Source organism: Kitasatospora sp. NPDC087271 (assembly GCF_044744605.1).
Classification (GTDB): Bacteria; Actinomycetota; Actinomycetes; order Streptomycetales; family Streptomycetaceae; genus Kitasatospora.
On record NZ_JBIUYQ010000009.1, the window covers coordinates 114,237 to 169,680 of the forward strand.

General features: G+C 72.0%; 53 protein-coding genes and 1 riboswitch (1 of these 54 running past the window's edge). Of the genes, 15 read left to right on the plus strand and 38 right to left on the minus strand.

From position 1 onward, the window contains the following. Positions 1-149: 149 nt before the first annotated feature. From ACIO9K_RS17655 to ACIO9K_RS17665, 3 genes are all read right to left on the minus strand, one after another. The gene (locus tag ACIO9K_RS17655; RefSeq protein WP_363620711.1) at positions 150-1,061 is read right to left on the minus strand and encodes an MBL fold metallo-hydrolase; all 912 of its coding nucleotides are present in this window, start codon (positions 1,059-1,061) and stop codon (positions 150-152) included. A gap of 205 nt (positions 1,062-1,266) precedes the next feature. Beyond that, positions 1,267-2,193, minus strand: a complete 927-nt coding sequence (locus tag ACIO9K_RS17660; protein ID WP_400330756.1) for a LysR substrate-binding domain-containing protein — start codon at positions 2,191-2,193, stop codon at positions 1,267-1,269. A gap of 92 nt (positions 2,194-2,285) precedes the next feature. Next, positions 2,286-3,017, minus strand: a complete 732-nt coding sequence (locus tag ACIO9K_RS17665; RefSeq protein WP_363587902.1) for an SDR family oxidoreductase — start codon at positions 3,015-3,017, stop codon at positions 2,286-2,288. A gap of 167 nt (positions 3,018-3,184) precedes the next feature. Here ACIO9K_RS17665 and ACIO9K_RS17670 point away from each other — a divergent pair, with 167 nt between their 5' ends. After that, positions 3,185-3,775, plus strand: coding sequence for a TetR/AcrR family transcriptional regulator (locus ACIO9K_RS17670; protein WP_400330760.1), 591 nt, complete (start codon positions 3,185-3,187; stop codon positions 3,773-3,775). Positions 3,776-3,920: 145 nt separating this feature from the next. Here the strand turns inward: ACIO9K_RS17670 and ACIO9K_RS17675 are convergent, their stop codons facing one another. From ACIO9K_RS17675 to ACIO9K_RS17685, 3 genes are all read right to left on the minus strand, one after another. Then, a complete protein-coding gene (locus ACIO9K_RS17675; protein WP_400330763.1) occupies positions 3,921-5,399 on the minus strand; it encodes a purine-cytosine permease family protein in 1,479 nt (492 codons plus the stop codon). 387 nt (positions 5,400-5,786) lie between these two features. Further along, positions 5,787-6,602: a hypothetical protein gene (locus tag ACIO9K_RS17680; RefSeq protein WP_400330766.1), complete on the minus strand. Its 816-nt coding sequence runs from the start codon at positions 6,600-6,602 to the stop codon at positions 5,787-5,789. Beyond that, positions 6,599-7,231 carry an RNA polymerase sigma factor gene (locus ACIO9K_RS17685; RefSeq protein ID WP_363620702.1) on the minus strand — a complete coding sequence of 211 codons (633 nt, stop codon included), beginning with the start codon at positions 7,229-7,231 and terminating at the stop codon, positions 6,599-6,601. The genes ACIO9K_RS17680 and ACIO9K_RS17685 overlap by 4 nt, the downstream gene beginning before the upstream one ends. A gap of 595 nt (positions 7,232-7,826) precedes the next feature. Here ACIO9K_RS17685 and ACIO9K_RS17690 point away from each other — a divergent pair. Further along, entirely contained in the window at positions 7,827-8,243 is a 417-nt protein-coding gene (locus ACIO9K_RS17690) for an ML domain-containing protein (RefSeq protein WP_400330769.1), read from the plus strand. A gap of 247 nt (positions 8,244-8,490) precedes the next feature. On the opposite strand, the gene ACIO9K_RS17695 is transcribed toward ACIO9K_RS17690, so the two are convergent. The 3 genes from ACIO9K_RS17695 to ACIO9K_RS17705 all read right to left on the minus strand — a co-directional run bounded on the left by ACIO9K_RS17695 (position 8,491) and on the right by ACIO9K_RS17705 (position 9,910). Then, positions 8,491-8,745 (minus strand): hypothetical protein, encoded by a 255-nt coding sequence (locus ACIO9K_RS17695; RefSeq protein WP_400330772.1) that lies wholly within the window; start codon positions 8,743-8,745, stop codon positions 8,491-8,493. 70 nt (positions 8,746-8,815) lie between these two features. Further along, the gene (locus ACIO9K_RS17700; protein WP_400330774.1) at positions 8,816-9,064 is read right to left on the minus strand and encodes a hypothetical protein; all 249 of its coding nucleotides are present in this window, start codon (positions 9,062-9,064) and stop codon (positions 8,816-8,818) included. 177 nt (positions 9,065-9,241) lie between these two features. After that, complete coding sequence (locus ACIO9K_RS17705) at positions 9,242-9,910, minus strand: TetR/AcrR family transcriptional regulator (protein ID WP_363587922.1); 669 nt, start codon at positions 9,908-9,910, stop codon at positions 9,242-9,244. Between the two features lie 89 nt (positions 9,911-9,999). On the opposite strand from ACIO9K_RS17705, the gene ACIO9K_RS17710 reads away from it, so the two are divergent. Further along, positions 10,000-12,282 carry a DPP IV N-terminal domain-containing protein gene (locus ACIO9K_RS17710; protein WP_363620692.1) on the plus strand — a complete coding sequence of 761 codons (2,283 nt, stop codon included), beginning with the start codon at positions 10,000-10,002 and terminating at the stop codon, positions 12,280-12,282. Between the two features lie 406 nt (positions 12,283-12,688). Here the strand turns inward: ACIO9K_RS17710 and ACIO9K_RS17715 are convergent, their stop codons facing one another. Both ACIO9K_RS17715 and ACIO9K_RS17720 read right to left on the minus strand, forming a co-directional pair. Continuing rightward, a complete protein-coding gene (locus tag ACIO9K_RS17715; RefSeq protein WP_400330778.1) occupies positions 12,689-13,339 on the minus strand; it encodes a response regulator in 651 nt (216 codons plus the stop codon). Further along, positions 13,327-14,574 carry a histidine kinase gene (locus ACIO9K_RS17720; RefSeq protein WP_363620689.1) on the minus strand — a complete coding sequence of 416 codons (1,248 nt, stop codon included), beginning with the start codon at positions 14,572-14,574 and terminating at the stop codon, positions 13,327-13,329. The genes ACIO9K_RS17715 and ACIO9K_RS17720 overlap by 13 nt, the downstream gene beginning before the upstream one ends. Positions 14,575-14,752: 178 nt before the next feature. Between ACIO9K_RS17720 and ACIO9K_RS17725 the strand changes: the two genes are divergently transcribed. Next, positions 14,753-14,905 (plus strand): hypothetical protein, encoded by a 153-nt coding sequence (locus tag ACIO9K_RS17725; protein WP_363620687.1) that lies wholly within the window; start codon positions 14,753-14,755, stop codon positions 14,903-14,905. Between the two features lie 28 nt (positions 14,906-14,933). Here the strand turns inward: ACIO9K_RS17725 and ACIO9K_RS17730 are convergent, their stop codons facing one another. From ACIO9K_RS17730 to ACIO9K_RS17745, 4 genes are all read right to left on the minus strand, one after another. After that, on the minus strand, positions 14,934-16,145 hold the full coding sequence (locus ACIO9K_RS17730; protein WP_400330783.1) for an alpha/beta hydrolase family protein: 1,212 nt from the start codon (positions 16,143-16,145) through the stop codon (positions 14,934-14,936). Between the two features lie 268 nt (positions 16,146-16,413). Beyond that, positions 16,414-17,082, minus strand: coding sequence for an ATP-binding protein (locus tag ACIO9K_RS17735; RefSeq protein WP_400331081.1), 669 nt, complete (start codon positions 17,080-17,082; stop codon positions 16,414-16,416). Further along, the gene (locus ACIO9K_RS17740; protein ID WP_400330786.1) at positions 16,968-17,621 is read right to left on the minus strand and encodes a hypothetical protein; all 654 of its coding nucleotides are present in this window, start codon (positions 17,619-17,621) and stop codon (positions 16,968-16,970) included. The genes ACIO9K_RS17735 and ACIO9K_RS17740 overlap by 115 nt, the downstream gene beginning before the upstream one ends. A gap of 527 nt (positions 17,622-18,148) precedes the next feature. Beyond that, the gene (locus tag ACIO9K_RS17745) at positions 18,149-19,342 is read right to left on the minus strand and encodes an FAD-dependent monooxygenase (RefSeq protein WP_400330789.1); all 1,194 of its coding nucleotides are present in this window, start codon (positions 19,340-19,342) and stop codon (positions 18,149-18,151) included. Between the two features lie 138 nt (positions 19,343-19,480). Between ACIO9K_RS17745 and ACIO9K_RS17750 the strand changes: the two genes are divergently transcribed. Together ACIO9K_RS17750 and ACIO9K_RS17755 are read left to right on the plus strand one after the other, a co-directional pair. Beyond that, positions 19,481-20,077, plus strand: coding sequence for a TetR/AcrR family transcriptional regulator (locus ACIO9K_RS17750; RefSeq protein ID WP_400330792.1), 597 nt, complete (start codon positions 19,481-19,483; stop codon positions 20,075-20,077). Between the two features lie 274 nt (positions 20,078-20,351). Then, complete coding sequence (locus ACIO9K_RS17755; RefSeq protein WP_363620679.1) at positions 20,352-21,404, plus strand: hypothetical protein; 1,053 nt, start codon at positions 20,352-20,354, stop codon at positions 21,402-21,404. 163 nt (positions 21,405-21,567) lie between these two features. Here ACIO9K_RS17755 and ACIO9K_RS17760 read toward each other — a convergent pair whose 3' ends face one another. The 3 genes from ACIO9K_RS17760 to ACIO9K_RS17770 all read right to left on the minus strand — a co-directional run bounded on the left by ACIO9K_RS17760 (position 21,568) and on the right by ACIO9K_RS17770 (position 22,816). Continuing rightward, the gene (locus ACIO9K_RS17760; protein WP_350879294.1) at positions 21,568-21,927 is read right to left on the minus strand and encodes a hypothetical protein; all 360 of its coding nucleotides are present in this window, start codon (positions 21,925-21,927) and stop codon (positions 21,568-21,570) included. Positions 21,928-22,064: 137 nt separating this feature from the next. After that, positions 22,065-22,415 (minus strand): hypothetical protein, encoded by a 351-nt coding sequence (locus ACIO9K_RS17765; RefSeq protein WP_400330797.1) that lies wholly within the window; start codon positions 22,413-22,415, stop codon positions 22,065-22,067. A gap of 179 nt (positions 22,416-22,594) precedes the next feature. Then, positions 22,595-22,816, minus strand: coding sequence for a hypothetical protein (locus tag ACIO9K_RS17770; protein WP_400330800.1), 222 nt, complete (start codon positions 22,814-22,816; stop codon positions 22,595-22,597). Positions 22,817-23,062: 246 nt separating this feature from the next. On the opposite strand from ACIO9K_RS17770, the gene ACIO9K_RS17775 reads away from it, so the two are divergent. Further along, complete coding sequence (locus ACIO9K_RS17775; protein WP_400330803.1) at positions 23,063-23,575, plus strand: DUF1877 domain-containing protein; 513 nt, start codon at positions 23,063-23,065, stop codon at positions 23,573-23,575. A 92-nt stretch (positions 23,576-23,667) separates the two neighbouring features. Here the strand turns inward: ACIO9K_RS17775 and ACIO9K_RS17780 are convergent, their stop codons facing one another. From ACIO9K_RS17780 to ACIO9K_RS17815, 8 genes are all read right to left on the minus strand, one after another. Next, a complete protein-coding gene (locus ACIO9K_RS17780; RefSeq protein ID WP_350879292.1) occupies positions 23,668-24,234 on the minus strand; it encodes a carbonic anhydrase in 567 nt (188 codons plus the stop codon). 391 nt (positions 24,235-24,625) lie between these two features. Continuing rightward, on the minus strand, positions 24,626-25,582 hold the full coding sequence (locus ACIO9K_RS17785; protein ID WP_363620672.1) for a WYL domain-containing protein: 957 nt from the start codon (positions 25,580-25,582) through the stop codon (positions 24,626-24,628). 141 nt (positions 25,583-25,723) lie between these two features. Further along, positions 25,724-26,029, minus strand: a complete 306-nt coding sequence (locus ACIO9K_RS17790; RefSeq protein ID WP_363620670.1) for a hypothetical protein — start codon at positions 26,027-26,029, stop codon at positions 25,724-25,726. Next, positions 26,026-26,559 carry a pyridoxamine 5'-phosphate oxidase family protein gene (locus ACIO9K_RS17795; RefSeq protein WP_363620668.1) on the minus strand — a complete coding sequence of 178 codons (534 nt, stop codon included), beginning with the start codon at positions 26,557-26,559 and terminating at the stop codon, positions 26,026-26,028. The genes ACIO9K_RS17790 and ACIO9K_RS17795 overlap by 4 nt, the downstream gene beginning before the upstream one ends. A gap of 145 nt (positions 26,560-26,704) precedes the next feature. Next, positions 26,705-28,012 carry a cytochrome P450 gene (locus tag ACIO9K_RS17800; protein WP_400330808.1) on the minus strand — a complete coding sequence of 436 codons (1,308 nt, stop codon included), beginning with the start codon at positions 28,010-28,012 and terminating at the stop codon, positions 26,705-26,707. A gap of 59 nt (positions 28,013-28,071) precedes the next feature. Continuing rightward, on the minus strand, positions 28,072-29,310 hold the full coding sequence (locus tag ACIO9K_RS17805; protein WP_400330811.1) for a cytochrome P450: 1,239 nt from the start codon (positions 29,308-29,310) through the stop codon (positions 28,072-28,074). Next, a complete protein-coding gene (locus ACIO9K_RS17810; RefSeq protein ID WP_400330814.1) occupies positions 29,307-32,402 on the minus strand; it encodes an amino acid adenylation domain-containing protein in 3,096 nt (1,031 codons plus the stop codon). The genes ACIO9K_RS17805 and ACIO9K_RS17810 overlap by 4 nt, the downstream gene beginning before the upstream one ends. A 44-nt stretch (positions 32,403-32,446) precedes the next feature. Then, positions 32,447-32,890: a pyridoxamine 5'-phosphate oxidase family protein gene (locus tag ACIO9K_RS17815; RefSeq protein ID WP_363587946.1), complete on the minus strand. Its 444-nt coding sequence runs from the start codon at positions 32,888-32,890 to the stop codon at positions 32,447-32,449. Between the two features lie 359 nt (positions 32,891-33,249). On the opposite strand from ACIO9K_RS17815, the gene ACIO9K_RS17820 reads away from it, so the two are divergent. Further along, positions 33,250-34,302: an ATP-binding cassette domain-containing protein gene (locus ACIO9K_RS17820; protein WP_400330818.1), complete on the plus strand. Its 1,053-nt coding sequence runs from the start codon at positions 33,250-33,252 to the stop codon at positions 34,300-34,302. 279 nt (positions 34,303-34,581) lie between these two features. On the opposite strand, the gene ACIO9K_RS17825 is transcribed toward ACIO9K_RS17820, so the two are convergent. From ACIO9K_RS17825 to ACIO9K_RS17855, 7 genes are all read right to left on the minus strand, one after another. Beyond that, positions 34,582-35,280 carry a hypothetical protein gene (locus tag ACIO9K_RS17825; protein ID WP_400330821.1) on the minus strand — a complete coding sequence of 233 codons (699 nt, stop codon included), beginning with the start codon at positions 35,278-35,280 and terminating at the stop codon, positions 34,582-34,584. Between the two features lie 514 nt (positions 35,281-35,794). Beyond that, positions 35,795-38,611, minus strand: a complete 2,817-nt coding sequence (locus ACIO9K_RS17830) for a hypothetical protein (protein ID WP_400330824.1) — start codon at positions 38,609-38,611, stop codon at positions 35,795-35,797. A gap of 324 nt (positions 38,612-38,935) precedes the next feature. Continuing rightward, positions 38,936-39,484: a hypothetical protein gene (locus ACIO9K_RS17835; RefSeq protein WP_400330827.1), complete on the minus strand. Its 549-nt coding sequence runs from the start codon at positions 39,482-39,484 to the stop codon at positions 38,936-38,938. A 51-nt stretch (positions 39,485-39,535) separates the two neighbouring features. Continuing rightward, positions 39,536-39,736, minus strand: coding sequence for a hypothetical protein (locus ACIO9K_RS17840; RefSeq protein ID WP_400330830.1), 201 nt, complete (start codon positions 39,734-39,736; stop codon positions 39,536-39,538). Between the two features lie 153 nt (positions 39,737-39,889). After that, the gene (locus ACIO9K_RS17845; protein WP_400330833.1) at positions 39,890-40,678 is read right to left on the minus strand and encodes a CehA/McbA family metallohydrolase; all 789 of its coding nucleotides are present in this window, start codon (positions 40,676-40,678) and stop codon (positions 39,890-39,892) included. A gap of 413 nt (positions 40,679-41,091) precedes the next feature. Then, positions 41,092-41,586: a hypothetical protein gene (locus tag ACIO9K_RS17850; protein ID WP_400330836.1), complete on the minus strand. Its 495-nt coding sequence runs from the start codon at positions 41,584-41,586 to the stop codon at positions 41,092-41,094. 156 nt (positions 41,587-41,742) lie between these two features. After that, complete coding sequence (locus ACIO9K_RS17855; RefSeq protein WP_400330839.1) at positions 41,743-42,213, minus strand: hypothetical protein; 471 nt, start codon at positions 42,211-42,213, stop codon at positions 41,743-41,745. On the opposite strand from ACIO9K_RS17855, the gene ACIO9K_RS17860 reads away from it, so the two are divergent. Next, positions 42,212-42,937, plus strand: a complete 726-nt coding sequence (locus tag ACIO9K_RS17860; RefSeq protein WP_400330842.1) for an alpha/beta fold hydrolase — start codon at positions 42,212-42,214, stop codon at positions 42,935-42,937. The two genes, ACIO9K_RS17855 and ACIO9K_RS17860, sit on opposite strands and share 2 nt — an antisense overlap. A gap of 299 nt (positions 42,938-43,236) precedes the next feature. On the opposite strand, the gene ACIO9K_RS17865 is transcribed toward ACIO9K_RS17860, so the two are convergent. From ACIO9K_RS17865 to ACIO9K_RS17880, 4 genes are read right to left on the minus strand one after another with little or no spacing between them, the layout of a single operon-like run. Next, entirely contained in the window at positions 43,237-43,980 is a 744-nt protein-coding gene (locus ACIO9K_RS17865; RefSeq protein WP_363620650.1) for a (2Fe-2S) ferredoxin domain-containing protein, read from the minus strand. Further along, a complete protein-coding gene (locus tag ACIO9K_RS17870) occupies positions 43,977-44,750 on the minus strand; it encodes an ABC transporter ATP-binding protein (RefSeq protein ID WP_363587966.1) in 774 nt (257 codons plus the stop codon). Before ACIO9K_RS17870 ends, ACIO9K_RS17865 begins: the two co-directional genes overlap by 4 nt. A 41-nt stretch (positions 44,751-44,791) precedes the next feature. Continuing rightward, entirely contained in the window at positions 44,792-45,871 is a 1,080-nt protein-coding gene (locus tag ACIO9K_RS17875; RefSeq protein ID WP_363620648.1) for an iron chelate uptake ABC transporter family permease subunit, read from the minus strand. Then, complete coding sequence (locus ACIO9K_RS17880; protein WP_400330847.1) at positions 45,868-46,812, minus strand: ABC transporter substrate-binding protein; 945 nt, start codon at positions 46,810-46,812, stop codon at positions 45,868-45,870. Before ACIO9K_RS17880 ends, ACIO9K_RS17875 begins: the two co-directional genes overlap by 4 nt. Positions 46,813-46,933: 121 nt before the next feature. Then, a riboswitch (cobalamin riboswitch) is annotated at positions 46,934-47,139 on the minus strand. A gap of 558 nt (positions 47,140-47,697) precedes the next feature. Here ACIO9K_RS17880 and ACIO9K_RS17885 point away from each other — a divergent pair. The 6 genes from ACIO9K_RS17885 (at position 47,698) to ACIO9K_RS17910 (ending at position 54,869) form a co-directional block, all read left to right on the plus strand. Next, positions 47,698-48,192, plus strand: coding sequence for a hypothetical protein (locus ACIO9K_RS17885; RefSeq protein ID WP_400330850.1), 495 nt, complete (start codon positions 47,698-47,700; stop codon positions 48,190-48,192). A gap of 403 nt (positions 48,193-48,595) precedes the next feature. Continuing rightward, positions 48,596-49,438 carry a siderophore-interacting protein gene (locus tag ACIO9K_RS17890; RefSeq protein WP_363620642.1) on the plus strand — a complete coding sequence of 281 codons (843 nt, stop codon included), beginning with the start codon at positions 48,596-48,598 and terminating at the stop codon, positions 49,436-49,438. 200 nt (positions 49,439-49,638) lie between these two features. Then, the gene (locus ACIO9K_RS17895) at positions 49,639-51,027 is read left to right on the plus strand and encodes a hypothetical protein (RefSeq protein WP_400330853.1); all 1,389 of its coding nucleotides are present in this window, start codon (positions 49,639-49,641) and stop codon (positions 51,025-51,027) included. A gap of 214 nt (positions 51,028-51,241) precedes the next feature. Further along, the gene (locus ACIO9K_RS17900; protein ID WP_400330856.1) at positions 51,242-51,628 is read left to right on the plus strand and encodes a hypothetical protein; all 387 of its coding nucleotides are present in this window, start codon (positions 51,242-51,244) and stop codon (positions 51,626-51,628) included. Positions 51,629-51,833: 205 nt separating this feature from the next. Next, positions 51,834-53,972: a hypothetical protein gene (locus ACIO9K_RS17905; protein WP_400330859.1), complete on the plus strand. Its 2,139-nt coding sequence runs from the start codon at positions 51,834-51,836 to the stop codon at positions 53,970-53,972. A 357-nt stretch (positions 53,973-54,329) separates the two neighbouring features. Continuing rightward, positions 54,330-54,869 carry a GNAT family N-acetyltransferase gene (locus tag ACIO9K_RS17910; RefSeq protein WP_400330862.1) on the plus strand — a complete coding sequence of 180 codons (540 nt, stop codon included), beginning with the start codon at positions 54,330-54,332 and terminating at the stop codon, positions 54,867-54,869. A 304-nt stretch (positions 54,870-55,173) separates the two neighbouring features. Here the strand turns inward: ACIO9K_RS17910 and ACIO9K_RS17915 are convergent, their stop codons facing one another. Continuing rightward, positions 55,174-55,444, minus strand: partial view of a peptidase gene (locus ACIO9K_RS17915; RefSeq protein WP_363587220.1) — the 3' end only. Its footprint extends 635 nt past the window's final position; the window shows 271 of its 906 coding nt (coding positions 636-906); the start codon falls outside the window, past its right edge — the gene reads right to left on this strand; the stop codon is at positions 55,174-55,176.

Sequence of the window (55,444 nt, forward strand, 5' to 3'; positions counted from 1 at the left end):
CTGGACCTCGCGGGCCAGAAGCGGTCCCCTGTCCCCAACGGCACCAACGGCCCGGCTGAGGTTCGGGAGGTCGGTGGAGCTGCCGCTCTCGGGGATGTCGGGCAGGCGGCCGTTGCGTGCGTGCCAGGCGAAGGACACGGGACGGACGGTCAGCCCGCGACGGCTCGCCAGGCGGGGCCGTCCCCGTCGAGGTGGACCCGGCCGAACACCACGTCCGCGAAATGGACGCCGAAGCCGATCGTGCCCGGTCGGGCCAACTCGGCGACCAGGCGCCGGCGTTCCCGCGCGGCCCGGTCGGGGTCGAGGTCGGCGGCGGCCGACCAGTCGGGGTGGTCCACCTGGACCGGCGAGTGCATGGCGTCGCCGAAGGCGATCAGCCGCTCGCCGCCCCCGGTGATGACGTAGGACGCGTGCCCGGCGGTGTGACCGGGGGTGAGCAGCACGTGCACGCCGGGGAAGATCTCGTCGCCGTCGAGGACGGTGCGCACCTGTGGTGCCATGGCCTGGAGGATCTCGTCGGTGATGCCGCGCGCCGCCAGGAGGTGGCGGTGTGCCCATTCGGGTGCGGCGACCAGGAGGTCGCGGCCGGCGAACGCGGGCAGGTCGCGGTCCGGGGCGGGGTGCCAGGCCCAGCCGATGTGGTCGAGGTGCAGGTGGGTGATGGCGACGGCCTCGATCGTGGCCGGCGGACGGCCCAGTGCGGCCAGGTTGTCGAGCAGCGCACCGCCGTGGATGGCCCCGCGCGGATTGCCCGGCTGCGCCGGAATCGACTGCGGGCCGAAGCCCGTGTCGATCAGCAGCGCACGGTCGCCGTGCTCCACCAGCAGCGCGCCGATGCCCGCCGCCAGGTTGCCGGAGTCGTCGAGGTACTCGGGGTGGGCGGCCCAGTCCTCGTCCGTGCTGCGGGGGAACCAGCCGCGCGCGCTGAGTTCCACCGCCCCGTCCGGCACGTAGGTCACTTTCGTGTCGCCGAGTCGCAGTGATCGTGTCAGCGCCGGTCGCCGCAGTCGCTCGGCCAACGGCGTCCGGTCCGTGCCCTGTTCCGTCGTGGTGTCCGTCATGGTCGCTCCTTAAGAACGGTTGGCGGTCCGGGAGGACCGGGTGCGGCGCCGGCCCGGTGGCGGGTGTGCCGGGCAGGGCACGGCCCGCGGATCGAGTGGGCAACCGTGGTCGGCGGTACCGGCCGCGTCGGCGGCGGTGACCCGCGGGTGTCCAGTTCACTCCGGTTGGAGCTCGCGATCCAGCAGCACTTCGAGTTCGCGGCGATCACGAATCGCGATCGTCGCGCGCCGCCTCCCGACAGGCCTCCAGCAGGAAGCGCACGCGCTCGGGGGCGGCGGCTCGGTGCACCGCCAACACGGTGGGCAGGGAGAGCGCCGCCTCTGCGCTCCGCTCCCCGGCCGGGGAGCGCACCGGCAGGAAGGCCACCTGGCCGGCGCGCAGCTGGTGGGCGTGCGCCGCGTACACCACCGTCCAGCCGGCAACACCCGCGCCCAGCGCCGCAAGGGTGTCCTGGAGCGAGCTGTGCGGTGGTCCGGGCGCGGGCTCGAACCCGGCGTCCCGGCAGGCAGCCGTGACCAGATCGACCAGCGGCGGGTTGCTCCGGCGTTCCGTCAGGTGAAGCGGTAGCTCCGAGAGCCGGGCGAGGTCGACCGCGTCCGCCCCGGCCAGCGGGTGGCGGGCCGGCAGGGCGACCACGAGTTCCTCCCGCCACACCGGGATCAGCCGCACGCCCTGCGGCGCCGCCACCTCCCCGCGTACGAAGGCCGCGTCCCACTCCCGGTCGGCGACCCGCCGCAGGCGTTCCTCCGGCGCCGCCGAGGCCAACTCCACCCGGGTGCCGGGCGCGTTTCGCTCCAGCGCCTCCAGCACCCGTTCCAACCGCACGCCCATTCCCCGGCTCGTCCCGACGCGCAGCACGCTCTCCCGCTCGGCGACGAAGCCGCCGACCAGGTCCAGGGCCCGCTGGCCGGCCGCCAACACCTCACGGGCTCCGGGCAGGAACGCCGCCCCCGCGGCACTCAGCCGCACGCGCCGCCCCGAGCGGTCGAACAACTCGACGCCCAGCTCGCGTTCCAGCCGGCCGATCTGCTGGCTGACGGCCGACTGCACGATCATCAACCGCTCGGCTGCGCGACCGAAGTGCAACTCCTCCGCCACCGCCACGAAGTACCGCAACTGACGAAATTCCATGACCTCGACCGAACCGGGAGCAGGGCACCGCCAGGCTACGGCAAGCACCAGCGCCCCGGTCCGACCGCTCACCTCACCCGGTCCCGGGGGGCCTATCCCTGGGCGGTGGGGCGAACGACGATGTCGCCGACGTCGACACCGTCCGGCTGCTCGATGGCGAAGGCGATGGCACGGGCCACTGCGGCCGGCGGGAGGGCGATCTCCATCAGCTTGTCGATCTGGGCCTTCGCAGCCGGGTCCATGTGCTCCGCGAAGTCGGTGCGGACAGCGCCGGGTGAGACGACGGTCACGCGCAGGTTGGCGCCGGCCTCCTGGCGCAGGCCCTCGGAGACGGTGCGCACGGCGTTCTTGGTGGCGGCGTACACCGACTGGAGCGGGACGATGCGCAGTCCGGCGGTGGACACGGTGTTGACGAAGTGCCCGAATCCCTGCTCCCGGAAGAGGGGAAGGGCCGCGGCGATTCCGTACAGGACCCCTTTGAGGTTGACGTCGATCATCTGCTCCCAGTCCTCGACGCGCAGGTCGTCGAGGGGGGAGATCAGGCCGATCCCGGCGTTGCTGACGAGGACGTCGAGCTTGCCGTAGCGCTCGCATGCCAGCTTGACGAGGCCGGGGAGGTCCTCGCGCCGCGTCACGTCCGTGCGGATCCAGGCGGCCTCGCCACCGGCCTGTTCGATGCGGGCGGCCAGGGCCGCGAGACGCTCCGGACGGCGTGCCCCGAGGACGACCTTCGCGCCGCGCTCGGCCAGCAGAAGCGCGGTCGCCTCGCCGATGCCGCTGCTGGCGCCCGTGATCGCCACGACCTTGCCTTCGATTCCCGGCATGCTTGCCCGTCCTTCCAGAGTGCGGAGTGTGGAGTGCGGAGTGCGGAGCAGAGGGGGCGTCCGGGCAGGTCGGACCATGCCCTAGAGTGAAAGTGGAGGCTCCGCCACTTAGCCCAGGCTAAGTGGCGGAGCCTCCACTTAGCAACGGAGAAGGGAACGAGCCGCCGATGACCCGAGAGGCAGGGCGCCCGCTGAGGGCCGACGCGCAGCGGAACCGGGACAAGATCCTGGCCGCCGCGGTGCGCGTGTTCAGCGAGGAGGGGCTCGACGCCCACTTCGAGCGCATCGCCAGGGAAGCGGGCGTGGGAACGGGCACGCTCTACCGCAACTTCCCGACCCGAGAGGCACTGATCGAGGCGGCGTACCGCAACGAAGTGGCCCGGCTGTGCGAGGCCGCCTCCGACCTCCTGGCGACGATGCCGCCCGCCGAGGCCCTGCGGGTGTGGACTCGCCGCTTCATCGACTACGCCACCGCCAAATACGGCATGGCCGACGCCCTGCGAGCCGTCGTCGCCTCGGGCGGCAACCCCTACGCCGACAGCCACGAGATGATTCAGGGCGCCCTCAACTCCCTGATGGAGGCCGGTGCCGCCGCCGGGACGATCCGCTCCGACATCCGTGCGACCGACATGTTCGCCGCCCTCGCCGGAATCGCCCTCACCTCGGCCAAGCCCGAGCAGCGCGAGCAGGCCGAACGCCTCCTCGACCTCACCCTGGACGGGCTGAAATCCGCTCCGCCTCAGCTGCCCGGACACTGACGACAGAACCCGGACGTCACCTCGGCCGGTGCCCGGGTGTGGTGGCGGAACGGGACCGCCCGGTCGCCGGCTCGGGTGAGGCGGCGACCGGGCGGTCGGGGTGTGTCGGGGTGTGTCGGGGTGGGTGGTGGGCCGTGCCTCGGGGTCAGGCAGCGGCCCGTTCGGGCTGCTCCGCCTGGCGGTCGGCGGGCTGTCCGGTGGTGGCGGGGGTGTTCTCCCGGGGGGCGGGGAGTGCTGCCATGATCGCGGCGGAGATCACGATGGTCGCTGCCCAGGCGAGCCCGTACCTGCCGACCGGGGTGTCGGAGAGCGGGCCGGCGAACCAGTCGCACTTGGTGAAGGCGAGCCCCAGCAGCAGGGCGAGCACCCAGGACACCATGGCCTGCCAGCAGAAGCCGCCCGTGTACCAGTAGCGGCTGTTCCTGCTGGTGTCCATGAGCCCGGCGGCGTCGTAGCGCACCGCGCGTGAGCGGCGCCGGAACATGTCCACCGCGTAGACGCCGATCCAGGCCGAGAAGGAGACGGCGAGCAGGATGAGGAAGGTGATGAAGGAGCCCAGGAAGCTCTTGGCGACCAGCATCAGCAGCAGGCCGCCGACCAGTGAGATCACGGCGTTGATGCTGACGGCCGTGGCGCGCGGCAGCTTGACGCCCATGGTCTGTGCGGTGAAGCCGGCCGAGTACATGGAGAGGCTGTTGATCAGCAGCATGCCCACGATCGCGGTCAGCAGGTAGGGCACGGCCAGCCAGGTCGGCAGCAGGTCGCCGAGGAAGGAGACCGGGTCGGCGGCCTGGGCCAGTCCGGGCGAGGCCACCGCCATCACGGCGCCCATGAGCACCATGGGCACCATCACCAGGCCGGCGCCGGAGACCGTCACGCCGACGATCTTCCTGCCGGAGGCGGCGTGGGGGAGGTAGCGGGCGAAGTCCGGGCCGGTGGGGACCCAGCTGATGCCGCCGGCGGCGATGGTCCCGATGCCGGCGATCATCATCGCGGTGGTGCCCGCGGGCTTGGCGAAGACCTCGCTCCAGTGCATGGTGGCGACCAGGTAGCCCAGTACCAGCACGCTGAAGACACCGAAGAGGTACGTCGACCAGGTGTTGCAGACGTTCAGCGCCTTACGTCCCATGCCGGAGACCAGGAAGGTGCAGGCGACGAAGGCGAAGAGCGTGATGACGATCAGCGCGGTGTTGGTCTTGACGCCGAAGAGCAGGTCGAGGACGGTCAGTACGGCGTAGGCGCCGGTGACGGCGTTGATCGTCTCCCAGCCGAACCGGGCGATCCAGAGCACGGCGCCGGGGAAGAGGTTGCCGCGCACCCCGAAGGTGGCCCGCGAGAGGGTCGCGCCCGGCGCCCCGCCCCACTTGCCGGAGACCGACAGCACGCCGACCAGGCCGAACGAGATGAGCGCGGCGCACGCCGCGACGATCAGGACCTGCCAGAAGTTCAACTGGTTGAACACCACCAGGGCGGCGCCCATGGTGAGCAGCAGAACGCTGATGTTCGCGGCGACCCAGGTCGGGAAGAGCTCGCGGACTCTGCCCCCGCGCTCGTGGTCGGGGACGGGTTCGATGCCGCGGGTTTCTATCGCGCCGCCGGTCTCGGCGTTCGACGGGTTGTCCATGAGGGTGGCTCCGTGCGTGTGAAGCGGAGATAAATCGAACAAATGGGGCATTTACGGAACTCTTCGCGCGTAGCGCGGGAGTTGAGCCATCCTACTTTGTCCGCTTCGGTTCCAGGTCGGCCCGATATCGGAGGGGAGGGCGCCACCCCCGCCCGCGCCCCCTCCGCAAACGCCACAAACGCCTTGACCGCCTTGAACACCGGAAATGCCGCGAACGCCTCGAACGCCTCGAACGCCGCGAACGGCGGACCCGGCCCACGGCCAGGCCCGCCGCGCTCGCGGCGCCGCCGAGGAGGAGATCACGGCCGGGATGCGCCGCCGGCCCGGGAGCGCGCAGGCCCGACCGGGCGCCGCCTGATCCAGGCGCTCAGCGCGCACCCGGGGGTCTCACCTGGCGAACAGCGAACTGCCGCTGACGACGCGGGTGGTGCCGTCGGCGAGGGAGACGGTGACCGTGTCGGGGACGGCGCGGTGTGACATGGTCCCGGGCCACCAGGCGGTCCAGCGGCCGTCCGCCACGGTGACCTGGAAGGTGCGTCCGGCGACCTGCATGGTGATCGCCTTCACACCGGCCCCCACGGAGCCCTGCGCGTAGTTGAACATGGCGTCCCCGTCACCGTGGGAGCCGCCCGTGTCGTACGTGACCGCATCGGCCGCCACGTTCTTCACCGGGTCGATCGCCTCCCACAGGCCGCTGGTCTCCGAGGCGACGTAGCAGAGCATGGCCTTGCCGCCGCGGTTGACGACCATGGAGGCGACCTTGCCCCGCAGGTCCGCGTTGGTGATCTTGACGGGTGCCCCGGCGCCCGGGCCGCCGGCCATCCGGTCCAGGCACCACTTCTCGGCGGTGGCGCCCGGGCCGGTCGAAGCGGCCAGCGGTGTCGGGACGCCGGTCCAGCTGGCCAGTTCCGCAGAGCTCAGCGGCCCGCTGACACCGCCCCGCGAGGACTGCGTCACGGCCACGGCCACGGCCGTACCCAGGACAAGCGCACCGGCGAGGGTGACGGCCAGCCGCCGCCGAAAGCGCGGCCTGGCCGGGGCCGGGGCCGTGGTGGGGGTGGAGGTGTCGAGGTCGATCTGGCGCATCAGGCGCTCCCGGTGTAGGGCGTGGCGTCCTGCGGGGAGGTCGCGTTCGGCCGGCACGGGCACCTGCCCGAGCAGTTCCGCGCGCTCGACCGGCTCCGGCCGCTGTCCGGCGTTCACTGGTGTACCTCCTTCGGGGACGGGGCCGCGCTCGCGGACCCACCCTGGATCTGGTTCCGGCCACGGCCGGGTTCCACTTTTTTCCGCTGCGCCCGGCGCTGGGCCGTCTCGGCGAGACGGTGCAGCCGGATCCGGGCCCGGGACAGGCGTGAGCGTACGGTGCCCACCGGTACGCCCAGGGCCTCGGCGGCCTCCTGGTAGTCCAGGCCCGCCCACACGCACAGGGCCAGCACCTCACGGTCCGGGCGGCGCAACCGCGCCAGCGACTGCTGCAGGACCGCGATCCGCGCCGCGTCGTCGATCCGCCCGGCCACCTCCTGCGCGAAGTCGGGAACGTCCTCGCGGGCCGGCGGGAGCTGCGCCAGTACCTGCCAGTGCCGCCGGGCGGCCCGGCGCTGGTTGCTGACCAGCTTGGTGGCGATGCCCAGCAGCCAGGGCCGCAGCGACCCGCCCTCCGCCTCGACCCGGTCGTGCCGGCGCCAGGCCTCCAGGAACGTCAACGACATCACGTCCTCCGCCGTCGACCAGTCCCCGGTGAGCCGGAACACGTGGTTGTACACCGCGCGCGCATACGTGTCGAAGAGCCGCCCGAACGCGTCCCGGTCACCGGCCCGCACCCTCGCGCGCACATCTCGATCTGAAGAGTCCACGCCCCCTATCTGGTGCCCCGCCCGCCCGGGTTCCTATGACCTGCGTCACGGCTCTGAGCTCGCACAGCTACGGCGAAGTGACAAGTAGCCCGGAGTGACGATCACAACTCTCTGCAATCGCCTTTCCGGGCCAATGGGGTGACGTAGAGGCGTCATACCGTCGGTAGCGCAACGGCTTCACGTCACGCTGCGAGCCGCGCCCGGCGAGCGGCGCGCAGGCGGTACGCCCGGGTCGGCACCGACCCGAGCAGAACCGCACGTCAATCCGATAGGTCGCCCCGGCGAAGGTGATCACCCCGCGCGCCGGGCGGGTCAGCAGCCGGATCATGCGCCGGTGTCCGCGATGCTCGGCCTCGGCAAGCATCTTCCCGAGCGTCCGGATCCGATCCGCAGCAGTGTGAGCATCGGTTCGAGCGAGGCGGCCTGGTGGAGAAGGGGCCCCGGTGGGAACGGAAAGTCCGGGCTGCTGTCAAGACTCTTGACGCCCGGCGCTGCGGTCCTGGCCAGGGCCTCCGGCTGTGTCTGATCATCGAATGTCGGACGCGGAGAGTAGTTGCGTGAGTACGCTTGGTCCATGCTTACAGATCTGATCGAAGACCGCAGTGACGACTCCTACGTCCTCGAAATCCAGGACATCACCCTGACGCCCTCCTCTCCCGAACCGGGGAAGGAACTGCGGTGGGAGATGACCGGCCGCCTCAAGGAGCAGGTCGATCTGACCCAGGTGCAGTGCCAGGTCCAGGTGAAGCTGGGACTCGTGACGCTGCTGCGGAAAACGGCCATGCTGCCCGAGGTGCTGAAGATGCTGGGGGCGGAGTTGGAGGGGGCCACCCGGCCGCCCGCCGGGAAGTGGAAGCAGACCTGGACCTTCACGCTTCCCCGGGAGGTCCCGATGGGGGACGTCCGGATCTACCTCCAGTCGTACACCGGGGGCGGGGAGGAGAAGGACTTCATGGACCTCAACCTGCGCATCGACTTCCGCCGCCGGTAGCCCGTACGCCCGCCGAACCGGTCCCGAACACCGCCCGCCACACGCCCCGTGCGGCGGGCGGCCACGCGCCAAGGTCGCACCGCCGCCAGCACCGCAGCTCGTCTTCGGACCGGTCGGCCGGCCCTTCGTCGTGCTCCTGGTCGCGCTCGTCGGTCCAGGTGCCGAACGGGCCGGGCTCGCCGTGGGCCTCGGCGCCGAGCAGCGGCGCGCCGCCCTTGAGCCGGTGCTCGTCGGTGCTCGCCGGGGATCACCGGGCGCTCGCTTCGAGCTGGGCAGGGATGCCGGTGCGGCTGGCGCGCAGCTCGCGCAGGTCGGGGATGTGGTTGCAGAGGGTGCCGGGGCTGACGCCGAGCATCTTGGCGATCGAGGTGATGGAGTGCTCGGGGCTGGGCAGCAGGTCCCGTGCCACCTTCAGGACCAGGGTGACGGTGTGGGCGGGCAGCGAGACGAGCGTGCTGCTGTAGTACGGGGCGGTGGTGTCGGTGGTGCTCCGTTCGGTCACGGGTGTCCTCCCGGGGGTGGGCGGGTGAGCGCGAGGTCGCCGACCTGCCCGCCCCGCCGTGTCCCCCGGGTTACAGGAGCCGGAGGTGGTCCAGGGCGAGGTAGGCCGCGGCGGTGTCGGTCATCTCGCCCGTGCGGAGCACGCGGGTGCGGAACTCGGCCAAGGCGAGGGTGGCGACGTCGATGAACTCGGTGCGTTCTGGGGTCGGTTCGGCGACCTTGGTGCAGCCGGTGGCGACGGCGATGTCACCGTTCGACCTTCCCCCCCGCTTGTAGCGTCCCGATGGCCAGCACCCTTGAGCTTGAACGCTCCGCTTCACACCCCGCCGTTACCAGCGACGCATGGGAGCGCGGGGGCGGGCCTTGGACACTGGCCCGAAGCTCAGCCGATCGACACCTCCCTCACGTGGCTGGCCTTCGTTACATGGTGCGACCTCGTGTCGCACGCTACAGAGAGCTACTTGTCACTTCGCTGTAGCTGTGCGAGCGCAGGGCCGTCAGGGCGATCGGGGGAGCGAGGCGAGGATGGCGTCGAGGCCGAACTCGAAGACGTCCCGCTGGGTGAAGGTCGGGAAGTCGACGGTGGTGGCGTGCATCGCCGGGTACACCTCGGCCGGGAGGCGGGCCCACTGTTGGCGGACCCGTTCCCAGTGCTGCGGGTCCTCGTCCCAGGCCCGGCGGACGGGGTAGAGCGTGGCGCAGCCGAGGACGAAGCGGATCAGCGTGGCCAGCAGGCCGATCGCCGTCCGGTGGTCGACCCGCAGTCGCTCCAGGCGGGCGTAGATCTGCTCGGACATGCGGGCCTCGATCTCGCCGACTCCGTCGGAGGGGGTGTTGATCTGCAGGAGGACAGGGTGCGTGATGAACAGTTCGAAGTAGGCGTGCATCACCTGCCGGAGCCATTCGACGTCGTCGAGGCCGGGGTCGGGCCACCGGAATCGGCTCAGCAGCTCCGCGGTGACGGCGAGGAGGATCGCGTCCTTGTCGCGGAAGTGCGTGTAGAGCGACATCGGGCGGACGCCGAGTTGGTCGGCGAGCCGACGGATGGTCACCGCGTCCAGTCCGTCGCGGTCGATCAGTTCGATCGCCGCGTGGACGATGGCCTCGGGGCTGAGGGTGCCGCGGGGTGCGCGAGCGGGCGTTGTCTTGCGCCTGGGCGATGGCATCGGGGTTCCTGATTCGTTCGGGACCGCAGTTCCATTACTGTACCGTACGCTGTACTGTTCCTGGATCGAGACTGATTCCAGGAGGTCGGATGTCCACACATGCACTCCCCGCCACTGCCTACGACCGAGCTGAGCGGATGCTGCTGCACAACCGGTCCCGGCTCGCCCTGCGGGCCAAGGCGAAGCCCGTCTGGATCGGCGGCGGCGAGAGGTTCTGGTACCGGGTCGAGACCGAGCGGGGCGGCGAGTTCGTGCTGGTCGACCCCGCCGCCGGGACCCGGGGGCCGGCGTTCGACCCCGAACGGCTCGCCGCCGCGCTGGCGTCCGCCGCCGGCCAGCCGGTCCAGCCGTACGCGCTGCCGTTCCGGGCGGTCGAGTTGGCGGACGGGACGGTCGCGTTCGACGCGTTCGACGCGCGCTGGACCTGCCGGCTGGCCGACTACCGGTGCGCGCGGGACGAGAAGCACGTCAAACCCTCACCGCTGGAAGTCGTCTCGCCGGACAAGAAGTGGGCGGCGTTCCTCCGCGACCACGACCTGTGGGTGCGTTCGGTCGAGACGGGCGAGGAGTTCGCGCTCACCGCCGACGGCACCGCGGATCGCAGCTACGCGGCCCAACCCGACGCGGCGGTCCCCACGCACCTGCTCGGCAAGCTCGGTCTTGCGGACATGCCGCCGGCGCTGCTGTGGTCGCCGGACTCGGCGCGCGTCCTCACCCACCGCACCGACCAGAGCGATGTCGCCCTGATGCACCTGGTCGAAGCCGTCCCGCCGGACGGCGGTCGGCCGCGCCTGCGCAGCTACCACTACCCGGTCCCCGGCGAGCCGATCGCCCGCGGCGAGTGGATCGTCTTCGACATCGCGTCCCGGACCGCGACACCCGCCAGGACCGACCCGTTCCTGCTGCCCTACCTGTCACCTGTCACGCTGAAGAAGGCGTGGTGGGCCAAGGACAGCGCGGCCGTCTACTACCTGGATCAGCCCCGTGACCTCCGGACGCTGCGGCTGCACGCACTCGACCCGGCGACCGGCGAGGTGCGCACCCTGGTCGAGGAGCACGGCGACACGCGGGTGGAGGCCGCGCAGGAGGTCGCCCAGAAGCCGATCGTGCACGTGCTCGCCGGCGGACGCGAGACGCTGTGGTATTCCCAACGCGACGGCTGGGGGCACCTGTACCGCTACGAGGACGGGGCGCTGGTCGAACAGCTCACCCGAGGGCCGTTCGCGGTGCAGGAGATCGTGCACGTCGACGAGGCGGAACGGGCCGCGTACGTCGTCGTCTCAGGACTGGTCCAGGCCGACCCGTACCGACGGTCGCTGGTCCGGGTCGGTCTGGACGGCGGCGGGACCGCCAAGCTCACCGACGACGATCTGGACCACGTGATCACCGCGCCGGAACACGGCCGCTGGTTCGTCGACTCCGCGTCGACCGTCGACACCCCACCGAGGATCACCGTGCGTGACCGGGGCGGAGCCGTGCTGGTCGAGCTGGAACAGGCCGACATCACACCGCTGCTGGCCGCCGGCTGGACGCCGCCGGAGCGGGTCAGGACCCTGGCCGCCGACGGCGTCACCGAGATCTACGGCGTCCTCTACAAGCCCCACGACTTCGACGCCGCGCAGCGCTACCCGGTGATCGACCACCCCTACCCGGGCCCGCAGACCCGCCGGGTGGCGGCCTCCTTCGACCCGGGCGCCTACGGCTACGACGCCGAGGCGGTGGCGGCGCTGGGCTTCGCGGTGCTGGCCGTCGACGGCCGCGGAACGCCCGGCCGAGACAAGGCCTTCCACGATCACGCCCACCGCAACATGGGCGGCGCGGGCGCACTCGAAGACCATGTCGCTGCGCTGCGCCAACTCGCGGAAACGCGTCCGTGGCTGGACCTGGACCGGGTCGGTGTCTTCGGCCTCTCCGGCGGGGGGTTCACCACCGCCCGCGCCCTCCTGGCGTTCCCCGACTTCTACAAGGTCGGCGTGGCCGAGGCCGGCAACCACGACAACCGCCACTACCACGCGCTGTGGGCCGAGACCTACGACGGACCGTTCGACCCGGACGCCGGGGCCCGGCTGTCCAACACCGAGCTGGCCGGGAACCTGGTCGGCAAACTACTGCTCGTCCACGGCGACATGGACGACAACGTGACACCGCATCTGACGATGCGGCTGGTCGACGCGCTGATCGACGCGAACAAGGACTTCGACCTGCTGATAGTCCCCGGCGTCGAGCACAGCTTCCTCGGCCGCAACGGCTACGTCGCCCGCCGCCGCTGGGACTACCTGGTGCGCCACCTCATGCACCGCGAGCCGCCGGCCGGCTACCGGCTGGCGGACGTCCCGCTCTCCCTGGAACGGCTCGAAGTCCTCTTCAGCTGACGTGGAAAGCACCTTCTCCATGCCCACCTTGATTTTGTCGGGTCATATGGGAGCCACTGCTCCGGTGTGAACGGGAGCCAGGTGTAGGCGATTCGTGGCGGTGATGTACTCGACCCCGGTGGGTGATCTTCGGCGGATTCGGGAGCCGTTCCGGCGAGATCGGGAGCCACTGATCGGGTGACCTGTTGGGCCCGGGTGGAGTGTTCATGGGGGTCAGAGTGGTGGCGTCGGTAAGGTGCGACAGGTCGCCTCCCTGACAAGTCGCGGCCGGGGCCTCACCCTGGATATGCGGAAGGGCTGGACCCGTGGGGTCCAGCCCTTCCGGCTGTGCCAGCAAATTGGACAGTGAGATTCGTTCTTCTGGGGTTAGTACTCCAGCCGTAGATTCTGATCACGGATGGGAAGGTCAGGCCCGGGACGTTCCGAGGAATCGCAGCACGGCCAGGACGCGGCGGTGGTCCGCGTCGACCACGGGCAGGTCAAGCTTGGCGAAGATGTTGTTGATGTGCTTCGCCACGGCGCTCTCGCTGACCACCAGCGCCTGCGCGATGCCGGCATTGGAGCGCCCCTCGGCCATCAGGCCGAGCACCTCCCGTTCGCGGGGGGTCAGCCGCGCGAGCGGGTCGCTGTCGCGCCGCAGCAGCAACTGGGCGACGACCTGCGGGTCCAGGGCCGTGCCCCCGTCCGCCACTCGCCGGACCGCCGCCACGAAGTCGGCGACATCGGCAACCCGCTGCTTGAGCAGGTAGCCCACACCGCTGGTGTTCGCAGACAGCAGGTCAGCCGCGTACCGCTCCTCCACGTACTGCGAAAGCAGCACCACCGCCGTCCCCGGCCAGCGTCGACGGATCTCCATCGCGGCCCGCACCCCCTCGTCGGTGAAGCCGGGCGGCATCCGGACGTCGACCAGGGCGAGTTCGGGCCGGTGCTCCGCCACCGCCGCCAACAGCCCCTCCGCGTCGTCGGCTTCGGCGGCGACCTGGAACCCGCCCATCTCCAGCACCTTGATCAGGCCGACCCGCAACAACACCGAATCCTCGGCGATCACCGCGCGCACGGCAGCTCCGCGGTGATGGTGGTGGGCCCGCCAGCGGGGCTGCTGACGTGGAAGGCCCCGTCGAGGGAGCCGACCCGCTTGGCCAGCCCGGTCAGCCCCGTGCCGGCGGCGGCGTCGGCACCGCCCAGCCCGTCGTCGGTAACGCGCACTCGCAGCACCTCGCCGACCTGACGGACTATCACCTCCGCATGCATCGCGTTGGCGTGCTTCGTCGCATTGGTCAGCGCCTCAGAGATCACGAAGTACGCGACCGACTCCACGCTGGGCGCCACCCGCTCCTCCAGATTGACCCGCAGCCGCACCGGCAGGGGCGTGCGGGCAGCCAGCCCGGACAACGCCGCGTCCAGACCTCGGTCTTCGAGCACGGCCGGGTGCAGCCCCCGCACCAGATCATTGAGTTCGGCGATCGCCTCCTTCGCCTCCAGGTGCGCTCTCGCGATCACCTCGCGGTCATCACTCGGCAGGTCCGGGCGGGTGGCAAGGGCCAGACCCAGGTTGACCGCGAGAGACACCAACCGCTGCTGGGTGCCGTCGTGCAGGTCGCGCTCGATCCGGCGGCGCTCCGCGTCGACGGCCTCGATCAAGTCGGTCCGGCTCACGGCCAGCTGATCGACCCGCTCCTGGAGCCGCTGAGCCCGGCTGGGCCCGAGCAGGCCCAACGCCAGCCGCGCCTCGGCCCGGGCTACTGCCCGCGCGGTCCAGGGCAGGGCGCACAGGAGGAGGAGTCCAGCCGCTGTGTAGGCCGGCAGCTGGGTCAGGTAGCCGAACCAGTCCTGGCGGATTCCGGTTGGCAGCGCCCATGACCAGGCGTAGGCGATGACGCCCGCCAGGCACGCCGCTGCCACCGCGAGCACCAGCAGCTCCAGCAGCGCGAGCAGCGGGCCCAGCAGGAGGTGGTAGCCGATCTTGTGCCAAGGCCGCGTCGCCGCGAGCCACCTGGTGGTCGAGGCCCACGTCCATTGTTCCGGCGCGGTGGGGGTGAGCCGGGGGACGTCCACACCGATGAGCACCCGGTAGCGAGCCCGCTGAACGGCCGTCAGCACCGGGGTTCCGAGCAGGACCAGGGCGGCCGACATGGAAACCGTAAGGAGCCAGTTCCCCGTCCTGGCGGTAGTCGCCGCCGCCCAGGCCCACACGGGCACCAGCGCCAGGTGCGGCAGCACACCAGCGGCAAGAAAGCAGGTGTCCCGCCGCGCCCGGAGGACCGTGCGTCTCAGTCGAGCTGGAATCGTCATGGCACGACGCTAGGGCACCGCAGGAGGACGGTGCCATGAAACCTGTACCCGATCTCATGGTGAACCTAGTACCAGCTGTAGATCTTGATCTTCACCTGTGGGCGGACAGCATCTCGGGTCGGTAGGTCGGCTTCTGCTGGCCGCCGGCAGGTAGACCGGGCCCGGTGGAACAGGCACTATGCCCCGGTGCGAACGCGCTGGTGATCAGCGCCAGTTCGCCTCCCGCGACGAACTGGCCGAGGCCATCGACACCTTCGTCTTGGCCTACGACGAAGACGACGCCAAGCCCTACCGCCGGACCTACGACGGCAGCCCGCTCAAAGCCGCATGAACCCCCGAAGGATCAACGCGGTGCTGGACTAGGGCTGGAAGGCTACTTCCGGATTGTTCGGCGAGGGGCCGTCCAGCAGCGGACTGTGGATCCCCTTCAGCGTCTGGTCGAAGAACGCCGTCACGTACTCGCGGGTGATCGCCACCCCGCGTTCCGGGGAGAGGGGCCCCGTCGGGAGCCCGGCCTGCTCCTGAAGCACGTCCAGGTCGGAGAAGCTGAAGTGGTCGGCGCCGACGACCGTCAGCCACTTCTTGTAGCCGCCGAGGGCGGCCCAGGCCCGCCCCATGATGCCGTCGCCGCTGCCGGGCGTGTGGCCGTCGCTACCCAGCATGAGGAAGGGCCGGTTGATCTGGCCGGGCGTCGGGACCGGGTGGAAGGTGCCGTCCATGTCCACTCCGGCCCGTACTCGCGGGTCGGCGATCATCGTGGCGGCCGCCGCCGCTCCGCCGAGGGAGTGTCCGGCCATGCCGATCTCGTGCTTGTCGATGAGGTGTGCCAGGCGCCACGCGGTGTTGCCGTGCGTCAACTGGTCGATCACGAAGGACACGTCCCGCCCGCGGCTGACAGCTTCGGCGTCGAAGTCGATCGTTTCCGGGTGATCGCAGATCGCGCACGGCGGCGTCTGGCCGTTCGCCAGCGTCTCGCCGCTGTCCTCGTAGGTGTGGCCGACGAGCGCGACGACGTAGCCGTGACTGGCCAGGTCGGTCGCGAGCGAGGTGAGCATCATGCGCGGGTTCTCGGACGCGGCTGAGAGGACCACCAGCGGATGCTTGCCGCGTTGCGGCCGCGCGCCGTCGAAGGCGTGAGTGGTGACGCTGGAAAGGGTCTGCGGGGTGACGCCGTAGCTCGCCGGTATCTTCCGGCGCTCGGTGATTCCGGCTGCCTCGGCGAGGGTCATGTAAGGGGCCGGAGTCCCGGTCCCGGGGACGGCCGGGTAGACCATCGTGACGGTCAGTTGGCGGGGGCCGGACGACGGCACCCACGGGTCGAGGCGGCTCGTGTCGGTGAGGTGGATGATGTCCTCGCCGGCGGCGTAGGGGCCGGTCGGCGCGGGGAGCGTGCCGTGGAAGGACGGCGTGGACGCGGTGGCCGTGGCCGTGGCCGGTGCGGTGTCGAACGCGTGCGTGGCCACCGGTGTGGCCGACGGTGTGGTCGTGGCGGCGAACCCGGCGCCGGTTCCGGTGATGAGGGCGGTGAGCGTCAGCACCGCGACAGCGCTGATACGGTGATTGCGTTTCATGGGATCGACGCTAGGACACCTCGACGGGGGTCTGCCATGAGCCTGGCACCCGAATCCATGGTGGCACCAGTGCCACCGTTGCTGATTCTGTAGTCGGACAGGAGAGGCGCGTCGACGATGCCGTTTCTCCTGGGCGAAGGCGGCGATGAGGGACTGTCAGGCGATGTTGTCGACCGCTGCCCACCCAGCCCCTGCCCAGCCCTCATGTCCACCCCCGGTGACGCCGACCCCGCCTACGTGCTCACGCAGAGATTCGTCCAACAGTGCGTCAGTTCGGGTTTGGGAAGAGGGATTCCTGGGTGGCCTGGTAGCGGTAGGACTCGGTGCCGGTCTGGATCAGGGTGCAGCGGAAGGTGATCCGGTCGGCGATGGCCGCGCAGAGGCGGGCGTCGCCGAAGGTCTTGTCCCATTCGGTGAAGGGTGAGTTCGTGGCGACCGCGGTGGCCTTGCGCTCCTCACGCTCGGTGAAGATTTGGAACAGCAGTTTGGCTCCCTTGCGGTCAAGGTTGAGGTAGCCGAACTCGTCCAGGCACAAAAGGTCGATCTTGCTGTAGCGGGCGATGACAGAGGACAGGCGGCGGCTGGCGTCGGCTTCGGCGAGCTCGTTCACCAGCGCGCTGGTGGTGGTGTAGCGCACCGACAGGCCGGTCTCGGCGATGGCGGTGCCGATGCTGATCAGCAGGTGGGACTTGCCGGTGCCGGAGCCGCCGATCAACACCAGAGGCCGGCCTTCGCGGACCCAGGTCGGGGACTTCAGGTCCGCGACGACCTCGGGGGTGATGTTCGGGTTCTTGGAGAAGTCGATCGCGGCTAGACGCTCGTTCAGCTCCGCCTGCGAGTCGACCGCAGGAAGCGGGACCAGGTGTTTGCGGCGGAACCGCCCGCCCTCGTGCTCCCCCCGCCCTTCTCGTGGGCACCGTCCTCGCCGGGCGCACAGTAGAACGCGGAGAACTGGTACCAGGACTTGAACGGCGCCCACCGCGCCGACTCCAGCCTGGAGCGGCCGAACAGCACCTGCTTGACCGCCGGCTTCAAGTTGTCGTAGCGGACGTGCACCGACGGCACCCCGCCCAGCACGGTGAACGCCTCGACGTGGCCTTCCAGGAACGCCTCCTGGGACGCTGTCGCGTAGACCCGGTGCACCGCCTTGCCCGAGTAGGAAAGCCGCAGCGTGAACAGCACGCACTTGCGCCGCTGCCCGGCCAGGTCCAGCCAGAAGTCCGCGAAGTCGACCTCCGCCTCCTCGCCCGGCCTCTTCGCCTGCGGCACCATGCCATCGAGATGCCGCCGGCCCTCCGGAGCCTCCGCGCGGATCTGCGGGCGCCGCTTGGACGCGTAGTCCCAGACCGTGGTCGAACGGGCCAACTCGAAGTCGTGCTCCGAAGCCAGACGCTCCATGATCCGCGGGATCGTGTGCTTCTGCTTCGCCGGAGCGTCCAGGTCCTCGCGCAGCATCGCGTCGATAGAGCCCTTCACCGGCTCCAGCGCAGCGTGACGGCCAGACGGCGCAAGCCTCCACGATTACTCCGAAAGCGGCATGTTCCGCACCATCACATCGGCTGGCTCCCGATCTCACCGGAGAATCCCTGGCTCCCATTCACCCCGAAGCCGTGGCGCTGTTTCACCCCGGTAAAAACACCCACTTTCTCTGCCCGGGCCCGGCCCTTCTTCTCGAACCGCGGGTAGCCGACGGCCCGGCCGGCACGACGGCCGGCCGGCGAGTCGAAGTTGGTCGGCGAGACGGCGCGTGCGCTGCTGATAGCGCTCGATCAGGCCGGGAAGCTGCTCGCGGAACGTCTGCCGCGGGCAGCCCCGGCCCGGGCGGACCGTGCGCCGGACCCGCACGGCTGCGACGGCCCCGCCGCCCGTCCACCGGCACGTCCGCGACCACCCGCCCGTGGAAGGCGTGCACCTGCCCCGTCGGCCGTCCGTACATCGGGCACGGCACCGGCCAATCTCCCGGTACGGACGGCCGACCCCGGGCAGTGGAGGGCGATCCGTGCTCAGGCGGTCGCGTCGAGGGCCGGGGGCTGCCAGTTGTACGTCCGGGCGGAGCGGTTGAGCAGGGTGCGGGCCGGGAGGAGGCCGGCGAGGGTGAGGGCGGCGTCGCGCAGGCGGGTGGCGGCGGGGGTGCGGAGGGCGACGAGGCCGCCGATGCGGCGGGAGCCGGTGACGATGGCGGTGGTGCGCGGCAGGCGTGCGGCGGTGTAGGCGGGGAGGGTGGTGGCCGGGTCCGCGGCGGGGGTCAGCGCGGAGGCGAGGACGACGGCGTCCTCGATGGCCTGGCAGGCGCCCTGGCCCTGGAAGGGGCACATGGCGTGGGCGGCGTCGCCGAGGAGGGCGACCCGGCCGTGGTGGTAGGCGGGCAGGGGGTCGGAGAGGTCCCAGACGTCGTGGCGCAGGACGCGCCCGGGTTCCGCGAGCGCGAGGAGTTGGGGCACGGGCGCGCACCAGGTGCCGTACCTGCGCAGGAGTTCGGCCTTCTCGTCGCCGTCGGCGGCGCGGGCGCCGGCCGGGGCGAGGGCGGCGCCGTACACGTAGACCCGGCCGTCGGCGAGCGGGACGACGCCGGCGAGCTGTCCCCGCCCCCAGACCTCACCCACGGCATCCGGCCGGCGGGTGGGGGACACGATGGTGCGCCAGGTGGTGAAGCCGCTGTAGCGGGGGCCGGGGTGCTGCGGGAAGAGCTGCGGGAAGAACTGCGCGCGGGTGGCGGAGCGGAGGCCGTCTGCGGCAACCACCAGGGCGGCGGGCCGGTCCCCGTCGGGGGTCCGGACGACGGCTGGTTCGGTGGTGCCTCCGGGGGTGACGAGGGCGGCGGGCGAGTTGGTGCGGACGGTGCCGTCCGGAAGGGCGTCGACCAGGGCGGCGATGACGTCGGCGCGGGCGACGGCGGTGATCGTCTCGCCGAAGCGGGCCTCGAAGGTGGCGGTGTCGGTGCGGGCGAGCCAGCGCCCGGAGGGGTGGCGCAGACCGATGGCGGGATGCGCGGTGGCGAGGGCGCGCAGGCGTTCGCCGACACCGAGCCGGTCGAGGGCGCGCAGGGCGTTGGGGGCGAGGGCGAGTCCGGCGCCGACGGGTTCGAGCGAGGCGGCGCGCTCGTGGACGGTCACGGGGATGCCCTGGCGGTGGAGGGCGAGGGCGGCGGAGAGCCCGCCGATGCCGCCGCCGATGACGATCGCCTGATACGCGTCCATGAGTGAACCCCTCTCCCGGCACTACGGCTGTAGTGACCGCTTCCAGCACCGTACTACACCTGTAGTTGGGGTGGGCTAGTGTTGACGTGAAAGGGGTTCGGGCCCGCCCCGGGTCGAGACCCCCTGAGGAGAGAGGCCATGATCGGATCCATGACACCGCCGCGCCCGACGCTGATCGCCGACGCCGCCATCGCCCTGATCGCCGAGCGCGGCCTGCGCGGGCTGACCCACCGCGCGGTGGACGAGGAGGCCGGACTGCCCGCCGGCTCGACCTCGAACCTCGCCCGGACCAGGGCCGCCCTGCTCGACCTCGCCCTCACCCGCATCGTCGAACGCGAGGCCGGAGGCCACCCGCTCATGGCCGGCGGGCCCGCGCCGGACGCCTGCCCGCGCAACCTGCTCGCCCAAGGCGTTGCCGAGCTGCTGCACGAGGCGCTCACCACCGGGCGCAGCCTCACCCTGGCCCGCCTCGAACTCGCCCTGGAAGCCGCCCGCCGGCCCGAACTGCGCGCCGGCTACGACCGGCTGGGCGCGCGCTTCACCGACACCGCTGCCGCCCTGCTGGCGCGGAGCGGCTCGGCCGACCCGGTGGCCGACGCCCGACGGCTGATCCGCTGGTGCGACGGCCTGCTGTTCAACGGCGCCGCGGGAAGCGGGCACTGGCACGTGCCGACACCGGAGGAACTGCGCGGCGAGGTGGCACGCTACCTCGCCGCCCTGCTCGACCGGCACTGACCGACCGGGACGGGGCGACCGTCGCGGACGCAAACCCTCGGCCGGACCGGAGCGCACACCCGGCACCGGTACGAGGATGAGACGCCGTTACCGGAACCTGACGGTACCGATGGAAGAGCGATACGAGCTCCAGACCAGGACCTGACGTTCTGTTCCTACAGTGCCGGATATCCGTGACGCGAGGGGGCGGACCGCGGCCGCCCCCTCGCGTACGGACCGCACCCGCGTACGGACCGCACCCGACATGAACCGCACCCGACCGAGATGGGCAACGATGTCAGCCACACGCCGAGCACACCCCCGCGGCCTCTCCGCCGCGGGCGCCTTCCTGCTGAGCGCGACCACGGCAGCGACGGTGCTGCTGCCCACCGCGGCCCTCGCCGCGGAACCGGACTCCGTCACCTCGCACGCCGGTGCCACGACCGCGCAGGAGCGCGGCCGGATCGACGCCTACTGGACCGCCGACCGGATGAAGCTGGCGGGCGCCTTGGTCCCCGAGATCACCCCCGTGCCCGAGGACGACACCACGCCCGACGATCCGCGTCCGCTCCCGCCGAACACGCCGGACCCCGGCGCCGTCTGGACCCACGGCGGTGCGGTGGACCGGAGCGTCGGCCGGCTCTTCTTCACCTTCTCCGACGGCTACGACGGCAGTTGCACCGCGACCGTCGTCAACAGCGCGAACCGCAGCACCGTCGTCACCGCGGCGCACTGCCTGCGGGGCGTCGGGGCGCCCGCCGCCGACGACACCTGGCGGCACAACCTCTACTTCGTGCCCGGCTACCGCAACGGGACGAAGCCGCTCGGCGGATTCAGCATCAAGTCCATGGCCACGTCCTCCCGTTGGGACGCTGATCCGGCCGGCACGACCTCGAACGACGTGGCCCTCGCCGGCTACGACAGCGCGGTCCTCGTGGCGAACCCGTCAGCCGAGGGGCGCCGGCTCGCGGACGCCACCGGAAGCCAGCGGATCGCGTTCACCGGGCCCGCGGCGGGCGAGTTCATCCACACCTTCGGCTACCCGAAGGACCGGCTCAACGACCCCAGCGCCAAGTACGCCGGTTCACGCATGATCCACTGCGCCGGAGCGAACCGGCCCGCCCCCAAGGCGCCCCTGCTGTGGGGCGAGTCCTGCGACATGTCCCACGGGGCGAGCGGCGGCCCGCACTTCGCCCGCTTCGACACCCGGACCGGCGCCGGCACCGTCGTCGGCGTCACCACCACCACGGAGGACCTCGCGGGCGGGCAGCCCGGCACGCTGTACGCCACCCGTTTCGGTGACAGTGCCCACCGCCTCTACAACTGGGCCCAGGCGCGCTCGGCCTGACCGGCGCGGAGACCGGCCGGAACCGTCAGGTCCCACCGGGCTCCGACGGGCCCCACCAGGAGACGCCGGTACCGGGGGCGCGAGCCGACCGGCTTCCACACCCCCGGTACCGGCGTCCGAGGCCTCCGCCCGGGGAGGCCGTCCGAAGCCGCTGCGGCGTCCGTCAGGCCGGGACCACCCGGTAACTCCACATCGCCCAGGGCAGGTTGGACTGGGCCAGCGAGCCGGTGGCCCACGGGTACGCACCGGCGCAGTCCGCGCCCGAGTACAGCACCACGGACGCGGAGCCGGAGGCGACCTGGACGGAGCGGGCGGGCGCCGACAGGGTGTGGCAGGTGCCGAAGTCGCCCAGGTCGATCGTGGTCACCGCCCCGCTCCCGCCGGTACCGGTGTACAGGTGGGCGCCCGGCTGCGGCGGCGGCCAGCCGGCGGCGTGCGCCGATCCGGCGCCGAGGCCGATCAGGGCCGTGACCACGGTCGCCGCAGCGGCCGAGCCGCGGAGCATCGCCTTCGAGGTGAACATGCGTGAACCACCTTTCCGTAGGTGTGCTGGTGGTGCCGGCACGGCAGGCGGTGGCGAAGGATCTGTAGGGCTCACCGCCCCTACCGTGCCGGCGGGTTGGGCCACCGGGCCGAACGGCCCGGACCGCAGGGTCCTGCTCAGTAGACGTTGATCTCGTTGGTGCAGTAGGTCCAGTACGGGCGGGGCGGGGCCCAGCCGAGATACTTGGTGCCGCAGATCTTGATGCTCTTGATCTTCACCCAGTACTTCGTCGCGACATCCTTGCCTTGGTCCACCGCCAGCTCCGTCTTCTCGCTGTTGAAGTCGTCCGTGGCGCGGACGGAGCCCTTGAAGTAGGTGCCGTCACCGACCTTGATCCACACCCAGCCGTCCGAGCAGTTGTCCACCTCGACCTGGACGTTGTCGAACTTGAAGTACTTCGTGCAGCCGGCCGTGGCAGCGGTGCCCGCCGCCGCGGGGGAGACCGATACGGTGGTCAGCGCGGCCACGGCGAGGCCCAGGCGCCGGCCGTCCTGGCCAGCCTGCCGGACGGGTTGTTCACGGTGATGACTCCCATGGTGTGGTGACGAGGTGTCTGCTCGTGGAACGTCTCCACTGTGCCGCGGCAGTCGCCGGTACGGCATCGGTCATCTGACCGCGATCGCCGGTACCGCGACGGGCGCGGGGATCAGTCAGATGACTGCACCCGTCCCGACCGGGTCACCAGTCCGCCGGTCACGGCGAGCAGCAGTGGGGCGGCCGCCAACAGCAGGTCCACGCTGGACCCGGGGTGGCCGACGCCGCGTCGGCGGACCTCGGCCACGGCCACGACGGTGACGGCCGCAACGGTGAGTTCGCCGGTCACCCGGCGCAGGGTGCCGACCACTCGGCCCCGGCCGCGGGCGCCCATTGCTTGCGCTCCGCCGGTCCGAGGCCGTCCGCGCAGTGGTATGCGCGCAGGGCGCTGATCTCCCGGACGCCCCCCAGCTCGCCACGATGCCGACGAGGACGCTCGGCGAATGCGGTGAGCCGGCCGAACGTCAACACGCCGAGGCCCCCGGCCGGTTCATTTGCCGAGGCGCTGTCCATCCGTCAGAACGACGGGCCCTGATGAAGCAGCGGCAAATCAGGTGGACAGCGTCGGGATACTGCCGTCATGGCCATCATCCAGCAACTTGCCCGAGTCCCGGCGGGGTACCTCGACGCCTGTCGTCGGTCCGCTGCCGAGTCGCCGGACGGGGATCATCGTTGGGATCCGCCGTCCGGGGACTGTCTGGATCTGGACTGGGCGCCCTCCATGCTGAAGCGTGCCTGCGAACTGGCGCGGCTCGACGCTGTCCACCGGGAGGCGCTCAGGAGCGCGACCCATGGCGACAGCGGAATCGATCTGGGCTTCCTCAACGCGAACCGGCATGCGATCGCCTTCTTCAGCAACTCCACTCCGACGGCCCTCCACCCAGCCGACGTCGCCCGGGTGTCGACGCTGCTCGGGGAGATCGACATGCAAGCGATCCTCCGTTCGGTCGTGGACAGCGGTGCGGGCTCCACGCTCGGCTACGGGTTCGTCGGCGATCCGACGGAGTACCTGCTGGCCCACTTCGGCGCGCTACGCGGGTTCTACGAGGAAGCGGCTCGGAGGCGCCTCCTTGTCGTGCTGTGGTGGGACTGACTCGGAAGGCTTCTTCGAGTCGACCGACAACAGGGAGCGGTCCGGTCGTCCGACACCGACCACTTGATGGCGCCGGTTCGTCGTCCGACCGGTCAGGGCGCGCCAGACAGGACTTCCACCTCGCCCGTGTCGAGCGAGTAGTAGGCGCCGACCACGGCGAGGGCGCCCTTTCCCACGAGTGGGGCCAGGTCCTGGTTGGAGCGCAGGTCGGCTGCGGTCAGCGTGACCTGGGCGCGGGCCATGGTCTCGACCGGGTCGGCGCCGCCCTCCCGGACCGCTTGTTCGTACGCCGGCTGCAGGGCCTTGACGATCGCTTGCAGGTTGCCGGGCAACGGTTTGTCGTCACGAAGGGACTCGTACGCTGCCTTGACAGCGCCGCAGCGCTGATGCCCGAGGACCACGACGAGGGGGGTGCCACTCGTCATGGGCCCGTACTCGACAGAGCCGGTGACCACCGGGCCGACCGCCTCCCCGCCCGTGCGCATCACGTAAAGGTCGCCCAGACCGGTGTCGAAGAGGAGCTCGGGCGGCACTCGCGAGTCGATGCACGAGAGGATCGCCCCGAAAGGCTCCTGTTCCTGGGCCACGAGCTGACGCCGGTTCGGATCCCGGTCGGGGTGTTGAAGGTTCCCGCTCACCCAGCGCTTGTTGCCTTCCATCAGCCTCGTGAATGCCGCGGCGGGCGTGCTGGGCCGTGCTTGCGGCGAAGCGCTGGTCGTCGGCGAGTCCGCCCTCGTCGATGTGCACCCCGCGAGCGCGACCGTGGCGCCCACGAGCCCGCCGGCAAGGAGCGCTCTACGGCTCGGGTGTCCGGTTCTGTCCATCGGCTGTTCCCCTCGACATCGCTCGGACACGTCCCTGTGTCTCGGCCCGGCCAATTGTTCAGCGTGGCGTGGGTGCCCTGGCGGCAGGCGCAAGCGGGCACGGGCCACATTGCTGCGGATGGCCCAGAACTCGTTCGGGCATCGGGGCACTTGGCTTCGTCGGTGTCCGGGATCACGCCGGTGCCCTCCCCGGTGCCGTCCGAGACCGGGTTGATGGAGCGGGCGGTCAGGTGTAGAGCGCGGCGGCGCGGCGGGTCGCCTCGGTCAGACGGGCGCGGAGTTCGGGCGGGTGGAGGACCTCGGCTTCCGGGCCGAGACGCAGGAGTTCGAAGTAGCCGATGTCCCAGGTCTCGACCGGCAGGGTCACGGTGACCCAGCCGTCGGCGTCCGGGGGGCCCGCGGTGGCGAGGGCGTCGGAGGCGGCGGTCGGTTCCAGCAGGACGGCGAGGTTCTCGACGGCGAGCGGGCTCAGGCGCACCATGGCCCGCTCGCGCAGCATGGCGCGGGCGAACTCCCGCGCCGCCGCGCTCCAGTAGCCGGCGAGGTCGAACTCCGGGTCGCGCTCGAACCGTTCGTCGCCGGCCTCGGCGGTCTCGAAGCGGTCGACGCGGTACGAGCCGACCCGGCCGGACGGGCCACGCGCCGCCAGGTACCACTGCCCGGCCTTCAGGACCAGGCCGTACGGTTCCAGCCGCCGCTCCCGGGTGCCGCCGCGCGCCGCGTAGCGGGCGTGGAGCACGCGGTCCTCCCACACGGCGCGCGACACCTCGGTGAGCAGCGGAGGGGGTTCGGCGTCGCGGAACCAGGCCGGTGCGTCCAGATGGAACCGCCGGGTGGCGGCCGCGGGGGCGTCGCCCAGGGCGGCGGCGACCTTCAGCCGCGCGGCGAGGGCGTGCCCGGCCAGGCCCATGTCGCGCAGCGGGCCCGGTAGCCCGGCCAGGTGCAGGACTTCGGCTTCGGCGCGTTCGAGACCGGTGAGACGGGTGCGGTAGCCGTCGACGAGCCGGTAGCCCCCGCCCCGGCCGCGTTCGGCGTACACCGGTACCCCGGCCTCGACCAGCGCGGTGACGTCCCGCTGCACGGTGCGCTCGGAGACCTCCAGCTCGGCCGCGAGTTCCGCAGCGGTCATCGTCCGCCGGGCCTGGAGGAGCAGCAGCAGCGCAATGGCCCGGCTCGCCCGCACGTCACTGCCCTCCGTCGCCTGTCGTCGTCGCGCGCCCGGACCTCCGGCGTACGGGCGCGGCACCATCCTCGCCGGGCCCGCGCCGCGGACCACGCACGCGGCCCTGCCGTTCGTGCGGGCGCCGCACGCGGGCGCCGTACGTCAGCCCCGTAGGCGGTTGCGCTGGGTGATGTACTGGCGTACGAACGGCGAAAGGCCCTCCAGGTGCCGCAGTCGGGCCTCGCTGTGCAGGGTGTCGACGGCGAGTGAGGTCTTGCCGCTGCCGCTGCTGCTGGCGCCGGTGAAGGCGACGAGCCGGCCTTTGGGGATGCTCGGGGACACCTCGCGCAGGTTGTCGGTGCGGGCGCCCGCGACGTCGATGGTGTCGCGCCTTCGGTCGGCCCCGGCGGCGTGCGGGGCCGGCGTTCGCGGGTCCGGCGTTCGCGGGTCCGGTACGGGCGGGGTCATGCCGCGTCCGCCTTCTCGCCGAGCTTGTCGAGGTCCGGGGCGAACGCGGCCGTCCAGTGCGGGTGCAGCCGGTAGTAGACCACGTCGTTGTCCCAGTCGAAGGCGTCGTCGCCGTAGAAGTCCCGGAAGTACGCGAGCAGGTCCGGCCAGTCCGCGGCCGGCTCGCCGCCGTGGGGGTTGAGGATCTCCACGGTGCCGTGGGTGAACACGCCCAGGTCCTCCCCGCGCAGGTGCGCGGCGCTGACGGCGGGCCGGGCGGCGAGGTGCCGGGCCTTCGCGGAGCCGCGTGCGGTGCCGAAGTGCCACTTCCCGTGAAGGAAGTGCCCGTCCACGCCGCTGATCCGCGGCTCGCCCTTCGCCGTCACGGTGGACAGCGCGAGCGTGCACATGCCGGTGAGCACGCGGGTGAGCTGCTCGGCGGTGAGTGTGCGCTCGTCGCTGATGATCGACCGCAGGTGTGCCGTGGAGCGGGAGAGCGAGGAGTGGAGGAGGGCTTGGAGCCGGTGGAGTTCGTCGGGTGTTTCGCGCATGAGGGTCCTTGTCCGTCCGTCGTCCCGGTCCGCGCCACCACGGCGCCGACCGGTGAACCCACTGTCTGCGCGAAACCCGACATCCTCTGTCGTATTTCCCGCGGTGTCCTCCCTTGTGCGGTGTCCTCTGCACCTCGGCGGTGCCTCACGGTGGCGGGGGTCGGTGGCTTCGCGGTCGTTCCGGTGGCTCGCCGACCCCGTGAGCGGCAGCGGTGGTGACGTGCCAGCTGACGGGGAGGGTGAGCGGTGACTTGCTCGGGGATTCGTCGTCCCAGGCGGGTTCCTGTCCTTCGGCGAGGCGCAGTCGCGGGAAGCGGTCGAGCAGGGCTTCCAGTCCCACGGCCATCTGGGCCCGGGCCAGGTGCGCGCCGATGCAGTTGTGTGCACCCCGGCCGAAGGCGAGGTGCGGGTTCTCCGCCCGGCACAGGTCGAGCCGGTCGGCGTCGGTGAACACCCGCTCGTCGCGGTTGGCCGAGGCGAGGACGGGCAGAACGGCGTCGCCCGCGCGGATCCTGCGGCCGTGCAACTCGATGTCCTCGACGGCCTGGAGGACCACGACTCCGTTCATGACCGGTATGTACCGCAGGAGTTCCTCCACCGCGCCGGGTATGAGGCCGCGGTCGTCGCGGAGCCGGGCGTAGTGGTCGGGCGGGGTCAGCAGGGCCACCACGGAGTCGGCCAGGAACATGGTGCTCGTGCGGTAGCCGGCGACCAGCATCGAGAGCCCGAAGTTCACCACGCTCTCCCCGTCCAGGGTGCCGGGCCCGCACGCGTGGACCAGCTCGGTGAGGACGTCGTCGGCGGGCTCGCGCCGCTTGCGGTCGAGCAGGGACGCGATGTACTCGCGCAGTTCGGAGGTGACCTCGCGGCCCTCGTCCAGGGTGACCATCGCCCCGAGGGCGGCGTCCGCCCTGGGCAGGAAGTACTCGCGGTCCTCGTAGGGGATGCCCACCAGCTCGCACATGGCAAGCAGCGGGAAGGGCTCCAGGAAGCCGCCGACCAGGTCGCCGGGCTGCCCGGCGGCCGTGAAGTCGTCCAGCAGCCCATCGGCCGACCGGCGCAGTCGCGGCACCCGGCGCCGGACGGAACGGACGCTGAACGGCTCGGCCAGAGCGCGACGCAGGGCCTCGTGGCGGGGGCCGTTCAGTTCCATCATCGTGATCAGGCCCGGCTCGTCGTCGTCGGCGGCCCGGTCAGGTCGGGGCGGCCAGTCGTTGATGGTCGGCCGGATCAGCCGGGGGTCCGCGATCAGGTCCCGGACGTCCTCGTAGCGGGTGGCGTACCAGGCGGTGGCGCCGATCGGCAGCCGGACCTCCGCGAGCGGGCACTCCCGGCGCAGCCACCCGTACTGCGTGGGCGGGCCCATGGTGCCCGGCGGCGGGAGGGGCAGGTCGATGGCAGGCAGGCCGATGGCGGGCGGGTCGGCGGCGGGTTGCGGCGGTGAGCTGCTCACTGGCGGTGCTCCCTGGTCGCGTACGAGGTGTGATCGCGTGCGAGGTGGCCGGTCGGGTCTCACCAGCTGACCGGGAGGGTCAGCGGTGACTTGGTCACGGATTCGTCGTCCCAGGCGGGTTCCTGTCCTTCGGCGAGGCGCAGCCGCGGGAAGTGGTCGAGCAACGCCTCGACTCCCGCGGACAGTTCGGCGCGGGCCAGGTGGGCGCCGAGGCAGTTGTGGGCTCCTCGTCCGAAGGCGAGGTGGCCCCCGCGGCCCGTGGTCGCGCCGGCCCGGTCCAGGTCGAGCCGGTCGGCGTCGGCGAACACCCGCTCGTCGCGGTTGGCGCAGGCCGGTACGGGGATGACGGCGTCGCCCTCGCGGATCGTCCGCCCGTGCAGTTCGATGTCCTCGGTCGCCAGGAGGATCACGGTGCCGTTCATCACCGGCATGTAGCGCAGGAACTCCTCCACCGCGCCGGGCATCAGCTCCCGGTCGTCGCGCAGGCGGGCCCACAGGTGCGGCCGGTCGAGCAGGGTGTGCACGGTGTCGGCCAGGAAGAAGCTGCTGATGCCGAAGCCGACGGTGAGCATGGACAGCCCGAAGGCCATCACGTCGTCGGGGGTCAGCCCGCCGTCGTCGCACCGGCGGACCAGCCGGGTCAGGACGTCGTCGCCGGGCCGGTCCCGCTTCCGGGCGATCAGTGCGGCGACGTACTCGCGCAGCAGGTCGGTGACCCGGCGCCCCTCCTGCGAGGTCACCATGCCGCCGAGGGCCGCGTCCAGCACCGGGAGGAACCGGTCCCGGTCCTCGAAGGGGATGCCGACCAGGTCGCAGAGCACGAGCAGGGGGAAGGGGTCGGTGAAGCCGGCGACCAGGTCGCCGGGCGGGCCGTCGTCCTCGAACGCCCGCAGCAGTCGCCCGGCCAGCCCGCGGATGCGCGGCAGGTGGTCGCGCACGGCCCGGGAGCTGAACGGCTCGGCCAGCGCCCGGCGCAGGGCCGCGTGCCGGGGGCCGTCGAGCTCGGCGATCGTGACCAGGCGCGGCCCGTCGTCCGCGGGTTGCCCGGGACGCGGCGGCCAGTCGTTGATGGTCGGCCTGATCAGCCGGGGGTCCGCGAAGAGCATCCGGACGTCCTCGTGCCGGGTGGCGTACCAGGCGGTCGCGTCCATCGGCAGCCTGACCCTGGCCAGGGGGCAGTTCTCGCGCAGCCGCGCGGACTCCTCGGGCGGCCCCATGGTGCCCGGCGGCGGGAGCGGGAAGTCCAGGACGTCCGGCTCGGCGCCGGGTCCCCGCGCACCGGGCGGCCGTGCGCTCATGCCCGCGCCCCTTCCGGGTGGCGGGGGCAGGGGCGTTCGATGTAACCGGTGGTGTAGAAGTACTCCAGGTAGCGGTCCAGCAGCTCCGCGTCGACGGGAGGGCAGTGCAGGCCCGAGGTGGCCAGGTCGTGCTCGACGTTGGCCCGCCCGACGGTCGGGAAGGTGCCCTCGAAGTACATCTCCTTGACGGACATGTCGGCCTGCTTGCAGCGGTCCACGCACAGCGAGACGAACGGGGCCGTGGGGCTCGTGGGGTGCTGCGCGACGTGGCGGACGAGCTCGCCCACCCACTCCTCGTAGGGGAGCCGGGAGATTCGGTGGCCGGCCCTGTCCATCCGGTCGAGCATGTCGCACAGGCTCGCAGCGCGGGGGTTGGTCATGTGGTACGTCCGGCGGGTGGCGCGGTGGGTGGTGGCGATGTGCACCAGGGCGTCGGAGAGGAAGTCCACCGGGACGAAGTCCAGCGGCAGCCGGATGTCGGGGGCGAGCCCGGTCTCGCTGATGGTCTTGAACAGCGAGCAGATCGCGGTGTCGGTGTTGCACGCGCCGGTGTGCCGGTCGCCGGTGATCTCGTACGGACGGTAGACCGCCACCGGCAGGCCCTGGTCCTGGTCCGCGGCGTCGCGCAGCACCTCCTCGGCGACCCACTTGCTCTCGGCGTAGCCCATGGTGAGCCCGTCGGCGTGGTCGAGCGGCAGGTCCTCGTCGACGTGCCGTACGCCGGCGGTTCCGAAGCCGGCGAGCACCGCGATGGTGGAGAGGAAGTGCACCGGCACCCGGCGCCCGGCGGACAGTCGGATGAGCTCCCTGGTGCCTTCCACGTTGGTGCGGCGCAGCGCGTCGTACGGATAGATGAAGTTGACCTGCGCGGCCGAGTGGATCACCAGGTCGACGGTGTCGGCGAGTTCGTCGGCGCGGCCCGGCTCCAGTCCGAGGCCGGGCTCGGCGAGGTCGGCGGGGAGGCACACGATGCGGTCGGCGGCTTCGGGGGTGGCGAGGCCGAAGCGGGCGAGGTTGCGCATCACCTTCTGCAGGGCGTGGGCGGGGGCCCGGCTTCGCACCGGGCAGCACACCCGGGCGTCGGTGCGGCGCAGCAGCGCGTCCAGGAGGAAGGCGCCGACGAAGCCGGAGGCGCCGGTGAGCAGCACCTCCGCGGGGTGGTGCCAGTCCGGCTCCGGCCCGCGCGTCGGCGGGAGGGTGAAGCCCAGCCGTGACTCGGCGCGGAAGTTCACCGGGCCCGCGTCGGCGTTCACCCTGCCGTGCGGGCCCTGGACGGCGGCGACGGCGGCGGTGAAGTCCTCCAGTGTCGGGGAGCGCAGCAGGCTGTGGACGAGGGTGCGGCCGTGCCGGGCGTCGAGGCCGAAGGCGGCCAGCGTACGGGTGACGGCCTCGGCTGCCAGCAGGGAGTCGCCGCCGATGTCGAAGAAGCTGTCGCCCGGCGCCGGGTGCACACCCAGCACCACCTGCCAGATCCGGGCCACCGTGTCCTGCGGGCCGGACGCGGTGCCGTTCACCGTCGCCGGGACGGCCGCCTGCTCGGTCGCCGTCAGCCTGCGCAGCCGGGCGCGGTCGACCTTGCCCCCGGCCGTCACCGGGAACCGCGCGAGTTCCACCAGCCGCGCGGGCACCGCGGCCGCGGGCAGCCAGCTGGCGAGACCGCTGCGGATGCGGTCCAGGGTCAGTGCCTGGCCGGGGCGGGCCGGGGTCACGTACCCGATCAGGGCGTCGCCCTCCCGTTCGACGACGGCCTCGCCCACCGCGTCGTCCGCGCGCAGCCGCGCCTCCACCTCGTCCGGCTCGATGCGGTGCCCGCGCAGTTTGATCTGCCGGTCCACCCGGGCCCGGTACTCCAGTACGCCGTCCGGGCGCCGGACCACGCGGTCACCGGTGCGGTAGAGGCGCGTACCGGGCTCGACGAGGTCGTCGACGAAGCGCTCGGCGGTCAGCCCGGGGTCGCCGAGGTACCCCAGGGCGAGCCCGTCCCCGCCGACGAGGAGCTCGCCCTCCTCGCCGGCGTCGGCGAGCGTGCCGTCCGGGCACAGCACGTGGCAGGTGGAGTTCTCCAGGGGGAGGCCGATCGGCACGGCCGTCGCCTCGGGAGGCAGGTCGTGCAGCGCGTGTGCGGTGGACACCACGCTGTTCTCGGTCGGGCCGTAGAAGTTGACCACGGTGGTGTCCGGGCAGGCCGCCAGTATCGCGCGGGCCAGTTCCGCGTCCATCGCCTCGCCTCCGGCCGAGGCGAACCGCAGGGACCGCAGCGCCGAGGGCCTGGTGCGCGCGATGTGGTGGAACACCCCGGTGGTCAGGTAGGCGATGCTGACCCGCTCGGAGAGCAGCAGAGATTCCAGGGCGGTCGGCGACAGCAGTTCCTCCTGGTCGGCGATCACGATGCAGGCGCCGGCGAGCAGCGCGGGCCAGATCTCGATCGTGGAGGCGTCCGAGGAGAGGTCGTAGGCGTGCAGGACCCGCTCACCGGGCCGCGGCCGCTGCCGGACCAGGTCGGAGGCGGCCAGCCGGACGATTCCGCGGTGCGGGATCGCCACGGGTTTGGGGCGGCCGGTCGAGCCGGAGGTGAACATCACGTAGGCGCAGTCCGCGGGGAGCACCCGGGCCTGCGGCACCGCGGCCGGGGCGGTCGGGGTGGTCGGGGCCAGGCCACCCAGGTCGATGCGGGAACGCACGCGCCGGATACGGCGGGAGCTGCCGGGCAGCGTGACGACGGTGTGCACCCCCGCGTCCTCGGCCATCGCCTGCAGACGCGCGGGTGGCGAGGCGTCGTCGAGCGGGACGTAGGCCGCACCGGTCTTGAGGATGCCCAGGAACGCGACCAGCGCCTCCGGAGAGCGGGCCCCGCACACCCCGACCGTGTCGCCGTACCGCACGCCGGAGTCGTGCAGCCGGGCCGCCACCGCGTCGGAGCGGAGCTTGAGTTCGCCGTAGCTGATGCCGCGGCCGTGCTGTACGGAGGCGATGGCCCGCGGGCGGTGCACCGCCCGGGCGTCGAACAGCTCGTGGAGGCAGCGATCGCGTGGATACGGCACCGCCGCGGCGTGCTCGGCCGTCTCCTGATGCGTCGTTGTTCGGGTGTTCATCGGGACGTCACGCTCTCTGCCGCACACGGACCGCGCGCGGGTGGCTACGGTTCGAACTCCTTGGCGAAGGCGGCGAAGTCGGCGGTCCGCCATCTCTCGGGCCTCATGCGGATGAGGACGTCGTCGGCCAGCTGCCGCCGGTTGGCGTCCAGGTACGCCGCCGCCGTGTCCGCGTCCAGATACCGGCAGGCCAGCTCCTCGCGTGCGGCCGGCGGCAGCGGGTCCTCGACGGCCACCACCGGCCCCTCCACGCTGACGTAGCGGTAGGGCGCCGACTCGACCTGCGCGCAGAGGCTGAACCGGCCCGCGCTGCGGATGAGCCGGGCCTTCAGCGTCGTCCGCCCGGTCTGGATCGTCACCAGCCCGCCGGGCCGGTAGGAGTACCAGAGCGGGACGAGCAGCGGTCCGCCGCCGTCGCGCGCGTCGTCCACCCCCAGGATTCCCACGTGCGGGCTTGCGAGGAACGCCTCCCGGGCTTCGACCGACATCCTGAGATCCACTGGTACCGCCTCGATTCGGCAGGAGCCGCATCCGGTATCGATTCGCGCAAGGGAGCGTGAGCCGGCGGGGGCCTCGGGGCGGCCGGCGTGTGACCGCCGCAGGTCCGTGCGGGTCCTCGGTCCTTCTCGTCCGGTGCACACGGCCTTCGGGAACCCGGTGGGGCGGCCAGGGCCGGGCCGGGCTCTCCCTTCCACGTTTCCACCACACCCGGGTGGCTCGCATCCCGGCGGCCGCGCACGCGGTGCCTCCGCTCCCCCGCCGAAGAGCACGACGGGCGCTCCGGGGGGATCCTGCCAGTGCCGGCCGCCAGGTGGTTCCCGGCTGGTTCCAGGAGAAGGAGGGGCACATGAGGGCGGCCATCCGGGCCGAGGGCCTGGTGAAGGACTTCGGCGACGTACGGGCCCTGGACGGGGTCGACCTGGACGTGCCGGAGGGGACGGTGCTGGGCCTGCTCGGCCCCAACGGCGCCGGCAAGAGCACCACGGTACGGGTGCTCACCACCCTGGTGCGGCCCGACGCGGGCAGCGCCCACGTGGCGGGGGTGGACGTGCTCAAGCACCCCGGCCGGGTCCGCAGCCTGCTGGGCCTCTGCGGCCAGTACGCGGCGGTCGACGAGTACCTCACCGGCCGGGAGAACCTCCAGATGGTCGGCGAGCTCTACCAGATGCGGAGCAGGGACGCCAAGGCGCGCGCCCGGGAGCTGCTGGAGTGGTTCGACCTCGCCGAGGCGGCCGACCGGCCGGCCAGGACCTACTCCGGTGGCATGCGCCGCCGGCTCGACCTGGCGGCCGCGCTGGTGGTGCGGCCCCCGGTGATGTTCCTCGACGAGCCCACCACCGGTCTGGACCCGCGCAACCGGCTGGCGCTGTGGGAGGTCATCGCGATGCTGGCGGCGGAGGGCACCACCCTGCTGCTCACCACCCAGTACCTGGAGGAGGCCGACCGGCTGGCGCACGACATCGTCGTGGTCGACCACGGCCGGGTGATCGCACGCGGATCCGCCGACGACCTCAAGACTAGGACCGGCGGCGAGCGGGTGGAGGTGGTGGTCCACGACCGCGAGCAGATCGGTGCGGCCGTCGCGGCGCTCACCCCGTACGGTGGGGGCCCGCTCAGCGTGGAGCAGCACACCCGGCGAATCCTCGTGCCGGTGGGCGGGGGCGCCCGGGTGCTCGCCGACGTCATCCGCGAGCTGGACGGGCTGGGCGTCCTCATCGACGACATCGGCCTGCGCAGGCCCACCCTCGACGACGTCTTTCTCTTCCTCACCGGCCACGCGGCCGAGGAGAACGAGCTGGGGAAGCCGCCTCGGACGGCTTCCGGGTCCGGGCGGCGCCGGTGGGCACGGAACGCCCGTGGGAACTCCCGGCGGGGGATTCGGCGCTCCCACCGGAAGTAGTAACTCCGGTGATGGTCGAAGCAGTGATGGTCAAGGGAGTGGAAACCATGGGACAGCTGGATGGGAAGGTCGCCGTGGAAGCCGAGAGACAGGCTGCGGCCGCCGAACTCGCGGACGACTACGAACGTAAAGCCGTGGCCGCAGAGCTGGCGGCGCCGGTCCGCGCCGGGGGAGGAGGGGGAGGAGGCGAGAGGACCGGGGGAGGAGCCTGTGGTGGTCCCACTTCACCGCCTGGATCCGCGGCCTGCTGGCCGGGAAGCGATCAGCCGGCGCCGACGATCAGCCGCCCGAGGCGCGGCGGAGGCGGATCAACGCCGTCCCGGCCGGTCCGGAGAACGCCGGAAGGCCGGACGGCTCGACGATCGTCGTGTGCCCGCGCAGCGGGCGGAAGCCTGCGGCGCTCAGCACGGCCAGGGTCCGCTGATATCCCTGGGCGCCGTTCAGGAATTTCGGCGCGGTGGCCACCACGCAGGGCCCGCCGCCGGCGCGTGCCACGAGCTCGCCCAGCAGCAGCACGCCGAGACCGGGATCGTCCCAGCCGTCGTCGAACGTGAACTCGTTGACGATGAGGAGGTTTCCGAGGTCGCCGTACGGCCCTTGTCCGAGCATCTTGCGCAGCACCGTGGTGAACTCGGACCGGTCGTTCTGGTTTGCGAGCGCATCCCGGCGAACCGCGCTGATCACCTCCGACCCGCGCGGGATCGTGTTCTCCAGGTCGGCCAGGAGCGCCGTGCTCACCGACCCGCTGTCCATGGGGATCCGGCAGAGACCCAATAGGGCGACTTGGCGGAGACCGTCGTGGGGACGCCGGATCTCGGCGGTATCCCGTTCCTGCGGGTAGCGGGCGAGCAATCGGTGGGTCTGCGAGCGTTCACCGGCTGCCAGGACCGGGCCGATCTCGCAGGTTATGGTGAGGTGCAGCCGGTCAGGGTCACCAGGAAGCCCGGTGGACAGCGGAACTGTCGAGGTGTCAGTCACGATGCGCCTTTCTGCGGACCCGTACGCGAACCGGGCGATCCGCAGGCTGACAGAGGTGCGCCACGGGTGCCCGACCATTGGCAGTATCAGCCGAAGTCCACGGAATATGCCAGGGTGCCGACGAACGGCTCCCGGCCGCATGGGCCGGCCGACCGGCCGCGTCCGGGGTCTGTCGGTAGCTCAAACCCGGGACGTAGGCCCTCCAGCCCGGGGCGGAGAGACTCCCCGCCCGCCCGTGTGCACGGCTGAACGCCAGCACCGACCTGTGGTGGGCGGCCACCCAGGGCAGCCGCCGGGTGGCCGCCCGCAGCACCGACCTGCTGCCCGGACTGCTCGCCCTGGCGGCGGCCGAAGGCCTCGCCCGGCTGCGCGAGTCCAGCGGACGGCGCGACGAGCAGCAGGCCCACGCGGCGGCACAGGCACCCGCGCCGCTGGGGCGAGGCGGCGGGGTGAGGCGCTGGGGTGAGGCGCCGGGCGACACGGCGGCGAGGCGGCTACCGCGCCTGCTCCGGCGTCATCGCCCGTCCCCGGCACGTAGCTCGGTGGCGATCTGGCGCCGGCCGGCGACCACCGCCTCCAGCACCACCGCGACGCAGGCCACCAGCGCCAGGCCCACCGTGGGCAGTAGCACCGGCACCACCGTGAGCGACAGGGCGTTGCCGACCTCGGCACCGACCAGCGTGGAGATGTCGAAAGCCGGGCCGAGCAGTCCGACCGCCGCCGCGGCGACCAGACCGCCGCCAACGGCTGCCGCCAGGACCTGTGGCAGTGCCTCGACGACGATCAGCGCCAGCCCCTGCCGGGGCCGCAGACCCATGGTCCGCAACCGGGCGAGCACCGTCGCGCGGTCGGGCGCGGCCTGGAACAGCGTCAGCAGGACGGCGAGCAGGGCGAACCCCGCGCCGGCGACCGCCGCGTACCGGAACAGCCGCCCGGCGGCCTGCTGCAACGGGTCCTCGGCGAGCTGCTCGGCGTACTCGCGGCTGCTGCCCACCGTGTACCCGGGAGGCAGCCCGTGGGTGCCCCGGCCCGCGGCCGCGGCGTCCTGCGCGATCAGCTTCGTGATGCCCGTCGGCTGGGTCAGGCCCCGCTCCAGGAGCGTCGCCCTGACCTGGTCGGGGTCGAAGTCGCCGACGCCGAGCCACTTGTTCATCCGGCCGAGTTCGGGCAGGCGCTGCGCGGCGGGACCGGCGGGCACCACGACGAACGGCAGACCCGGGTCCGGCAGGGCCGGGGTGGCGGTGACGATCCCTGCGACGGTGGTGAGCAGCTCGTTCCCGGTGAGCAGGTGCACCTTGGGCGTGCCGGCGGCCAGCCGCCCGGCCAGGTCACGGCTGAACAGCGCGGGCACCGGAGTGTCGGCGCCGCCGGGGGCACCGACGAGCTGCGCCGCGTCGAACTCGCCGGCCCCGATGCTCCGGGCGATCTCCGCGTACGCCCGCGGCTCCGCGACCACCAGGACGGCCTTGGTGTAGTCCTGGTCGGCGCCGATGAACAGGGCCCTGGAGTCGACGCGGACCCCGGTCGAGCTCCGGGCTCCTGGCAGTTCGGCGGCGGTCTTGGTGAACGACTCCGGCAGGGTGGCGTAGTCCGGGACGGCGATGGCGATGTCGCCGCCGGTCGCGGCCCGCGCGGCACGCATTCGGCTGTGCTCCACGGTGTCGAGCACGGTGGCGCCGAAACCGGTCGTGGTGACGGCGATCAGCAGCGCGAGCACCGGCAACGGGGACCGCCGCCGACGACCCGAGCCGTCGCGGGCGGCACGGGCCGGGCCCAGGAACCCGATCAGGCCGCGGCCACGCCTCGTGAGTGCGGCCAGCTGCCCGAGCACCACCGGCACGATCCGGGCCAGCAGCAGTCCGCCGGTCACGGCGAGCAGCAGCGGGGCGGCCGCCAACAGCGGGTCCACGCTGGACCCGGCGTGGCCGACGCCGCGTCGGCGGACCTCGGCCACGGCCACGACGGTGACGGCCGCAACGGTGAGTTCGCCGGTCACCCGGCGCAGGGTGCCGATCGCCCGGCCCCGGCCGCGGGCCGCACGCTGACGCGACCACAGCAGGGCGACACGGGCCGGGAAGGCCAGCAGGGCGAGCAGCGTCGTGGCGAGGGCCGCCAGCAGCGCGTGCCCCCACCGGGGGGTGGGCAGCAGCAGCACGGCGAGCAGCGTCCCGAGCGCGGCGGCGGGCAGGACGGTCACCGCACCCTCGCCGAGCAGGCGCAGCACCACCGCGCGGCGTGAACCACCGCGGGCATGCAGCAGCCGGATCTCGGTGGCGCGCCGGTCGGTGCCGAGGACCGCGGCCAGGAGCAGCACCACGGTGGCGACGCCCGCGGCGCCTGCCGGTCCGATCGCGCTCAGCGCCATCGCCGTGTGGTAGCGGGCGGCCGCCCGGGTGAGGACGTCGGGCAGGAAGGAGCTGATGTGCAGGTCCGCGCGCTTGGTCGCGGTGACCAGCGCCGTCGCGTCCCGTCCGGTCAGGAAGGGCCGGACGGCGGCGCGGATCCGGTCGAGCCGGTCGGCGCGCAGGGAGCCGGGGTCGACGGGCAGTCGCCAGAAGTCCTCGACGGTGTGGCCCCAACCGGTCAGCGCGGACAGGCTCGCGCCGTCGACGAAGCCGGTGGTCTGCCAGCGGTTGTCGCCGTTGGTGCCGAGGTTCAGGCAGGCTCGGTCCGGGCAGCCGAGGCCGTCCCAGAACGGGTCGAGCGGATCGTCGACGCGGTAGAAGCCGGTCACCACGGTGGTCCGCCACCCGGTGGGTCCGCCGGTGCCGCTGTCGACGACGTCGCCGAGCTTGATGCCGACGGTATCGGCGGCCGTCCGACTCAGCACGATCGGCAGCGGGCCGGCGGCGGGCGCGTTGCCCGGCCACGTGCCGTCGGTGAGGGTCACGCGGTCGGCAAGGCCGTGCAGGTAGGCCAGGGAGAGTCCCGGGGCGGTCTCCTCGGCGAGCCGCGCGTACCCCGGGTTGGCCATGTCGTTGAACGCGGTGCGGGCGCCGTGGGCCAGGCCCGCTTCGGAGAGCGGGAGCTCCCTGCCGACCCGCGCGACGAGCTCCCGCTGCACGGCGTCGAGGCCGTCGGCGGTGTCGGTCGGTCGGGTTCGGGAGGTGGCGTGCAGGCTGGTCGGATAGATGCCCCGGTGGCTCACGTAGTCCCCGAGCGCCGCGTCCGCGTTCCGGTCCGCGATCCGGGGGAAGGCCGCCGCGAGGAAGACGGTGACGAGCACGAGGGCCGCCGTGAACAGGGCCGCCAGCGGGCTCGCGCGCAGCCTGGCGCGGACCCAGCGCGCGGGGCGGAGGGCGGGCCCCGGGGTGCCGGCTTCGGTGGTCACATCTCCTCCACGTGATGCGGCCGGGCGACCGCCTTTCTACCTCCTACGGTGGAGTCCACCGGACGCGTTCATCGATCCGGTCCGTGCGCGGATCAGCCGCGGACGGACGAAGCCGAGGGGCACGTCGGCGTACCGATCACCGCCGACCGATCACCGGATGACCGACGATGCTGTCAGATTCGACCGGGAGGCGGAAGGGATCTTCGCGAATCAATTCCGGCCCCGCCGGGATCCGTTGGACTTCTCTCCGCTACCTACAGGTCGAGCGGACAGCCCTTGACGCTGACACCAGCCGACACGCCGTCGGACGGCCAGCCACCCGGATCAGGGGAGAAGCGGCCGGACGGCCAGCCATTCCTGAAGCTCGTCGCGACTGCGACCAGGGCGTAGGTGTCCGATGATCAGGTCGAGGTGGCCGGTCAGATTCTTGAGACGGCGTAGCTCACCGATCTGCTCGGCAGGCAGGGCCCGCCACCGGGCACCCAGAGCGCCGGCCTCCGCAGGACTCAGGGCGAGCTCGGCGAGGGTGTCGGCGGCGAGAACGTCAGGGTCCCAGTCGGGGTCCTGGGCGTCGGGACCGAGGCGGTCGATGATCCACGCCCGGAGCATGAAGTCGTTCTGGGCCATGCGTGCCTGTCCCCAGGAGCCGTCGCCGTGCAGGCGCGCGTTGACCCGCAGCGACAGCTTCGCCCATTGCCTGCGCTCCGCCGGTCCGGCACCATCCTCGGAGCGGTACGCGCGCAGGGCGCTGATCTCCCGGACGCCCTCCAGCTCGCCACGATGCCGACCGGGACGCTCGGCGAACGCGGTGAGCTGGTCGAACGTCAACACGCTGAGGTCTTCGGCCGGTTCACTTGTCGAGGCGGTGTCCATGGACACCAGCCTGTACCACTGAACGACTGACCGCTCGGCCGGCCTCCCCGGTCAGCGTCCGACCGGGACGACCGGGGAGACCTGCGCGACGGGCCAGCGGGGGCCGCCCGGGCCGCCCTGCCACGCCCACTGTTCCTCGGGGGTGACGGTGATCCCGTAGTCGTACAGGTCCGGCGACCCGAGCGCCTCCCACTGGGACCAGGCGGTCATCACCTCGTCGCCGATCCGCCGCGGGCCGCCTTGGAACAGCACCGCGCCCCCACCACCGTCCGTGGACAGCGCCGCCCACGAGCGGTCGCCGTCGTGGAACCAGACGTTGACACTGTCCTCGTCCCGTCCCGTCAGAACGAGGGCGTCCGGGACGGCGACCTCCGTCGCGTGCGCGCATCACGATGAAGCAAGCGGTCAGGTCAGGATGATCGGATTGGTGAGTGCGGCGACGTTCCCGTTGGGGTGGCGGACCTCGACGCGGACTGACGCCGAGTCCTCCGCCGTCGTGTCCCACTGCACCACGCCCACCCCGTCGGCGGGGAGAAGTGTCCGGTGGACCTTTCCTCGATCGGTGTGGAAGCTGACGGACCCAGTCGGCACGCCTTGTACTGATGCCCGCACTTCCACTTGCCCGCCGTGAGTCGCGAGTCGTTCTCCCACCCCGGCAACGCGACCATCGGCACTGGCGGTGAACGACACGTCCACGTCCGCCGACTCGGCGATCCAGCTGCGGCCGGCGCGGATTCCGGCCAGGATCGCCTCGGTGCCCAGCTCCTCGGCGAAGACCACGGTGTGGGGGATGCCGATCTGACCTTCCAGGTGGGTGTCGCTGTTGCCCATCGCCGGCCGCCACGAACCCGAGTGGATGTCCGCCGCGAGGCTCCGCCCCCACTCTGCCAGGGCCGCCTCGTTGTCGGCGTTCCAGGGCCGGTCCGAGGTCCACAGTCCGTTCCACACCTCCACCACGTCGAAGCCCCGGAAGGGGAACATGAAGTCGCCGGACGGGTAGGGCGCATGCGGGTGTGCGGCCACGCACAGGCCTCCTACTCGATGGACCTGGTCCAGGCACTTGTCAACCAGTCCGTCCCTGACCTGGTGGTTCCAGTCGACGACCTCGCCGGGATCGATGCCGAGCGCGAGCCAGTGCCCGGTCTTCGTGGTCACTTCCTCACCGAGGAGGATCAAGAAGTCGTCGGCGGCCAACTGCCCCCATACACCAGGGGGCGCGGCTGAGTTGTGCTCCGTTGTCGCGATGAAGCGAGCCCGGCGGCGCGCGCCCGAACGACCAACTCATCGGGGGTGAGTTCCCCGTCCGAGTGGACGGAGTGTACATGGCAGTCCCCGCGGTACCAGGCCGCCCCGCGTCCGACCGCCCGCGCTGGCGGGAAGCGCAAACTCGACAAGGTTCCCCCTCAAGTCCTGTCGAGCCAACGCGCAGGCAGGGCAGGTGGTTCCGTCGCGCCGAGATCCAATCAGGGCGTGAGACGCTCGCCGACGGCATGCGGCGGACCTCGCACGGGTAGGGGCGTCGGCGGCCCCGCCCCGCCGAAGGGCGCTGAAAACCCCGGCCGCCGTCCTCCGGGGGCTCGCGTCCGCAACGCCCATGGTCAACAGGCCTAGTCCGACCTCGACCGCACGTGGTCGGCGGTCGCCACGTCGTCGTTCGCGTCGTACATCTCGTCGATCGGTGTGGCGAACGACCTCACGACAGCGTTGCGCAGAACGCGGAAGTCCTTCAGCTGTTCCGCTCGCGCGAGATCCGCGTCGACCCGGTCGACCCCCGTCCGCAGGCGTTCGGTCGAGGCCTCCGCCGACAGGGCGTCCGCGGTGGTGCTCGGCTCCGGCAGGACGGTGAGGTACTTGCGCGCCTCCCCGACGACGATCGCCTCGTTGATCAGCGGGCTCTCCTTCAACCGGGTTTCGTGAGGACTGATCGTTTTGCCGCCCCGGGTGACGATCACGTCCTTCTTGCGGCCGATGAGCCGGATGTCGCCGTGGGGCGTGTACTCGACCAGGTCACCGGTGTGCAGCCAGCCGCCCCGGAGAACGGCCTCGGTCTCCTCCGGATCGGGCCAGTATCCGGTGAGGAGAAGCGGTGCGCGGGTCAGCATTTCGCCGTCGTCCGCGACTCTCACCTCGAAGCGCGGGTCCGCGAACTTCCTGCCGATCGTCCCCGGGCGGGGGACCGGCTGGTCGAAGTGCGCGACGGGGCACGCTCCGGTCTCGGTGGGACCGTAGTTCTCGCGGAGATCGAGCCCCCAGATCTGTCAGATCCCGAGGACGCTCTCGGGCATGGCCGCGGACGCGGTGTAGGCGAGGCGGATGCGGTCCATCCCGGTGGTCGCCCGCAGCGGCAGGAAGACTCCGCGCAACGCGGCGGCGTACGCGATGCGCGGCGGTACCGAGGACCGGCGGTGGGACCAGCGGTTGTCGGCCACCCTGCGGCCGACCCACATGGCGGCGTCGTAGACGTAGCGGCGCGATCGCGGCCAGGCCTGTGCCCGTGCGATGAGTTCACCGGCGGCCTTCTCGTAGAACCGCGGTGGCCGGAGCAGTGCCGTCGGCCGTACCGGCCGCAGCACGTCCCGGTAGTCCTCGATGGGGCAGTACGTGACCACCGGCCGGGTGAGCAACGGCGCCGAGAAGTGTCCTGTTGCCTGTGCCTCGTCGGGTGCAGCAGCATGTCTTTCGTGCTCGGACTGTACCGGGGCGCGAAAGGGGAAAGGGCTCTCACTCATGTCCACATTCCTTCTGATACACGGTAGTTGGCACAGCGGGCGCTGCTGGGAGCGGGTGGTGTCGCTGCTGGAGGCGTACGGGCACCGGGTGTTCGCGCCGTCCCTGACCGGCTGCGGGGACAAGGCGCACCTGCTCGGACCGGAGGTGGGACTCGACACGCACGTCGACGACGTGGTCGGGCTGGTCGCCGAGCAGGACCTCGACGACGTCGTCCTCGTCGGCCACAGCTACGCGGGGCTGGTGATCTCCTCCGTGGCCAACCGGATCCCGGAGCGCATCGCACACCTCGTCTACCTCGACGCGCTGGTCCCGCAGGACGGCGAGTCCGCGGTCGACGTCCAACCCGTGGGGCGGCGGATGATCGAGCTCGCCGAGAAGTCCGAGAGCGGCTGGCGCGTCCCCCCGATGCCCGAGCTGCCCGCGCCCCTCGGCCTGTTCGGCGTCACGGACCCGGCGGACGTGGCCTGGCTGCGCGAGACGCTCACGGACCAGGCGGTGCGCTGCCTTCGGCAATCCGTGCGACTGGACAACCCGGCTGCGGACGCGATCCCGCGCACGCACATCCACAACGTCGGCCCCACGCCGCCGGGCATCACCCGCCGCCCCGTCCCCCCGATCCAGCCCAACGGCTCCGCCGCGCAGGTCTGGGAGCTGCCGACCGGCCACGACTGCATGATCACCATGCCGAGGGAACTGAGTGAACTGCTCCTCAAGCTCGCCTGAGTAGTACATCGTTGACCTGAGGTGATCTCGGTCTGCGGGTCGGGCATCGGGTCGGCGTGGATCCGGGGGAGATCGGGCAACTCCGTGGTGAGCCGGCCGCGCGGGTGGGGCTTCGTCGCAGGTCGAGCTCGCTGTGGGTCTACTGCCGGTCGTCCTTGAGGGCTTCGGTCATCTGCTCGTCGATGGCCCTGATCTGGTCGCGGTAGGGGTGGAGGGTGGAGGGTGGCTTCGATGCCGCCGCTTGGTGCTGTCGGCCGCGGGGCGGGGCACGGGCTCAAGCTTGGGCCTCGTGGTCGCGATCAGCCGTCGTGGTGGTCCGCCTGCTCCTTCCTGTGGCGTGGGAGTCGGTGGGACTCGACCGGTCGTCCGCCGGCGAGGTGCTCGGTGACGATGCGGCCGGCGACGGCCGGGTCGATCTTCCCGTACCAGATGTCGTCCGGCTGCACGCTGGCGACGGGGGCCTGGTTGCAGGGGAACTGGCACCCCGTCTGGGTGACGAGCACGTCGTCGTCGCCGAGGCCGTGCTCGGTCAGTTTCCGTACCAGGGCGCGTAGTCCCTCCTCCGCGCCCTTGGCCGCGCAACGCGGGCCGCGGCACACCAGGACCTGGTGCCGGTGGCCGGGGACTTCCTCCCAGGCCGCGGACGTGAGGCCGGGCTCCTGGCCGGTGATGGCCCTCGTCACCGCGGCCACCGCGGGGACCGCGTCCGGCGAGTCGGCGAGGCGGGTCGCGACGAGGAGTTCGGGACGGTGGCCCGCGCGCTCGCGCCACCAGTACGCCGCGATCCGCCGTAGCCAGGACTGGGCCGGGCCGGACGCCGCGAGGCGGACGCCGATCACGACCACGGTCTCGGCGCCCGCGTCGGCCAGCCTGGTCAGCTCGGCCGACAGGGAAGGGTCTGCCTGCTGCAGGAACGCGATCGAGGCCTGGTGCGACGCCGCTGTCCGGAGGAGTTCGTCACGGCGGACGGCTTCCCCCATCGACATGCCGACCAGGAGCGTGGCACTGCGGCGGGCGAGCGCGCCCGGGACGGGGCGGGTCATGGTGTTGTCCCTTCGGGGAGCAGTCCGTTCCACCGGATGTGCGGTCTGTCGTGCCGGGGGTGTCGTTCCACGGTGACGTCGACGCCGTAGACGTGCGCGATCGTCGGCGAGGTGAGCACGTCGGAGCTGGGCCCGTGGGCGACCAGTCGGCCGTCGAGCAGGACGGCGACCTCGTCGCAGTAGGCGGCGGCGAGTTCGAGGTCGTGCAGCGCGGCTACCGTGGTGATGCCCAGCCCGCGTACGGTGCCGAGGAAGCCGAGTTGGTGGCGTAGGTCGAGGTGGTTGGTGGGCTCGTCGAGCAGGAGCACGCCGGGCTCCTGCACCAGTGCCCGCGCGAGCTGGACCCGCTGCCGCTCGCCACCCGACAGCGTCGGCCAGGACCGGTCGAGCAGGTGGCCGACGTCGGCTGCGGCCACGGCCGCGGCGAACACGGACCGCTCGTGGGCGTCGGTGGCGGAGTTCGCCGGCACGGGCCAGCGGCTGCGGTGCGGCGTGCGGCCGAGATCGATGACCTGACGGACCGGCAGCGACAGCCGGGTGTCCGCCTGCTGCTCCATGAAGGCCACCTGTCGTGCTCGTCGGCGGGCCGTGAGTGCGTGGAGATCCTCTCCGTCCAGGAGGACCCGACCCTCGCTCGGCCGGGTCAGTCCGGCGACCGCGCGCAGCAAGGTGGTCTTCCCGGCGCCGTTGGGTCCGAGCAGGCCCGTGATCCGGCCGGGGGCGAACGCGAGCGAGACCGCGTCCAGCAGCGTGGCTCCGCCGATGCTCACGCGGAGCTCCTCCGTGCGCAGCTCGGCGGGGGGCGTCACCGTCACTGCCCCCTCCCGTCGGCCCGCCCCTGGCGCCACAGCAGCCAGGCGAAGAAGGGCGCTCCGAGCCCGGCCGTGATGACGCCGACGGGGATCTCCCGGTCGGGGAGGACCGAGCGCGCCACGATGTCGCTGCCCACCAGGAGGGACGCGCCCACCAGTGCCGACACGGGCAGCAGGAGGGCGTGGCGCGGGCCGCAGACGAGACGGACGACATGCGGTACGACCAGGCCGAGGAACCCGATGACGCCGGTGTGGGCGACCAGGCACGCGGTTACCAGCGCGGCGGTGGCGACGAGGACCCAGCGGGTGCGCTCGACGTGGACGCCGAGGGAGCGGGCGGCGGTCTCGCCGAACGCGAAGGCGTCCAGGTCGCGGGCCGAGGAGGCCAGGACCGTGACACCGGCCAGCGCGACCGCGGTCAGGAAGACGGCGGTGGGCCACCGCACGCCGGCGACCGAGCCCAGCGTCCACTCCATGACACCGCGCGCCGCGTTGCGGTCCCCGAGGACCAGCACGACGAACGAGGTGTAGGCCCCGCACATCTGTCCCACCGCGATGCCGGCGAGCACGGTCCGGGTGGTCGGTAGCGACCGGGTGCGCGCGCCGGCCAGTGCCAGGACGACGACGGCGGCTAGCAGGGCACCGGCGAAGGCCGCCGTGGACACCGCGCCGGTGCCCACGGCGCCGGACACGCCGACACCGAGGACGATCACGGTGACCGCGCCGGCGGCGGCTCCGTCCGAGATCCCGAGCAGGAAGGGATCGGCCAGGTCGTTCCCGGTCAGCGTCTGCAACACCGCACCGCAGACCGCGAGGCCGGCGCCGGTGGCAGCCGCTCCCAGAACCCGGGGCAGCCGCAACTGCCAGACGATCTGGTCGTCCAGCAGCGTCACGTGCGGGTTGCCCAGCCCGAGACGGCGCACCACGACGTCGATCACCGTCCGGACCGGCTCGTGTTGCGAGCCCACGGCGAGGCCGAGGAGCACGGTGGCCAGGAGCAGGGCCGCACCGATGGCCAGGGCCGCCGTCGCGCGGCCCGGACCAGGGGGCCGCGCGACGGCGGGGTGGGGCGCGGTCATGAACCCGGGTGCAGTCGGCCCAGTCCCGCGGACACCCGGGCGGCACCGTCGGCGAGCAGCACGCCGGGAGTCGACTCCGAGAACGGCACCACCACGAAAGCCTTGCGCTGTACGGCGGTGAGCTTGCTCAGCACCGGGTCGTTCTCCAAGTAGTCGATCTTGGACTGGGCCGTGTCCCAGCCGGCGTCCGCGACCACGATGGCGTCCGGGTCTGCCGCGACGACCTTCTCCCAGCTCACGTTCTGCCAGCCACCGGGCAGGTCCCCGAAGACGTTGCGGGCGCCCACGGCATCGAGAACGAGTTGAGGTCCGCCGTGGCCGGCCCCGACGAACGGCGCCTTGGTGTCCGAGTCGTACCACAGGACCTTCAAGCCCTTGCCAGCGGCCGTTGCCGTGAACTCGGCCAGTTGCTGCTCCTGTTGCTGCTGGATCGCGGCGGCCCGCTCCGTGACACCGAAGACCTTGGCGACGTCGTTCAGTTCGCCCCACACCGCCTGCCAGGTCGTCGGCGGCACCTGGCTCTTGTCCGAGCAGCCGAACGGGGACAGGTACGACGGGATGCCCTGGCCGCGCAGTTCCCCCCGGGTGCCCGCGACCTTGTCGGTGAACGCGCTGGAGTAGGAGGCGTACAGGAAGTCGGGACGGGCCGCGAGGAGCTTCTCCTTCGTCGGGTAGTCCTTGGAGAGCACCGGGACGGAGTCGTAGGCCGCCTTCCACTTCTCCGGGATGGAATCGTCGAGGTAGGCGGTACCGGCCATGCGGGACTGCAGGCCGAGGGCCAGGGCCACCTCGGTGGCACCCTCGTTGAGCGTCACCAGCCGGTCGGGCGGCGCGCCGACCGTCACGGTGGTCCCGCAATTGTCGACGCTGACCGGCGCGGCAGTTCCGGCCGTCCCGCCGGACGTGGTGGGCGCGGGGGCGCCCGTGCAAGCTCCGAGCATGCCGATGAACAGGAAGGCCGCGACCGCCCGGCCGACACGTATCGGACCTGTGGGACGTACGGAACATATCGAACGGAACGGATACGGCAGACCGCTGGGCACGTGTTCTCCAAAACCCTCGTGGAACATGTAGCGCCGTGGCCGGTCTCCTGGCTTCCGCATCAACGCGCCGCGGCCGACCTTCCCGGACGGCTCTTCCAACCCGCCCAGTGGCCCTGACCGCTGGAAAAGCCGGTCAGCGAGGGCCGCGGAACTCCGCGGCAACAGTGGCGAGGGCCGCACCGGACTCAGACCGGTTTCCCGTACACCACGGCGATGGCAAGGTATCAGGCGTGGTCAGGTCGGAGCTGGCCAGCCCGTGGGATGATCGTCTGGACCGTTCCCGGGGGCGGGGGAGGGATCGGCCACGGGGCCCGGCCGGGGGTCTCAGGTGCGGGCGGCGGCGACGATCCAGTTCCTGAACTCGACGGCGTAGTGCCGCAGGTGGTGGTCCAGGACCTCGTCCGGGCACGTGACGGGGAAGTAGGGCGCCGCCACTCGGCCACCTCGCGGCTTCGCAGCAGTTCCTGCTCGTAGGCACGGCGTTGCTGGCCGGCGGTGCTGGCACACCGGCCCGAGCGCTCCCGCGGTCGCTCGGGGTGCGGGCTGAACCTGCCGACCGGCAGGTAGGGATCAATCATCGTCCGCTGATCGTCCGTGAGTTGCCGACGCGTCACAGCCCACAGTCCTCCCTGTTCCGCCCTCGGAGGAGGGTGCAACCAGAAGGCTGATCACTACCTCACACAGGCCCTCATTCCCGCACGTCGTGGCGGTTGGTGAACCAACGAGGTCCGCCGTCCCGTTGAGGCGTGTACCTGACCATCCTCCGATAGAGAGTTGGCTGCCATGACCTCCAAGCGTGTTGTCCAGTCCTCCGTACTGACCGCCGTCCTGGCGCTGAGCGCCGGCTTGGCCCTGGCTCCCGCGGCGCAGGCCGCCGGCCCCTCCGCCGGAACGACGCGGTCGGCCGCCCCAGCGGCGTCCGCCGCCTACGCGGTGCGCAGCACCCAGGTCACCCTGTCGAACCAGACCGGCAGCATGCTCTACCTCGGCTCGGCCACCCTGGCCCACGGGTGCTGGAGCGCCGGCAGTCCTCTGCCCCCGAGCTACATCCTGCCGAACGTGGCCCCCAGCTGGAAAACCGAGTCGTGCGGGTTCCTGACGGGCACCGAGGGGCAGATCGGCTTCGGCGTGGACACCTGGAGCGGGTTGATCCACTGGAGCAACCCCTACGCCGGGTCGAACGTCAACGAGTGCACTGTCGGTGCGGGTCTCACCTGCCAGGTGATCGGCGGCGGGGGGAACAACGCGGAGGTCACCTTCGTGGTGCGGCGCGCCTGAGGCCCGACCCCACCCGGTCGCCCGCCACCTGAACCACGAGTGCCTCCGGCAGGGCGGCCGAAATCGTACCGGCGTCCTGACCGGCCGCCCGCTCCCCATCCTCCCGAGCGGGTTGCGGTGCCGGATCGGTCCGGGGAGTGCGGCGCGGCCGCTCTGCGGGCGGCGACCTCGGTCGTCGGCTCCCGGGCGGCGCGCGGCGCGGTCTGGCTGCGCCGAACCGGTCGCGGCGGCTCCGTACGACCTTGTCGCGTCCGCGAGCCGCAGCAGGGCTGCCGGGGCGTCACGTTCCCGGTCGTGGGCGGAATGGGGATCGGCTGCCGTCCCTGCGTCGAGCACCGCCTCAAGGGTGCTAACTTAGGCAAGCCTAACCAAGACGCGCGACCACACAGCCCAGGGGGGCACCATGGCAGACCAACCGACCCGCCGGACACCGCAGGCGCGCGAAGCACAGGTGCTGCGCACCGAGCGGATCACACCGCACATGGTGCGCCTGGTCCTCGGCGGTGCGGGGTTGGAGGACTTCGACGCCACCGAGTTCACCGACCACTACATCAAGGTGCTCTTCACGCCCGAGGGCGTGAGCTACCCGGAGCCCTTCGACATGGCGCGGATCCGCGAGGAGTTCCCGCCCGAGCAGCGGCCGATCACCCGGACGTACACCGTGCGGGCCTGGGACCCGGCCCTGCGCGAGCTGACCATCGACTTCGTGGTGCACGGTGACGAGGGCCTGGCCGGGCCCTGGGCGGCCCGCGCACAGCCCGGCGAGACGGTGCGCTTCCTGGGCCCCGGCGGCGGCTACGCCCCCGACGCGAGCGCCGACTGGCACCTGCTGGTGGGCGACGAGAGCGCGCTGCCCGCGATCGCCGCGGCGCTGGAGCGGATGCCGGCCGATGCCGTGGTGCACGCCTTCGTCGAGGTCGCGGACGCCGCGGAGGAGCAGAAGATCGTCTCGCCCTCCGGGGCCGAGATCAGCTGGCTGCACCGCGGTGCCCGCCCGGTGGGCGAGGCGCTGGTCGAGGCGGTGGGCGCGCTGGAATTCCCCGCCGGCACGGCATCCGCGTTCGTGCACGGTGAGGCGGGCTTCGTGAAGGAACTGCGGCGTCTGCTGCGCGTGGAGCGAGGCATCCCGCGCGAGCGGCTATCGGTCTCGGGCTACTGGCGGTCCGGTCAGAGTGACGAGGCCTGGCGGGCGGCCAAGCGCGAGTGGAACGCCCAGGTGGAGGCCGAGCAGGAGTCGGCCGGCTGATCTACGCGGCCGGGCAGCCGCCCCTCCCCGGCCTCTGCCCGCCCCCGGCGGCCCCCCGCCGCCCGCACTCCCGCCTTCGTCGACGCTGTACACGGAATCGTTGTCCTCACCGCGCATGCCTCCGGCCCAGTACCGGTTTCATGATCACTGAGGGAGAATTCCAGGAGGCCAATTCGGCGCAGTCGACAGGGGGTTGGGCGATGTCGAGGCTCTTCGGCGGGCGGGGCGGCGGCAGGGGAGACGAGGGAAGCGGGAGTACGCAGGAGCTGGCCAGGTCACTGGCCCGGCAGGGGGCCTGGGGCGGTCTGTGGAAGCTGGTGCTGTCCCTCCCCTTCCCGCAGGCCGCGGCGGCAGCCGCCCACCTGAAGCCATCGCGGTGGCAGCCCCAGGGAATGGCGGAGCGCCAGCTGGCCCAGCTGCTGGCCGAGACCGACCGTCGTGAGGTGGTACGGGTCGGCGAGTCGGTCCACGCGTCGGCCTCGCGGGTGCTGCCGTCCGCCCTCAACGCCGCCGGCCCGGTCGGCTTCTGCCATCAGCTGCCGCTGGCCGCGATCAACCTGATCGGCGAGGACCTCCACCGGTGCCGGATCGTGACGGTGGACCGCACCGGCGTCCTGAACGAGTTCTACGAAGGCCCGACGAACCACGTGTCGCTGTGCTGCGTGGACGCGGATACCGTGGTCGCCCTGCGCGACTTCGCCGGCGACGGCCACCTCCGGAACGCGGAACTCGTCGAGTACACACCCGGCGGGGAGACGGTCCTGGCCGGCGGCACGGCGCTGCTCGGAGCAAGGGTGGAGGCGACGGCCGACGGTTTCGTGACGGGCCTGAGGCTGGTCAGGGCGGCGCTCGGGTTCTTCGGCGGCCAGGAGCTGCAGCTCGACCTGGCGGAGTTCGGTTTCAACCGCGCCGACCTGTTCGCCGTCGATCCCTCCGGCACCCGGATCGCGTTCGCCGACGGGTTCCGGATCCTGATCACCGACAGCAGGCTCGAACCGATGCACGAGTTCGCCGCGGACGACCACCTCGGCCACGGACCGATCAGCGCCATCGCGTTCACCGCCGACTCCCTGGTCACGGCCGGCCTGGACCGGGGCCTGCAGCGGTGGCAGGTGGTCGGCGACCGCCTGCGCCCGCTGCACCCCGCCTCGTTCCCACCACCCAGAGCCCTGCACAGGCTCAGCCCCGTGCCCGCCTGGGGCCTCCTGGTCGGGGACGGCGGCAACGAGAACTTCTTCTACGACCAGACGTCCCTGGACAGCCGGACCTCGCCGCCCTTCCTGGGCTCCCTCGACACCGGCATCGGGCACTTCGAGTCAGCACCGTACGGCAGGCTCGCCGTCTACGAGGGCGGCCTGTTCCCGCCGACCCGCGACAGCGCCGACGGCTTCTACTCCACCGTGGTCCTCGACCTCGACCACCCCCTGAACCTGCTGGCCAGACGGCTGTCGTCGCTCTCCCGCGCGGACGCCGACCGATCGCGCGCCACCCGCGCCGACGCCGGCCGCTACCCGCTGTCGGACTCCGCTCGGAACGTCCTCGACCGCATCGAAGCAGCCGCCGAACTGGTACCCGAACTCGCCCGGTGACCCCGCGATCGTCCACGTACTCGTCGTTGATCGCCGGAAGAGTTCTCTCGAACGCCCCCACCAATCTCATCAGGCCGCCTCGGGGCGGTTCGGCGAGGGCCCTTGGGGGTGCGGGAAGCGTAGCCGGCGGTGTCAGCGTCGAGCATGACCATGTCCTGGTCCTCAATGTCCAGGCCTCGGAACCTACCCCGCTGAGCCGTGCAACGATTCCCAGGTGAGAGTCCCTGATGCTCCTTTCCGTGAACGCCTGTTTGTCGAGGCGTTGGCCGTGCTGGCGGCCGATCCCTCGGCTCAGCTGATCTGGGTGGACGAGCAGGGTGTCTCGACGGATGAGGTCGCCCTGGACTTCGACCACGCCTTCCGCATGGCCGAGGGCCTGGTCGAGGACGGGGATCTCAGCCGCGAGGTGCTACGTGACCTTCGAGCGATCGATGCGATCTTCGCCGGGATGAGCGGCCGGGAGAGCTCGGATCGGTGGAACAGGGAGGCTCTGACGGTCGATCCAGGGTGGATCGAAGCCCGGGAACTGGCCCGCCGGATCCTCATCGGGATGCTGGGCGAGTGGTGCCTGCCGATGCCGGAGATTCTCGTCGTGCGATAGCGGGCCCGGACCCCCCGCGGCAGTCAGCGAAGTCACCGAAGGGCAATTTCGTAACAGCCTGTCTTTGCGATGAATACTCAGAGTGACTGCTATATGTGGGGACATGACACATGAACAGCACTCAGCCCCTCCTGGACAGCGCCCGCGGCGCGTCCGGACGGCCCGGCTCGCCGCAGGGGCCCTGGCCCTGATCGTGGGCGCCGGAATGCCCCTGTGCCTGGACACCGGCACCCAGGCGCAGCCTCGGGCCGGCGGCTCGCCCCTGGTCAGCGAGACGTTCACCCAGGCCGCCGCCCCGGAGTTCACCGGCGTGGGGTCGGCCTGTCTCACCGGCGCGCCGGCTGCCACCGCGCCCGGCCCCGGGGACCATCGGCTCGGCGGCTGCCCGGGCGGCGTGGGCCCGGTGCCGCCCCCCGACGGCGCGCCGCACGGCTATCTGCGGCTGATGGACGCGTCCAACGACCAGGCCGGCGCGGTCCTCTACAACAACGCGCTGCCCGCCAACCAGGGCCTCGATGTCACCTTCGACCAGTGGCAGTACGGGAGCACGACCCCGGCCAACCCCGCTGACGGCATCTCGTTCTTCCTGGTGAACGGCGACGGCGCGCTGACCCACCCCGGCGCCTTCGGCGGCAGCCTCGGGTACGCGCAGAAGCTTCCCGACGACGACCCCACCGCCACCTTCCTGCCCGGTGTGGACCGTGGCTACCTGGGCGTGGGGCTCGATGTCCTCGGGAACTACTTCGGCGACTGGGAGCACCGCGGCAACGGCTGTCCCACCCGCTCGCCCGCCGGGACGGCGTTCCGCGTCCCAGGCCCCGGGGCCAACATGGTCACGGTGCGCGGCCCGGGCGACGGGATCGAGGGCTACTGCTTCCTGACCGCCACCACCAGCAACTTCAGCACCACCGCACCCTGGCCGTCGACGCTCCCGGGCACCCTGCAAGGGCCGCTCACCGCGCTGCCCCCGGGGGCCACCCCCGCCCAGGCCGAGACCGCGCTCGAACCCTCGCGCCGCCGGGTCCATGTCGAGCTCACCCCGACGCCCGACCCGGTGCTCACCGTGTCGGTCGACTTCAACGACGGCACCGGCTCCCACCAGGTGCTCAGCACACCCGCCCCGCAACCGGCGCCCGCCACCTACAAGTTCGGGTTCGCGGCCTCCACCGGTCTGTTCACCGACGTGCACCTCATCCGCAACGTGGTGGTGAGCAGCAACCAGCCGCTGCCGCAGTTGAACCTCGTCAAGCAGGTCCGGCAGCCGCTGCCCGGTGACTTGGTGGCCGGGACGCGGGTGCCGTACGACTTCGTGGTCACCAACTCCGGTGCCACGGACATCACCGGCCTCGCCGTCAACGACCCGAAGGTCGGCCCGGTCACGTGTCCCACGACGACGCTCGCGAGCGGTCATACGGTCACCTGCACTGCCACCCACACCGTCACCACCGCCGACGTGACCCACGGTTCCATCGACAACACGGCCACCGCGACCGGCGCTTCGGGCGGCCGGCCGGTCTCCTCGCCGCCGTCCTCGCAGAGCGTGCCGATCGAACGGCCGCCCGGCCTCGCCATCGAGAAGCAGGTGCAGACGCCCGGCCCCTACACGGTCGGGCAGACGGTCACCTTCCGCTACACCGTCCAGAACACCGGGGGCACCGAGCTGACCGGCGTCCACGTGACCGACGACCACGTCGCCGACATCACCTGCGCCTCGACCGCGCTCGCCCCGGCGGAGAGCCCGGGCGACCGCACCACCTGCCACGGCACGTACACGATCACCGAGAACGACGCTGCGGCCGGCTCCGTCACCAACACCGCCACCGCCACCGGTACGGCGAACGGCCAGCCGGTCACGTCCCCGCAAACCCAGCTGACGCTGCCGATCGGGGCGCCGCACCTCACCCTGAAGAAGCGGGTGCTCTCGCGCGGCCCCTACGCCGTCGGTGACACGGTGGAGTACTCCTACACGGTCACCAACACCGGCAGCACCGACCTGCACGGCGTGCTGGTCAACGACGACCGCATCGCCGGCGTCAGCTGCGAGGCGACCACGTTGACGCCCGGGGCCAGCACCACCTGCCACGGCACCTACACGATCACCCTGGCCGACATCGAAGCCTGTAAGGCGGCCCACCACCGCGGCGGCGCCGAGAAGGGCTGCGACCTCACCAACGTGGCGTTCGCGGCGGCCACCGATCCGCACGGGAACCCGATCGTCAGCGAACCCGCCAAGGCCACCATCACCGTGGGGGAGGAGAAGGACTCCTACTGCCACAAGCACCCCGGCCACGGCCACTGCCGCAAGGGGCTCACCGAGCCCGTGTCCGACGAGGAAAACGACTGACGGCACCTCGCCACCCCCGGCCCTCGCGTCCCCTTCCCGCACGGCGTCTTCCCGCTCGGTGTCTTCCCGCACCGCGTTCACGCAGCGCTTCGTCTGGCGTCCGGGCCGGTCGACGTTCCACCTCTGCGGCGGGGCCTCGGCGCAGAGGACGCAGACGAAGTCCTCCTCGCGCACGATGCTGAGCTGCTGGCAGGACGGGTGGCGGCGGAACACCACCTCGTGCGGGAAGCCGGACGGGCGAACGACCCCGGCCCGCCGCCGGCCTGCCGCCGGCCGTCCCGGCGGTGCCCGCCGCCCTGGGGCGCTGTGTCCCGGGGTGTCGGGTCGGTCGGGTTGACCACCTGTTAGCGTGCGCGAATGGAAGATCTGGGAGCTGTGGTGTGGCCGCCTGAGCCGGTCAGGACCGGGAGGCTCGTGCTCCGTGCGTCCGAGATCCGGGACCGTGCGGCGTTCATCGAGCTGCTCGCCTCGCCGGAGGTGCACGCCTACCTCGGTGGCCCCCGGCCGCGTGACGAGCTTGAGCGCGAGATGCCCGGGGCGCCCGAGCGGTGGCCCGGGAGTTTCGTCGTCGACCTCGACGGGGCGATGATCGGCCAGATCCTGCTCAGGAGGGCGACGGGGCACCGCCGTCCGGCTGCCGCGGGGAAGATCGATCTCGGCTACCTGTTCCTGCCGCGGGCGTGGGGATTCGGGTACGCCGCCGAGGCGTGCGCGGCGGCACTCGGCTGGCTCGCCGGCGCGCTTCCCGGCGAGCCGGTGGTGCTCACCACCCAGAGCGCCAACGCGGGCTCGATGCGCCTGGCGGCGAAGCTGGGGTTCACCGAGGTGGAGCGGTTCGAGGCCTGGGGCGCCGAGCAGTGGCTCGGCATGCGTTCCCCGGCCACGTCGTCCGGTTGAGTCTGCGACGCAACCGCCGGGGAGCACCCGCCCACCTGCGCGCGGGAGGGAACCGCGGGTTCTCGGCCGGACGCCGTCAGGAGTCGGCGCACCTGTCGTTCTCTCGTGGCGGGGAGGGGCGCCTCTCGCGCGTCCAGGCGGGCGTGGGCCCGGCGCGCGCGTGTCGGTAGTGGCCGTCGCGACGGGTGCGCCGTCCGCGAACTGGCGCGGAGCAGCACCGGCCCCCTGTCCCGGTACTCCAGCAGGCTCGGCATCGAGGTCCGGCTGGAGTACCGGGGACAGGGGACCGGTACCGCGCGCGCGATCAGGCGTTCTGCGCCCCGTTGAAGACGTTGTAGGCGTCGTCACGGTAGTAGGCGCTCACCGCCCACCACTTGCCCTGCCAGCTGTTGCCCGTGACGAAGTCGCCGGTCTGAACGGCCGAGCCGTCGTTCTGGTCGTAGTTCACGAAGAACGGCCCGCCGCTGGCACCTCCGCCCAGTCCGATGCAGTTGTCGATCCGCGCGGTGGGAGGCTGCTCGGGGCCGGCCACCGGCTGGCCGCCGCACCAGAGCATGTGCTCCCGCTCGGCGGGG

Excerpts from the sequence above, each read along its gene's own strand:
- ACIO9K_RS17910 (WP_400330862.1), top strand. The coding sequence starts at position 54,330 with ATGGAAGATCTGGGAGCTGTGGTGTGGCCGCCTGAGCCGGTCAGGACC.
- ACIO9K_RS17665 (WP_363587902.1), bottom strand. The coding sequence starts at position 3,017 with ATGCCGGGAATCGAAGGCAAGGTCGTGGCGATCACGGGCGCCAGCAGC.
- ACIO9K_RS17710 (WP_363620692.1), top strand. The coding sequence starts at position 10,000 with ATGTCCACACATGCACTCCCCGCCACTGCCTACGACCGAGCTGAGCGG.
- ACIO9K_RS17850 (WP_400330836.1), bottom strand. The coding sequence starts at position 41,586 with ATGCTGACCCGCGCACCGCTTCTCCTCACCGGATACTGGCCCGATCCG.
- ACIO9K_RS17690 (WP_400330769.1), top strand. The coding sequence starts at position 7,827 with ATGCTTACAGATCTGATCGAAGACCGCAGTGACGACTCCTACGTCCTC.
- ACIO9K_RS17660 (WP_400330756.1), bottom strand. The coding sequence starts at position 2,193 with ATGGAATTTCGTCAGTTGCGGTACTTCGTGGCGGTGGCGGAGGAGTTG.
- ACIO9K_RS17670 (WP_400330760.1), top strand. The coding sequence starts at position 3,185 with ATGACCCGAGAGGCAGGGCGCCCGCTGAGGGCCGACGCGCAGCGGAAC.
- ACIO9K_RS17815 (WP_363587946.1), bottom strand. The coding sequence starts at position 32,890 with ATGTCGGTCGAAGCCCGGGAGGCGTTCCTCGCAAGCCCGCACGTGGGA.
- ACIO9K_RS17895 (WP_400330853.1), top strand. The coding sequence starts at position 49,639 with ATGTCGAGGCTCTTCGGCGGGCGGGGCGGCGGCAGGGGAGACGAGGGA.
- ACIO9K_RS17875 (WP_363620648.1), bottom strand. The coding sequence starts at position 45,871 with ATGACCGCGCCCCACCCCGCCGTCGCGCGGCCCCCTGGTCCGGGCCGC.
- ACIO9K_RS17770 (WP_400330800.1), bottom strand. The coding sequence starts at position 22,816 with ATGGGCGCCCGCGGCCGGGGCCGAGTGGTCGGCACCCTGCGCCGGGTG.
- ACIO9K_RS17775 (WP_400330803.1), top strand. The coding sequence starts at position 23,063 with ATGGCCATCATCCAGCAACTTGCCCGAGTCCCGGCGGGGTACCTCGAC.
- ACIO9K_RS17820 (WP_400330818.1), top strand. The coding sequence starts at position 33,250 with ATGAGGGCGGCCATCCGGGCCGAGGGCCTGGTGAAGGACTTCGGCGAC.
- ACIO9K_RS17795 (WP_363620668.1), bottom strand. The coding sequence starts at position 26,559 with ATGCGCGAAACACCCGACGAACTCCACCGGCTCCAAGCCCTCCTCCAC.
- ACIO9K_RS17655 (WP_363620711.1), bottom strand. The coding sequence starts at position 1,061 with ATGACGGACACCACGACGGAACAGGGCACGGACCGGACGCCGTTGGCC.
- ACIO9K_RS17885 (WP_400330850.1), top strand. The coding sequence starts at position 47,698 with ATGACCTCCAAGCGTGTTGTCCAGTCCTCCGTACTGACCGCCGTCCTG.
- ACIO9K_RS17890 (WP_363620642.1), top strand. The coding sequence starts at position 48,596 with ATGGCAGACCAACCGACCCGCCGGACACCGCAGGCGCGCGAAGCACAG.
- ACIO9K_RS17865 (WP_363620650.1), bottom strand. The coding sequence starts at position 43,980 with ATGACCCGCCCCGTCCCGGGCGCGCTCGCCCGCCGCAGTGCCACGCTC.
- ACIO9K_RS17855 (WP_400330839.1), bottom strand. The coding sequence starts at position 42,213 with ATGAGTGAGAGCCCTTTCCCCTTTCGCGCCCCGGTACAGTCCGAGCAC.
- ACIO9K_RS17905 (WP_400330859.1), top strand. The coding sequence starts at position 51,834 with ATGCCCCTGTGCCTGGACACCGGCACCCAGGCGCAGCCTCGGGCCGGC.
- ACIO9K_RS17880 (WP_400330847.1), bottom strand. The coding sequence starts at position 46,812 with ATGCTCGGAGCTTGCACGGGCGCCCCCGCGCCCACCACGTCCGGCGGG.
- ACIO9K_RS17750 (WP_400330792.1), top strand. The coding sequence starts at position 19,481 with ATGATCGGATCCATGACACCGCCGCGCCCGACGCTGATCGCCGACGCC.
- ACIO9K_RS17760 (WP_350879294.1), bottom strand. The coding sequence starts at position 21,927 with ATGTTCACCTCGAAGGCGATGCTCCGCGGCTCGGCCGCTGCGGCGACC.
- ACIO9K_RS17860 (WP_400330842.1), top strand. The coding sequence starts at position 42,212 with ATGTCCACATTCCTTCTGATACACGGTAGTTGGCACAGCGGGCGCTGC.
- ACIO9K_RS17725 (WP_363620687.1), top strand. The coding sequence starts at position 14,753 with ATGCCCCGGTGCGAACGCGCTGGTGATCAGCGCCAGTTCGCCTCCCGC.
- ACIO9K_RS17805 (WP_400330811.1), bottom strand. The coding sequence starts at position 29,310 with ATGAGCGCACGGCCGCCCGGTGCGCGGGGACCCGGCGCCGAGCCGGAC.
- ACIO9K_RS17720 (WP_363620689.1), bottom strand. The coding sequence starts at position 14,574 with ATGACGATTCCAGCTCGACTGAGACGCACGGTCCTCCGGGCGCGGCGG.
- ACIO9K_RS17675 (WP_400330763.1), bottom strand. The coding sequence starts at position 5,399 with ATGGACAACCCGTCGAACGCCGAGACCGGCGGCGCGATAGAAACCCGC.
- ACIO9K_RS17705 (WP_363587922.1), bottom strand. The coding sequence starts at position 9,910 with ATGCCATCGCCCAGGCGCAAGACAACGCCCGCTCGCGCACCCCGCGGC.
- ACIO9K_RS17835 (WP_400330827.1), bottom strand. The coding sequence starts at position 39,484 with ATGGACACCGCCTCGACAAGTGAACCGGCCGAAGACCTCAGCGTGTTG.
- ACIO9K_RS17810 (WP_400330814.1), bottom strand. The coding sequence starts at position 32,402 with ATGAACACCCGAACAACGACGCATCAGGAGACGGCCGAGCACGCCGCG.
- ACIO9K_RS17755 (WP_363620679.1), top strand. The coding sequence starts at position 20,352 with ATGTCAGCCACACGCCGAGCACACCCCCGCGGCCTCTCCGCCGCGGGC.
- ACIO9K_RS17745 (WP_400330789.1), bottom strand. The coding sequence starts at position 19,342 with ATGGACGCGTATCAGGCGATCGTCATCGGCGGCGGCATCGGCGGGCTC.
- ACIO9K_RS17730 (WP_400330783.1), bottom strand. The coding sequence starts at position 16,145 with ATGAAACGCAATCACCGTATCAGCGCTGTCGCGGTGCTGACGCTCACC.
- ACIO9K_RS17790 (WP_363620670.1), bottom strand. The coding sequence starts at position 26,029 with ATGACCCCGCCCGTACCGGACCCGCGAACGCCGGACCCGCGAACGCCG.
- ACIO9K_RS17780 (WP_350879292.1), bottom strand. The coding sequence starts at position 24,234 with ATGGAAGGCAACAAGCGCTGGGTGAGCGGGAACCTTCAACACCCCGAC.